Origin of the sequence: Pseudomonas parafulva NBRC 16636 = DSM 17004 (assembly GCF_000730645.1) — a bacterium.
Taxonomy (GTDB): Bacteria; Pseudomonadota; Gammaproteobacteria; order Pseudomonadales; family Pseudomonadaceae; genus Aquipseudomonas; species Aquipseudomonas parafulva.
On record NZ_BBIU01000001.1, the window covers coordinates 1 to 52274 of the forward strand.

The following is a 52274-nucleotide window of genomic DNA, read 5'->3' on the forward strand; positions in this document are numbered from 1 at the left end:
GCCACTTGCGCGAATGAATATTTGCGCGGTGTCCGCGCCTACACTGAATAAGTTCACAACTCAGCGTTCAAGACGGAAAACTTTTTGTCGTGGCTATACGGACCGGACACAGGGGGACACGTCTACGGGCACATGGTTGACACTGTCAGGCCCCCACCGCCACTCAACGCAACCCGCCGCTGGGCAGGCCAAATGGCCACCACCCTTCACAAAACCTTCATTAACGGCATAATGCCATCATTGATCAAAGGCCGGCCCCAGCCGCCAGTCAACGCTCGCCCTCCCCAGGCCCAGGTAAAAACCCATGCCGCTAGCCGCAAGCCCCGACGCCATGTACCGGCTGCTGATCCAGAGCGTGGTCGACTACGCCATCTACATGCTCACACCCGAGGGCCTGGTCGCCAATTGGAACCCCGGCGCGCAGCGCGCCAAAGGGTATAGCGCCGATGAGATCGTCGGCCAGCATTACTCAGTGTTCTACACCGAAGCCGAACGCCGTGCCGGCGCACCCGCGCATAACCTGGCCCAGGCCCGCAGCACCGGGCGTTTTGAAGAAACCGGGCTGCGCCTGCGCAAGGACGGCAGCGCCTTCCGGGCGCATGTGGTCATCGACGCGGTGTACGACGATGAAGGCAACCTCGTCGGGTTTGCCAAGGTCACCCGCGACATTACCGAGCGCTACCAGCAAGAGCAGGCGTTGCTGCAGGCCAAGGAGCTGGCCGAGCAATACAGCCAGGAGATGGCCAGGCTCTCGCAGTTTCTTGACTCGGTCATCGCCAATATCCCCGCCAGTGTCATGGTGCTGGGGCTGGAGAGCCAGCGTATTCTGCTGGCCAACCAGCAGGCCCGGCGCCTATTCGCCGTGCCGCAACAGCCCATGGTCGGGCAGTTGCCAGCAGACTGCCTGGCACCTGGCGCTGGGGCCTACGTGCAGCAACAGCTGGCGCGTGGTGCCCGCAGCACCAAAGGGCATTCGGCTGAAACCCGGGTTGATACCGCCTGTGGCCCACGCATGTTGCGCAGCCGTACGCTGCTTAGCCAGAACCGGGAAGGGCAGGCCGACTACGTGCTGTTCGTGGCCGAAGACGCCACCGAGCAGTTGGCAGCCCATGCCCAGATTCACCACATGGCTCATCATGATGCGCTGACCGGGCTGCCCAACCGCACCCTGTTCAGCCAACGGCTGGGCCAGGCACTGCTGCGCGGTGGCGAGGCAGGTAAGCTGACGGCTGCCCTGTGCCTGGATCTGGACCACTTCAAGAACATCAACGACTCGCTGGGCCATGCCTTTGGCGACAAACTGCTGCGGGTCTTGAGCAAGCGCCTGCGCCGAGAGTTGCGCGAGCGCGACACCCTCGCGCGCCTGGGGGGTGATGAGTTTGCCATCGTGCTCACCGGCCTGGATAGCCGTGAGGCGGCTCACAATACTGCCCAGCGACTGATCAATGCGATCACGCCGCCGTTTCAGATCGAAGGGCACCAGTTCAGCGTGGGGGTGAGCATCGGCGTTGCCATCGCGCCGGATGATCACCAGCACGCTGACCAGTTGCTCGGCTACGCCGACATGGCGCTGTACGAGGCCAAGCGCAACGGGCGTAACCGCTATGAGTGTTTCGCCGTGCAGTTGGATGTTGCGGCGCGCCAGCGCCGCCTGGTGGAAACCGACCTGCGCACGGCCTTGCACCTGGGCCAGTTGCAGCTGCACTACCAACCCGTGGTGGATCAGCTGACCAGCAGCGTGACAGGCTACGAGGCATTGCTGCGCTGGCTGCACCCAACGCGCGGTATGGTGATGCCAATGGACTTCATACCCATTGCCGAAGAAACCGGGCTGATCCATGAGCTGGGCACACGGGCGCTGAACCTGGCCTGCCAGGAGGCAGTGCGCTGGGACAGCGAGCAGACGGTATCGGTGAACCTGTCGCCCGTGCAGTTCAAGAACGCCAACCTGGTGAACACTGTGGCACTGGCGCTGGCGGACTCAGGCCTGCCCGCGCAGCGCCTGGAGCTGGAGATCACCGAGTCGGTGCTGCTGGGCAACAGCGACGAGAACGTGCGTGTGCTGCGGGCGCTGAAAGACCTGGGCGTGTCCATTTCGCTAGACGACTTCGGCACGGGGTACTCGTCGCTGGGTTACCTGCGATCGTTCCCGTTTGATCGGATCAAGATCGACAAGTCGTTCGTGCATGACATGTGCGACAGCCCCGAGGCCATGTCGATCATCCGCGCCATCACTGGCCTGTCCAACAGCCTGATGATCAAGACCACAGCCGAAGGCGTCGAGTCGGAAGAGCAGCGCAAGCGGCTGGCGGCCGAGGGCTGTTCGCACTTGCAGGGCTACCTGTATGGCCGGCCCGTGCCTGCCAGCGAGCGTTTGAAGCACATTGACGTGGCGGGCTCGCCACAACCCGCCTGAGCGCCAGTGTGTGGTTAGCTGTTCCAGTCCGGCGCGAACGCTGGGCTGACCACGCGCTGGTCCTCGGGCAGTGCGGCGATTGCCGCCCGGTCTTCGTCATCGAGCTGCACCTGCAGTGAGCCCAGGTTGGCCAGCTGGTTTTCGCGGCTGCTGGCCTTGGGAATCACCGCCACCCCGTCCTGGTCCAGCAGCCACTTCAGCGCCACTTGGCTGGGCAGCACCCCGTGCTTGCGGGCGATAGCCTGGATGGCCGGTTGTGCTGCCGCCTGGCCGCGGGCCAGCGGGGTGTAGGCGGTGAGCAGCAAATCGTTGCTGCGGGCGTAGTCCAGCAGCGCCTGCTGGCCGAGCAAAACGTGGTATTCCACCTGGATGGCCGACAGCGGCGCACCCAACGTCTCGATCACCTGGCGTAGCAGGCCCAGAGGGAAATTGGCCACCCCGATGTGGCGCGCCTTGCCCTCTTCGCGCAGCGCCACCAGGGTTTCGATGCTGCGCGCCAGGTCCCAGTCCTTGCCGGGCCAGTGGATGTGGAACAGGTCCACGTGCTCGGTGCCCAGCGCCCGCAAGCTGGCTTCGAGCGACTGGCGCATCGCCTTGGGCGACAGGCTGTCCCACCACACCTTGGTGGTCAGGTGGATCTGCTCGCGCGGCACGTGGCTGGCGCGCAGTGCCGCACCCACATCTGCCTCGTTTTCGTAGGCGGTCGCGGTATCGATGTGCCGGTAGCCCAACTCCAGCGCTTGAACAACCGCCTGGGTGCAGGCGGTGCCTGTCATCGGCCAGGTTCCCAGGCCGACTGCCGGCAGGGCCAGCCCGTTGTGGGTGGTGAGCGTGTGCATTGAAGAATCCTTGTATGAACACTGGGTGCCTGCCCGATGGTGAGTGATAGGCAGGCCACGGGCCACGCCGGCAGGCGGCAAAGTGGTCGATTAACGCACACAAATTGACCTGAGCCGGCCCAGGCGGCGATTGAACTTCCTTCTCGTCGCGCATCTCTTCTAGAATCCCAGTGCTGCCCCCGCACGGCATTGCCCGCGCGGTATTCAAACGGCGCCGCCTGGTCTGGCGCCCCCATCGAGAGAGCCATGAGTTCCAGCACCCCGCTGTCCGGCGTCAACCAACCCCTGCGCGGCATCGCGCTGGTGGTCGGGGCCACGTTCCTGTTTGCCAGTCACGACGCACTGTCCAAGTTTCTCGGCGGCCTTTATCCGATCGTCATGGTGGTGTGGGCGCGCTATGTGGTGCACACCCTGTTGATGGCCGGCATCTTCCTGCCCAAGTCGGGCCTCAATGTGCTGCGTACGCGCCGCCCGGTGCTGCAGACCCTGCGCGCCCTCAGCCTGCTCAGTACCAGCCTGCTGTTCACCACTGGCTTGCAGTACCTGCCATTGGCTGAGGCCACGGCGGTCAACTTCCTCGCCCCGGTGCTGGTCACCGCATTGTCGGCACCCCTGCTCAAGGAGCGGGTAACGGTAGGGCAGTGGGTGGCCGTGGTGTTGGGCTTCATCGGCGTACTGGTGGTGGTGCATCCGGGCGGGGCCATGTTTACCCCGGCCATCTTGTTCCCGTTCGGTTCAGCGTTGGGCTTTTGCTTCTACCAGTTGCTCACGCGCATTCTGGCGGCGCACGACAGCCCCACCACCAGCAACTTCTACGCGGGGCTGTGCAATACACTGGCAATGAGTGCCCTGGTGCCGTTCTTCTGGGAAACACCGCGTTGGGACCATGCGCTGCTGATGCTGGCCCTGGGCGGTTTCGGGATGACCGCCCACTTGCTGCTGACCCAGGCGTTCCGGTTCGCAGCGCCGGCGCTGCTGGCGCCCTTCAGCTACTGCCAGATCGTGTTCGCCGGCCTGCTTGGGGTGCTGTTCTACAGCCAGGTACCCGACACCCTTAGCCTGGTGGGCATCCTGGTCATCTGTATCAGCGGCCTGGGGGCGGCCTGGATGCAGCGGGGCAAGTAGTCGAGAGCGTCAGGCTATCGCCCCGCAATAGCCATTCTATTAGACCTCTGCACGGCCTCGGCTAGGCTTTCGGGTGGGAATCTGGACAACCGACCTGAAGGTATCCGCAGATGTCGAACGAACCGAAATGCCCGTTCCATCAAACCGCCGGTGGCGGCACCACCAACCGTGATTGGTGGCCGGACCAGCTGAACCTGAGAATACTTCACCAACACGCGTCCCTGTCTGACCCCATGGGCGCTGATTTCGATTATGCCAAGGCATTCAAGAGCCTGGATTTCCAGGCGCTGAAGGCCGACCTGACAGCGCTGATGACCGACTCGCAGGACTGGTGGCCGGCCGACTTCGGCCACTACGGGCCGCTGTTCATCCGCATGGCCTGGCACAGCGCCGGGACCTACCGCACCGGCGATGGCCGCGGGGGGGCGGGCTCTGGCCAGCAGCGCTTTGCGCCGCTCAACAGCTGGCCCGACAACGTCAGCCTGGACAAGGCCCGGCGCCTGCTGTGGCCAATCAAGCAAAAATACGGCAGCAAGATCTCCTGGGCCGACCTGATCGTACTCACCGGCAACGTCGCCCTCGAATCGATGGGCTTCAAGACCTTCGGGTTTTCCGGCGGCCGTGTGGACGTGTGGGAGCCAGACGAGGATGTGTACTGGGGCTCGGAAAAGGTCTGGCTGGGCGGCGACACCCGCTACGGCAAGGAGCAGGCCAAGGCCCAACCCCCCGGGGAGGGCGACCTGGTGGCCGAACCGGCCAAGCACGGCGAAGAACAGAGCCGCAACCTGGGGGGTGAGCGAAACCTTGAGAACCCCCTGGCCGCCGTCCAGATGGGGCTCATCTATGTCAACCCGGAAGGCCCCGAGGGTAACCCCGACCCGGTCGCCTCAGGCCGTGATATCCGTGAAACGTTTGGCCGCATGGCCATGAACGATGAAGAAACCGTGGCACTGATCGCAGGCGGCCATGCTTTCGGCAAGACCCATGGCGCCGGCCCAGCCGACAACGTCGGGGCCGAGCCCGAAGCTGCGGGCCTGGAGCAGCAAGGCTTCGGTTGGGCCAGTACGTTCGGCACCGGCAAGGGCGGCGATACCATTACCAGCGGCCTGGAGGTGACGTGGACGTCTACCCCGACCAAGTGGAGCAACGAGTACCTCACCAACCTGTTCGCCTTCGACTGGGAACTGACCAAGAGCCCGGCAGGCGCGCACCAGTGGCGGCCGAAAGATGGCAAGGGCGCCGGCACTGTGCCCGACGCCCACGACCCGGCGAAGCGCCACGCGCCGATGATGCTCACCTCGGACCTGGCCCTGCGCTTCGACCCCGTGTACGAGCCTATTGCCCGGCGCTTCAACGACAACCCTGACCAGCTGGCGGACGCTTTCGCCCGCGCCTGGTACAAGCTGATCCACCGGGACATGGGGCCGCTGGCGCGTTACCTGGGCCCGGAAATGCCTGCCGAAGAATTGCTCTGGCAAGACCCCATCCCCAAGGTCGACTACCCGCTGATCGATGCGCAGGACATCGCTGCGTTGAAAACCCGAATACTGGCCAGCGGCCTGGCGGTCGGGGACCTGGTGGCCACTGCCTGGGCGGCGGCCTCCACGTTCCGCGGTTCGGACAAGCGTGGTGGCGCCAACGGCGGGCGCTTGCGCCTGGCTCCACAGAAAGACTGGCCAGTGAACCAGGGCTCCGACAAGGTGCTGGCAGCGCTGGAAACGGTGCGGGCTGAATTCAATGCCGGCGCCAAGCAGGTGTCGATGGCAGATCTGATCGTGCTCGCGGGCGTAGCAGCGGTGGAGAAGGCGGCGGCTGACGCTGGCCACAGTGTGACCGTGGCCTTCCGGCCCGGGCGCGCTGATGCTTCGCAGGCGCAGACCGATGTGGAATCGTTCGCCGTGCTGGAGCCGGTGGCTGATGGCCTGCGCAACTTCCTCAAGGCCCGCTACAGCATCAAGGCCGAGAAGCTGCTGCTGGACAGGGCACAACTGCTGACGCTTACAGCGCCGGAACTGACGGTGCTGGTGGGCGGTTTGCGGGTGCTAGGTGCCAACCACGCTGGGAGTACTCAAGGGGTGTTCACCGACAAGGTCGGCGTGCTGAGCAATGATTTCTTCCGCAACCTGCTGGACATGGGGGTGGAGTGGAAACCAACCTCGGCGGAAAACGAAGCCTTCGAGGGCCGCGATCGCAACACCGGGCAGGTGAAGTGGACGGCCAGCCGGGTCGATCTGGTGTTTGGCTCCCATGCTCAACTGCGGGCGTTGAGCGAGGTGTATGGCAGTAGCGACGCGCAGGGCAAATTCGTCAGGGACTTCGTCGCGGCTTGGGAGAAGGTGATGGAGCTGGACCGCTTTGACCTGCGGTAGCTGAGATGTTGGGGCCGCAAAGCGGCCCCAACAGCATCAGAAGCTGTATTTCCCCGTCAGCATCAGGTTGCGTGGTGCGCCGTACACATCCCCGCCGTAATACACCGAACTGGAAATCGCCGAGTAATACGTGCGGTCGAAAATATTGTTGGCATTGAGCTGCAGGTCCAGGTGCTCGTTGACCTGATACCCCGCCATCAGGTCGGTGGTGGCATAACTGCCTTGTTGAAGGCGATAGTTGGTGCCGCTCGCAGTCGGGATATCGTTGTACATGCGGCTCTGCCAATACACGTTGCCACCTACCCGCAGTTTCTCCAACGGCCCCTGGAACCTGTAGGTGGTCGAGACCTTGAACAGGTGTTCGGGCATGTCGGTGTCAAAGCGCTGGTTTTCGTTCTGCGGGTTGAGTTTGTCCTTCAGGTAATGCGTGCGGGCATAGGTATAACCGGCTCCCACCTGCCAGTTGGGTAGCAGTGCGCCCTGCAGTTCGAAGTCGATACCCTGGCTGCGGATTTCACCGGATGCCACATAGCAGTTGTTCGGGTCCGCGCAGGCTGCCAGGCCCGCCCCTGTAACCTGAACGCCGCGGTTCTCCTGGTCTACCTGGAACACTGCCACGCTGGCGTTCAAGGCGCCATCGAAGTACTCGCCCTTTAGCCCGATTTCATAGTTCTTGCCCACTACCGGCTTGACGATGCTGCCAGCGGAGTCTTTGTAGCTTTGCGGGTTGAAGATATCGCTGTAGCTGACGTAGACCGAATGGTGGTCGTCCAGTTCGTAGATCAGGCCGCCGTAGCGAGTCACGTTACGGGTGACCTTGTAGTCAGCTGCCGAACCGTCCTTGCTGTCGTAGTCGTACCAGTCCAGCCGGCCGCCCAGGATCAGTTTCAGCGGGTCGGCAAGGCTCAGGCGAGTGGTCAGGTAGACGCCATCCTGGGTAGTCACAGCACGGCTCTTACCCGAACGCACGAAGTTGGGCTTGCCTGCGTCCAGCGGCCAGTTTGTGTCATAAGGGGTGTAGTTGGTTTGTCTGAAGTCGGCGACCCGCCTGCTGGCGCCCACCACCAGTTCGTGACTGCGGCCGAACGCCTCGAACGGGCCGCTGACGAATGCGTCCACACCGGCTTGCTTCTGGTCATGCCTGGACTGATAGACCGTTCGCGCCAGGCTCAGGTCCTCAGCCCAGCGCGACAGGTATGACCCGGAAAAGGTGGCCTGCTGGTCGCTGTAGTTGGCGTTGACCTGCAACTGCCAGTCATTGGCCAGGCGCTGGCGCAATTCGGCAAACACGGTGTCGATGTTCTGGTCCTTGTTTTCCCAGGACGTGCCAGGGTTGAAGGAGCGTGGCAGGTTCAGGTGATGGCCATCCAGGCCAACCATGGAGGAACCCCAGAAATAGTTGGTCTTGTCCTTCTGGTGCGAGAAGCCGAGGGTAAGGGTGGTGTCGTCGCTCAGGTCGGCCTCGGTCACGGCATAGAACAGGCCGTGGTCCTCGTCGACATCGTCCACGAAGCTGCCATTGCCACGGTACGAGGCCACCACCCTGCCACGCAGCGTGCCACTGTCGTTCAGCGGGCTGGAGGCATCCAGTTCGCCGCGATAGTCGTCCCAGCTGCCGGCGGCGCCGGTGAGGGTGAGTTTCTGTTCTGCCAGGGGGCGTTTGCGCACCAGGTTGATGGCCGCAGAGGGGTTGCCGGCCCCGGTCACCAGGCCGGTGGCGCCGCGCACGATCTCCACGCGGTCGAACATCGCCAGGTTGGGCTGCGAACCGACGACCCAGCCGCTGTAACCGCTGGGGATGCCGTCATACATCAGGTTGTCGATGTCGAAGCCGCGGGCCGAGTAGGTCTGCCTACCGGGGCCGCTGGAGGAGTCGAGGAACAGGCCCGGCGTGTTTTTCACCACATCGTTGATGCTGGTCATGCCCTGGTCATCCATGCGCTGACGGGTGATGACGGTGGTGGCCTGCGGTGTTTCACGCAGGGTCATTGGCAGCTTGGTCGCAGTGGCCATGGCGCCAGTGGTGTAAGACTCCGAGCCTTCTGTAACGCTGCCCAACTGGGTGTTCACGATCTCGGTCGCGCCAAGTTCCAGGGTACCGGGGGTATTGGTTGGCGCTGTCTTGCCGCCGTCGGCAGCCTGCGCAGGTGCCAGGGTAGCCAGGCAGATGGCTGCGGCCAGCAGACTGCGGGCGTGGCCAAAACTACGTGATGAGGCCGGGTGCGTCATGGAGGTTGTTCCAAATGAAAAATAAGGGGCGAATGAGAATGTTTACCACTTGATATGTCAAGTGCCTTGTATCGAAACGGCCTGTCTTTTTCGCAAAGCTGTGCTGACACGTCGGGGGAGGGGGGTACTGCCAACTTCGGGTCGGGTGAATACAAGCGTGCACCACACCTTTTTGCTGCAATGGCTTACAGGGCGGCCGGCCTGAACAGCGTGCTCACCATTACAAGGAAGCCAGAACATGCAACTGCCCAGCACCCTTCGAATCCGCAATGGCAGCAAAACCGAACCCACGTTCAGTGCGCAGGAATATGCGCGCCGGCACGCCAGCCTGCGGGCGCTGATGGCCGCGCAGCACATCGACGCCGCGGTATTCACCTCGTATCACAACGTCAATTACTACAGCGATTTTCTGTACTGCTCGTTCGGTCGGCCCTATGCGCTGGTGGTGACCCATGATCAGGTGATCAGCATCAGTGCCAACATCGACGGTGGGCAACCCTGGCGCCGCACCGTGGGCACCGACAACATCGTGTACACCGACTGGCAGCGGGACAACTTTTTCGTTGCCGTGCGCCAGGCGCTACCACGTGCCAGCCGCATAGGCGTTGAGGACGACCACCTCAACCGGGTCAATCACGCCAAGCTGGCCGCGTGCTACCCCGATGCCGAGTTGCTGGATATCAGCGCAGGCTGCATGCGCCTGCGGCTGGTCAAGTCAGCCGAAGAGCAGGCGCTGATCCGCCAGGGCGCGCAGGTGGCCAACGTCGGCGCGGCCGCTGCGCTGGAGGCGTTGGCCGAGCAGGTGCCGGAATACGGGGTGGCGCAGCATGCCACCCAGGCCATGGTGCGGGAGATTGCCCGGCGTTTTCCGCACGCCGAACTGATGGACACCTGGACGCTGTTCCAGTCCGGGCCCAACACCGATGGGGCGCACAACCCGGTGACCAGCCGCCGGGTCGGCAAAGGCGAGATCCTCAGCCTGAACTGCTTCCCGATGATCAGCGGCTACTACACAGCGCTTGAGCGTACGGTGTTTCTCGACCACTGCCCGGATGAATACCTGCGGCTCTGGCAAGCGAACGTGGAGGTGCACGAAGCGGGGCAGCGGCTGGTTCGCCCGGGTGTGCGCTGCTGCGATATTGCCCACGAGCTGAACGAGATTTTCTTGCGTCACGGCCTGCTGCAGTACCGCACGTTCGGCTATGGCCACTCCTTTGGCGTGCTGTGCCATTACTACGGGCGCGAGGCCGGGCTTGAGTTTCGAGAAGACATCGAAACAGTACTGGAGCCGGGCATGGTGGTGTCGATCGAACCGATGATCATGCTGCCCCAGGGCCAGCCGGGGGCCGGTGGCTACCGCGAACATGACATCCTCATCGTCACCGAGGACGGGGCGCAGAACATTACCGGCTTCCCCTATGGCCCCGAGCACAACATCATTCGCACGCGGGGGTGAGGCGGGCCCGGCGGCGTTGCGCGGAGGGTGATTCGCCGAACAGGCGGCTGAAGCTCTTGGAAAAGTGCGCCGGCGAGCTGAACCCGCAAGCCAGCGCCACCTCGCCCACCGGGGCATCGCCGTTCAGCAGCAGGTGACGCCCCCGGGCCAGGCGCAGTTGCAGGTAATACTGGCTGGGCGTGCGTTGCAGGTGCTTGTTGAACAGGCGCTCCAGCTGGCGCACGGTTACCTGGCTGAGGCTGGCCAGTTCTTCCACTGCCAGGGGCTCCTCAAGGTTGGCTTCCATGAGCGCCACCACCTGGCTGAGCCTGGGTTGTGCGCTACCCAGCAGGGTGCGCAGGGACACCCGCTGGGGCTCGCGCTCGCCGCGTACCCGGTCGCACAGCATCAGCTCGGCGGCTTTGGCCGCCATGTCGACGCCCTGGGGTTCGCGGGCCAGCAGTTGCAACATCATGTCGATCGCCGCCACCCCGCCAGAGCAGGTGTAGCGGTCGCGGTCCAGTTCGAACAACTGCTGGGAGATGATGATGGCGGGGAAGTGCGCTTGCAGCGTCGGCAGGTCTTCCCAGTGGATGGTGCAACGGTAGCCATCCAGCAACCCTGCCTTGGCCAGCAGGTAGCTGCCGGTGCAGATGCCGCCCAATGGCACACGCTGCCGGGCCAGTTGCTGCAGCCAGCGTACCAGTGGCCGGGTAGCACGGCCGCGTTCGATGGGGTTGGGGCCAACCACCAGTACGGCATCGAGTGCGGGTGCACGGGCAATGCTGCAGTCCGGGAGCACGCGCATGCCGTTGCTGGCAACCACCGGGGCGTCGTCTGCCGCAAGCAGTACGCTGCGGAACACCGGCTGGTGGGCCGCCAGGTTGGCCATGCGCAAGGTTTCCACCGCCGACGCCAGGCCGATCGTGGTGAAGTTGGGTACGATCAGAAAACCAAATGTCTTCAACGTGCCGGGCTGCGGTTTTTCCGACGCGGGGTGGACCATTGCGCGATTCCTGTGCAAGCTGGGGCACAGTTTGCCGCGAAGGTGACCACAAGTGAATCCTGAAACCCTGCTGGCTGGCCTGCCAGGCATCGAGCTGACCCCCGACGCGATACAGGTGCTGCCCGATGCAAGGGCCTACCGTGACTGCCTGCTGGCGCGGATCGCCGCCGCTGAGCGGCGCATTGTCATCGTGGCGCTGTACCTGCAGCAGGACGAGGCGGGGCAGGCAGTACTCGATGCGCTGTACCGGGCCAAGGCCGCCAGGCCAGCGCTGGACATCACCGTGGTGGTCGACTGGTTCCGCGCCCGGCGCGGCCTGCTGGGTGCTGGGCGGCAACCCGGCAATGCCGCCTGGTATCAGGCCCAGCGCCAGTTGCAGGGCCTGGACGTACCGATTTACGGCGTGCCGGTGCAAACCCGTGAGCTGTTCGGGGTGTTGCACCTCAAGGGCAGCATTATCGACGACTGTGTGCTGTATACCGGCGCCAGCCTGAATAACGTCTACCTGCACCGCTTTGACCGCTATCGCCTGGACCGTTATCACGTTTTCCAGTCGCCGGCCCTTGCCGATGCCATGGCCGGCCTGGTGCAGCGCCTGCTGCACCCTGTGGCCACACCGCGTCTGGACCTGCCCGAGCCGCCCGCCACAGGCAGCCTGCGCAGCGACATCCGCCGCCTGCGGGCGCGGCTTCGGCGGCTGGTGTATGAGGCTGTACCCAGTCGCCCAGGGCAGGGCATGCGGGTTGTGCCGCTGCTTGGCGTGGGCCGGGGCAATACCTTGAACCGTACGGTGTGTGCGTTGCTGGCCGTGGCGCAGCAGCGCATCGTCATCTGCACCCCGTATTTCAACCCGCCCAGGGCGGTGATGCGGGAAATCGACCAGGCCCTGGCGCGGGGCGTCGAGGTGGAGCTGATCGTGGGCGATCGCACGGCCAACGATTTCTACATCGCCCCGGGGGAGCCGTTCAGCGCCAGCGGTGCGTTGCCTTACCTGTATGAAGACAACCTGCGGGCCTTCGCCCGCCGCCGGCACGTGTGCCTGGCCAGTGGGCAGTTGCAGATCCGCATCTGGAACGACCCCGGCCATACCTTCCATGCCAAGGGCATGTGGGTAGACCAACGCTACTCATTGCTGACCGGCAACAACCTGAACCCGCGTGGCTTCAACCTGGACCTGGAAAACGGCTTGCTGATCGACGACCCGCAGCAGCAATGGCTGGCGCCACGGGAGGCGGAACTGGCCGCACTGCGCCGGTTCGCCCCCGCTATCGGGTCGGCAGATGAACTGGGTATCAAGGCCGATCACCCCAAGCCCGTGCGCAAATTGCTGCGCAGGCTACGCTATAGCCGGTTGGAACCGTTGATCAAGCGGGTGCTTTAGCGGCCAGCCAGGGTGCTAGTGCGAAGGCCGGTGGTCAGTTGTTGCGATCAACGTGATGGGCTGTGAGTCAACCCTGTGGACCTCGGCTAAAGGCGCTCACGGAATGGAAGCAACGTTTGGCAATGATTCGCCGCGCAGTCACGTGGTTCGCCAGCTGATCCTGGCGTTTTCCGGCCTGCTGTTGCTGGCCCTGGTGCTGGGCATGGTGTCGCTGTACCGCATCGCACAGGGGCTGGACGAGCGGGAGCTGGTGCAAAGCCGCTTCCACGCCGAATCTGCGCTGGTGCAGTTGCAGAAAAGCGAGCGCAGCTACCTGTGGACCCACGCGGCCTGGCAAGCGGCCTACGACCACCTTGTGGTGGCGGTAGACCCCCATTGGGCGTTCGAGGAAGACAATGTCGGCGCAACGCTGTTTACCGAGGACGGCTACGAGGGCGTATTCGTTCTCGATGACGACGGTACACATTACGCCGTCGTTCGCGGGCGCCTCAGCGATCAGGGCCTGGAGCAGTACAGCGCCAGCAGTGGCCGTATCCTGCAGCAGGCCCGGGAGGCCGTGCAGCGCCAGCAACCGGCGTCCGGTTACCTGGTATTCGCCGGTCAGCCAGCGCTGTTCACGGCCGCAGTCATTCGCCCACCAACACTCCCTCACCACCTGCCGGCGCCTAAAACCGTGCTGGTGTTCATTCGAGTGCTGGCGCCGGCGGTTCTGGGCCAGCTCGGGCAATCTGTCGGGCTGGCAGAGTTTGCGGTCACTGCCGGTGCCCAGCTACCAAAAGGCAAAGGGCACCTGCCGCTGGAGGCGAGCGGCCACAGCCTGACCTGGCACATCGAACAGCCTGGCAGCGCGTTGATCCGCGCGGTGTTTGGCCCCTTGATCGTGGCGGTGCTGATCATCGTCTTGATCATGGCGCTGTTTGCCCGCTATGCCATGCGCACCAGCGCTGGCATCGACCGCAGCCACCGGCAGCTGGCGGCGTCCAAACAGGCGCTCGAGGCCAGTGAGGCGCGCTTCAAGGCTGTGGCCGAGGCGGCCTCCGACTGGATATGGGAAACCGATGCCCAGCAGCACCTGACCTACTTGTCCCCACGGTTTGCCGAGTTGACCGGGCACCCTGCAGAACACTGGTTGCAAAAGCCCGTCAGCGAGCTGTTCGATTGCGAAACCGGGCATGTCGAAACCTGGCTGCATGGCCTGGGCGCCAGCGAAGCCACGGGCAGCTTGCGTTGCCAGTACCACGACCAGGCCGGGCAGCGGCGCGAGTGCCGGGTAGCCGCCAAGGCCATCATCGAACACACGATCTGCAAGGGCTTTCGTGGCACCTGCACCGACATCACCGACGAGGTCACGGCCCACGCCCGTATCCAGCATCTGTCCCAGCACGACCCCCTGACCGGGCTGCCCAACCGCAACAAGTTGTTCCGTTTTCTGGAAGACGCCGGCAAGGCTTCACAGGCGGTGTTGATGCTGGACCTGGACAATTTCAAACCCATCAACGACAGCCTGGGCCACCCGACAGGGGATGCGGTGCTGATCGAAGTCGCCGCCCGGCTCGGCCAGGTAACCCGGGGCACCGACCTGGTGGCACGCCTGGGGGGCGACAAATTCGTCCTGGTGTTGGCAGGGCCCGGCACACGCGAGGAGGTCGACCGCTTCTGCGCCCGCGTCATCGAGGCGCTAAGGCGGCCGATGGCGATCGACCAGCACCGGGTGCAGGTCGGGGGTAGCCTGGGGGTCGTGCTGTCTGCCGATTACCCTGGCACCCCCAGCGACCTGATTCGCTTCGCCGACGTGGCGCTGTACGGTGCCAAGCAGGCGGGCAAGAACACCTGGCGCTATTTTTCGCCGCAGATGAACACCGCGCTGCTGGACAAACGCGTGCTGGAACAGGAACTGCGCGAGGGCATCCCGCGCGGCGAATTGAGGTTGCATTTTCAGCCACGCTTCAAGGTCGATGGGGTAACCATCGCCTCCGCCGAAGCGCTGGTGCGCTGGCACCACCCGCGCCTTGGCTTGCTGGCGCCGGACCGCTTCATCCCGTTGGCCGAGGAGTCGGACCTGATCGTGCTGCTGGGCAACTGGGTACTGCATCAGGCCTGCGGTCTGGCCCGAGCCTGGCCGCTGGACATACTGGTTTCGGTCAACATGTCGCCCGCCCAGTTCAGCCGCAGCGATGGGGTAAGGGACGTTGCCGAAGCGCTGCGCAGCACAGGGCTGCCGGCGCACCGCCTGGAGCTGGAAATCACCGAGAACGTGATGCTCAACGACGTGGAAGGCGCCCTGCACACCATGAATGCGCTGAAGGAGCTGGGCGTACGCCTGAACATGGATGACTTTGGTACGGGTTATTCATCCTTGGGCTACTTGCGTACTTACCCGTTCGACAGCATCAAGATCGACAAGCGCTTCATACAGGCGCTGGGCAAACGCAGCAGCGATCGCAGTGTGGTGCAGGCAATCATCAACCTGGGCAACGCCATGGGCATGACGGTCACGGCCGAAGGGGTGGAAACGCCGGAGCAGTTGGCCATGCTGCGGGAGGATCAGTGCCACGAAGTGCAGGGTTTTCTGTTGAGCCGCCCGATCGAGAACGAGGCGTTCGTCCGGTTGATGGCAAATAGCCATGCCAATGCCCCGAAAGGTGCCTAGAATGGCGAAAAACCTTGGCGTGCAACCCGGTGGCCCCCTCTGAAAAGCCATCCAGAGCGCATACAATCGCCGCTTTCATGACCATTCACACGGGCTACACCTTTCATGGCGCTTGATCCACCGACCATGCTCACGATTTCCATCGCCCTGGCTGCGGCGGCGGCGCTTTACCTGGCCATCGAGTGGCGCAGCGTTCGCGAGCAATCATTGCTGTACTGGAGCGCGGGCTTCGCCACCATCACGGTTGGCTGCACCCTCGCCTTGATGCGTGGCATCGGCCTGTTGTTCATTGGTATCTGGTTCGCCAACGGCTTGCTGGTGGTGGCCCACGGGTTGTTTTTGCTAGGGGTGCTGCGCTTTACCCAGGACCGCGTGTCACGGGCATGGCTGGTGATCGTGTTGATCTGGTTCGCGTTGCTGATGCTGCCGGCCGGGCCGGAGTGGTCGAAGGTGATGCTGATGGCCAACTCGTTGCTGGTGGCGTCGCTCACCCTCAAGGCCAGTTCACTGTTGCAGCCCCATGGCCAGTCGCTGAGTGTAGGGGCTGTGCAGTTGCGCTATGTGCTGCTGATTCATGGTTTGTTCTACGTGATCAAGGCCATCATCGCCATTGCGCCAGGAACGTTGATAGACCTGGCCACCTTTGGTGGGCTGATCATCCAGGTCTCGCTGGTGGAGGGGGCCATGGCGATCATGCTGATTGCCTTGTCCATGACCGGTACGGTGCGCTACCGCCGTGAAGAGCGGATTGCCCGGCTGGCGGCGCGGGATCCGCTCACTGCGCTCTACAACCGGCGTGCGCTGGAGGTGAGGGCAGGGCCATTTTTCAAGGATGTAAGCGCCGTGAGGCCTGGGGCTTTGCTGTTGATCGATATCGACAACTTCAAGTTGGTCAATGACCTGCATGGGCACATCGCGGGGGACCGGTTACTGGTGGCCCTGAGCGAGATGATCCGTGCGGTGCTCCCGGAGCGCTCGCTGGCGGCGCGGCTTGGGGGGGATGAGTTCGTCATTTTGCTGAGTGGCGCGAGTAATGAGCAGGTGCTGGAGCTGGGGGGGATGCTGCGCGAGCGGTTCCAGCAATATGCGAGCGTGACCGTCCCTACAACTGAGGCGGTGACGTTGAGTATCGGGGCCAGTGTGTTCGACCAAGCGCCGGTGAGCCTGGCGGCGCTGATCGAGCAGGGTGATGTGGCGCTGTATCAGTCCAAGCGTGGTGGGCGGGACAGCATTCGGTTCGCCGAGCGCCAGGTCCAGGCCTGAGCCAGGGTCCCTCTTGCGCTCACAGCGATTGGAGCGTGGATTAACGGGGGCCTTGTAGCCAGCGCAACGGGCGCTGGTGCATAGGCATATCGCGTGCGAGTGCTTCATGCGTTTGGTCTGGATTGCATGAAAAAAGCCGGCTGAATGCAACGTTGCTCAGTCCTACGTGTACACAGGCTTATCTGTGTAGCAGATATGAGGTGTATCACCATGGCTAACAATCAAGACATGCCAGGCAATCAGGGCGGCAAGGCAGACACACATGGCACCGACCAAGACCGTGATCGTAGCCCCGACACTGGCCATCAAGGCGGGCAGATGCCCGGCCCGGACATCACGAAGAACCCCAGACCCGATTCTGACCAAGGTCGTCAGGGTGGGATGGGGACTGGCGCAGGGAATGCCGCAGGCACCGCAGAGATGGATGACGAGGAAACCGGCCGCCAAGGTGGGCACGCCGGGCAGCAAGGTGGCCAGATGAAGGATGATCAGCGCTGAAACTCAGGTGCGCGGCCGAGGCGGCCAGTGCCGCCCCGGCATTCCTGTCACCTGGCGGTGAATGAAGCCGCGCGCTCCCTGTTCCCTGTGTGCGTCTGTTCCCTGTCCCGCACGTTGCCGGATCCTGTCGCCTCCTGCGGCAGCGCAGTCACCTTGATGGCCCGCACAGGTACGGCAAATGCGGCGCCGATGCTGGAGAACTTTTCCAGCAGTTGAAAGTTGATGGCCTGCTGGATGTCCATGTACAGGTTGTAGCCTGGGTCCTTGACGATATACACACACTCGAATTCCAACGCTTCCTTGCCAAACCCGCGCAAGTGAGCACGGTCGAAGCGCACCTGTTGCTGAGCCTTGATCGCCTCTTCGACAATGGCGGGCGCCTGTTTGACCGCCTCGGTCGGGGTGTCGTACGACAGGCCAAATTCGAACACGATGCGTCGCTCCTGCAAGCGCTTGTAGTTCTGGATGGTGCTGCCAATCATGTTGGCATTGGCCATGACGATCTGTTCACCGCCCAGGCTGCGGATGCGGGTGGTTTTCAGCCCAACGTGCTCCACTGTGCCCGCCAACGGGCCTATGACGATGAAATCCCCCACTTCGAAGGGCTTGTCCACGGCAATCGACAGTGAGGCGAACAGGTCGCCCAGAATGTTCTGCACGGCCAGCGCGACCGCAATACCGCCCACCCCCAGGCTGGCAACGAACGCGGTAATGTTCACCCCCAGGTTGGACAGCATGGCCAGCAGCACCACCGACCACAGCAACACGCGCGCGCCCCAGGCCGACAGTGTCGCCAGTGCACTGCCCTGGCTGGTGCCGTCGGTGCCGTTGTGCAGGAAGTAGCGGTCCAGGCCCAGGCTGATGGCGCGGTTCACCCACAAGCCGATCTGCAGGGCCGCTACCACGAACCACAGGCTGCCCACCCGGCTAAGCCACCGTTCGGGCAGGTCCAGCATGCTCAGGCCTACCAGCAGTGAAGCGAGGAACAGCAAGGAATTGCTGGTGCCCGACAGCACCCTGGCCACAACGTGACTCAGCGCCCCGGAGTGCTCCGACCAGCGCTGGACCCGGCGCAGTAGAAAACTGATTGCCGCCCTCGATACCAGGAAGGTGAGTACGGCGACCGTGATCGCCAGCAGCAAATTGAGTATGGAGATACCGAACAGCGTGGTGTCGGTGAACAGTGTGATGATGCGATCGCTCATGAAAGGCTTGCCTCCTCCTACTGTGGTTTCGACGGCTTCGCGTGCAGCGCGAAATACAGGCCTCGCAGTGCTTGGTCAGAATTCGGTGCGATGGGTTCGATCGAATTGTCGAAAACCGAGGGGCGGGGCTAGAGCTTGAAGCGCACCCGTATCGTGCTGAGCGGGGCTGAAGCATCAATGCGGATGGCTTGCGCGCCATAGCCCGAATAGCTCTTCACCAGCCGCATGCCCAACCCCGTTCCACTGGGTTTCGGGTAGGAATCGGGAAAACCGCCACCTTCATCGGTGACCACGATTGCAGCATCCTTGCCATCGCGGGTGACGTTGACGGTAATGAGACCTCGGCCATACTTCAGCGCGTTGGTAACCAGTTCCGAAACTACCAGCCCCAACGGCGCCATCCGTTCTGACGACAGTTGGAATGCCTCGATCTCCAACTCGATCTTGCGCTCTGCAAAGGCCTTGCCGATATCCCCAACCAGCCCGCTCAAGTACTCCGACGCGCTGACGCCCTCGCAATAGGCATTCTGATAGAGGCGTTCGTGGACGGTTGCGATGGTGAGTACACGGTTGGCTGCGATTTGCAGCTGGGACTGGACGGCTTCTTCGTTCGAGAGGTTGGCCTGCAAAATCAACAGGGTGTTAACCAGGTGCAGGCTGTTTTTAACCCGATGGTGGATTTCCTCCAGGTGTAAACCCTTTTCAGTCAGCTTTACGTTTTGCGCGTCGATCAAGGCCTCTAGCTGGGCTTCCTGCTCGTGGCGTTCCGTGATGTCCCTGGAAACGGCAATGATCTTGTCGATGTGGCCCTGTGGGTCGAGAATGGGGGCCGCTGTCACGTCCCACCACCTCGGTTCGCCCTTGGCGGTTGGGCAGAAGGACTCGAACCGCACAGACTCACCGGCGACAACCCGTGCGAGTGCATTATCCACCACAGGCCTGGAGCCTTCCGGCCACAGGTTTACCCAAGGCTGGCCTGACACGGTGTCCAGGCTGTCAATTTGCATGCGGCACAAGCCTGCTGCGTTGAAAAACTCCACCCTGCCGTCCCTCGAGAGGATCTTGACGCAGTCCGGGCTGGCATTGAGGACGCTCTCTGAGTAGGCCGGGGAGGTTTTTGATTCGAACTGAACAGCAAGGCGCTCGATGGCCATGGAAATGATATTGGCCAGCCCTTCCAGGAAAACGACGTCACTTTCGATGAAATCGTCGCCATCGCGGCTGTCAGCCTCCAAAATGCCGAACGTGCCCGTCACCCCTCGGACGGGAACGTTGATGGCACGTTCAATGCCATAGGCCCTGAGCAATGAGGGGGTTCTGAACCGCAGCTCCTCGCCCAGGTGATTCGAGATGACGGGGCGGTTGGTGGCGAACGCATAACCTGCCGGGCTGGCTTCGTCGGCCCCTACCGTTGCAGTACCAATGTCTGCGGCCTTCCAGCCTACACCATGGGCCAGCACCAACAGCGGTTCGCCAGGCACCGGCCGCAATACCTTTGCGAACGGCGTCTCCATGCCTTTCGCGGCTATTTCACAGGCCTGGTCCAGAAGCTCATCGAGGTCTGTCAGCTTCAGCGACTGCACACCAAAACCGACCACCAGTTCATGCTGTTTGCGTAAGCGTGTGTGGGAGATCTCCAAGGCGGCACGAATGATTTCGTCAGTCGACAATTCGGGCATGGGGTGCATCCGGCATGAGGCAGGTGGGGGAGATAGGCAACAGTTCTTGGCATGGAGGGGTAGGGCACAGCCACATTGCCTGGGCCAGCGCACAACGCAGTGTCCAAATCATGCGGGAATTTACACGCATGACGGCAAAAGTAACAGCACTGCCTGGGGCAAGGCAGACCGAATGCACCGGGTTTCCGCCCAGCGTTGTGCCTGTTCGACAAAGCCAACTGTTCAGAAAGATAAAACTATCGCGGTTCTCTGCGCTCTTCTGAAGACACCGCTCATTCTGGAGATTCCCGATGAAAGACAACCACCCCCATGCTGGCGACAAGGTACCGCGTCCACTTTCGTCTGAAGAGGCGCAACAAGGTGAACAGGTGCCAGACCCGATACTCCAGCGCCCCGACCCCGATACCGAGGTGGTCGACAAAGTGATTACCCCAACCTCGATCAAGGAACAGGAAGCGCAAACCGAGGCCATCGAGCGCCGGTTGCAGGATGTGGAAAAAAAGGTGGGCCGGTAGGCGGGCGCTCGGTCCGCAGTACGCCACCCACCTGATCGCGACAACGAGGAGGACTGTCATGCCTGATACACCCAAAAAGATTCGCTACGGCGTGGTTGCCGGCGGCTCTATTTCCCAGGGTGCATTCATGCCGGGTGTCGGCCAGACCGATAACTCGGTGATCACCGCGCTGGTGACGGGTGACCCCGAAAAAGCCCGGCAACTCGGCGAACGGTATGGGCTCCGTACCTATGCCTACGAGGAGTATCCGGCACTGCTGGCGGCCGGCGAAGTCGACGCCCTCTATATTGCAACGCCGAACTTCCGCCACCGCGAGTTCGTGATCCCGGCCCTTGAAGCGGGCATTCACGTACTGCTGGAGAAACCCATGGGTACCAGCGAGGCCGACTGCCAGGCGATGATAGATGCCTCAGCGCGCACAGGCGCCAAGCTGATGGTCGCTTACCGGCTGCACTGTGAACCCGGCACCTTGGACATGATCGAGCGTGTGCACAAAGGCGATTTCGGCGACCCCCGGCTGTTTACCTCGATCTTCACGCAGCGGGTCAGACCCAGTAACCACCGTGCCCAGAATGGCTTTGCCGCAGGGCCAGTGCCAGACATGGGCCCTTACCCGCTGAACATGGTGCGCCAGCTGTTCAACGCCGAGCCCATCGAGGTCGCGGCAATCGGTGTGCAGTCACCGGGCAGCGCTGTGAACACCTGGGACACCGTCACCGTTAGCCTGCGCTTTCCGGACGAACGCCTGGCACAGTTCACGGTGAGCTACACGCTGCCAGACACCGAGCGTTTCCAGTTGCTGGGCAGCAAAGGGGAAATCGAGGCCTCACCGTGCTTCGGCTACGGCGAGGGGGTGGCGATCAGCTACCGAGCGACGATCGACGGCGAAACCCGCGTGCATGTGAACCCGGTCGTGGACCAGTTTGCAGGTGAAACCGCCTACTTCTCCGACTGTATACTGCGCGACCAGGCGCCGGAGCCGGACGGGGTAGAGGGGCTGCGCGACGTGCGCGTGATCGCGGCCATCGAACGGGCATTGCAGACGGGGCAGCCGCAGCAGCTCGAACCTCTGCCGGCTCGCCAGCACGCTCGCCGCCGCGAGCAGCACAGGGCTTTCCCGCTCGCCGAAGTGCCGCCGATGGTGGCTACCGAATCACCCACCGAGTAACCAACGGCCTGCGCGCCAAGCCTGGCGCGCAGGCCGGGCTTTCAACACGGCGGGCGTCGACCGCTTAGCGCCAGAGCTGCGCGCAGTGCCGCCAGATGTGTCAGCCCTTGTGGCAGGTTGCCCAGGTAGTTGCCCGAGTCGGGGTCTACCATTTCCGAGTAGATGCCTGCGCCATGGCCAAGGCCTTCCAGCGCCGCGTGAAAAGCCTTTTGCGCTTCAGCCTCATGCCCAAGCAGCACCCAGGCTTCCACCAACCAGAACGAGCAGGCGAGGAAGCAGCCTTCCTCTTCACTGGCCCCGCTGTAGCGATAGTGGAAGGGGCCACTGCCCAGCGATTGCTGTACTGCATGCAGGGTGCTGCGCAGGCGCTCTCGCTGCGGGTAGCCGAAACGCACGGCTAGCGCAATGCCTGCGTCAAGGCGTTCACTGCCGGGGTAAAACACATAAGCCTGTAGCCGCTCGCTCCAGCAATGGCTTTCTACCCACTCCTGGATGCGGCCCCGTTCGCGTACCCAGCGTTCCCGGCAGGTGGTGGGCAGGTGCCCGCCGTCGGCCAGCTCGATGGCGCGGCTTAAGGCCTGCCAGCAACTGATCTTGGACAAGGTGTAGTGCCGTACCTCGTGCAGCTCCCAGATACCGGAATCGGGCTGGCGCCAACAGTCTGCACAGTCGTCGGCCAGGCGCGCCAGCAGCGCTGCGCTGACGTTGTCGAGGATATTGCCGCATTGAATAAAGCAGCTGGTGGTCTCGAAAATGTCGCCAAACACGCCGTGTTGCAGTTGATTGTGTGCGTCATTGCCCACTACAGGCGGCGATTGCTTGTAACCGGGTAGGTCTATGGGGTGGATGCCGTCACCGACGTGCCCGTCGAGAGTGTAAAAGACACGTGCGCCATGCTCGTCCAGCCGACGCAGCAACCAGGTATAGGCAGCCTTGGCTTCGGGCTGGGCACCAATGCCCAGAAACGCCTCGATGGTGTAACCGGCGTCCCGTATCCAGGCGAAGCGATAATCGTAGTTCTTGAAGCCGCCGATACGCTCTGGCAGCGATGTGGTCGCCGCCGCCATGATCGACCCGCTGGGCGATGACAGCAGCAGTTTCAGCGCCAGCGCATTGCGTACCACTACCGCTTCGTAGGGGCCCTCGTAATCCAGGCCCTGGGACCATTGCCGCCACTCCCTGTCAGAGCCATCTATGCGGGCATCGACCAAGCTCAGCGCAGGCACCACCAGCGGTTCGTCGTAACCGGCGATAAGGCCGAGCACCGTCCGCTGGCCGGCCGTGATCTCCACGGTGCCTCGCACGCCCAGGTCATCCTTGCGCTGTACATCCACCCGGTCATCGTGCAGGAACATGCCCAGAATGTGCCCGGCATGGAATACGCAGCCATTATCGTTGGGCGAAAGATAAGGGCTGACAGTATCGGCCTGGGTGCCGAAATCGATGGACACGTGGAATGCCACCGAGCCTTCGATGCCTTCGATTCGCCTGGCCAGTTCCGCCCAGGGCAGCCGCCCGGCCGGGCCGCTGTTGAGCGACTCAGTCAGCCTGGCCCTGCCGCTGCTGGTGATGTAGTCGGTTTCCAGCACATTACTGCCCGGCCGGTAGCGCCGCTCAGCCACATAGGGCTGGCTTGGGGTAATGGCAAAGTGGCCCCCGGTGGTCGGCGCCAGCAACCTGTCGAACAAGGGCGGCGAGTCCATGTGCGGCACGCACCACCAATCGATGGAGCCGTCCAGGCCGACCAGGGCCACTGAGCGCCCGTCGCCAAGTGCTGCGTAATGTTCCAGCAAAAGCCAACCCCCGGCATCGCGCTGGGGTTCCCCTTGTTGCGTCAGGCTTTTCGTATCGTCGTCCACAGGCAAGCTCCAACGTCAGTCGTAGTGCTGGGACTAGAGGGTTGCGCGAAGAGTTCTAGGCTTCAGACGCAAAGCTACCGGCATGACCAGTGAGTCAAAATAAATGGAATCTTTTGCTCGGCTGTTCGCTCCATTAGGCTGGGTTTGATGGAGAAGAGTCCAATGGCAGGGCAGCAACTGTATGTGATCGAGTATGAGCTTCACGGGGACTACCGCACGTTCATCATTCGCCTTGAGCGCATGGACAATAGCGAAGCTTGGCATTGGGCCAGTTGCGATGCCGGAGTCGGGATCATTCCCCGGTTTGGGCAGCACACCATCAAGAAAGTCAGCCGCCCGATGGCTGAGCGGTATGGCTTGGCCAATGTGAAATGGCGGTTGTCTGGCACAGGCCCTGAATTTGTGGCGCCTGCGGTGGATATGAAAAAGTTTGCTGTTAGCAAATGAGGGTTGTCGGTGCGGGTTACGCGCGTTCGCCGCGTAACCAGCGCTGATGATAGTGGGCAAGGTGTGAAAGGCCATAGACGGCCCCCTGTTGCATCACGTCGCCCCGTTGGCCAAAAAAGCGTTGCGTGCGGGTGAACACTGCTGTGGGGTGGCCTGCGAATGCCCAGGCGAAGCAGAGGGTACCGGGCGCTATGCTGCCTTGGGCGTCGGGCCCTGCAACCCCGGTAGTGGCAATGGCCACCGAGGCCTGGCTGTCTTTGAGTGCACCCAACGCCATTTCCCAGGCGACCGCTTCACTGGTCAGGCCGTAGCGCTCGATGGTGACGGGGCTTACACCGAGCAGCCGTTGCTTGGCGGCTGGCGAGTACACCACATACCCGCTTTCCAGCACAGCGCCGGTGCCTGGAATGCTGGCTAACGCAGCGATCATGGCGCCGGCTGTGCAGGATTCGGCTGTGGTCAGCACAAGGTCATGGGCTTCGAGGTAATCGAACGCTTGCGCGATGACGTTGTTTGGCATGAACGCATACTCGTTGTGCTCTTCAGGGGTGGACGTTTTGCAAGCGGGTTTGGTTCAGCGCATCCACGCCCACCCGTCCACCTTCGAGAAGCCGGGCTGAACTTCGTGGTAGGCATGGGCTTCCTCTGCATAGGAGGTCGGGATCGCTGGCCGCCAACTGAGGGCGTGATCATGATAGAGCCTGTGACGTACTTCTGGATTGCCGTGGCGGTGATCATTCTTCTGGTGGACCTGTGGGCCATCGTCAGCGTGTTTCGCAGTGACAAGGCAGACACCACCAAGGCGCTGTGGGCACTCGTGCTGCTGGCGCTCCCGGTTATCGGCCTGGGGATATGGGGTGTGTGGGGGCCGCGTGGCATCAAGCGCGGCACCGGGCCCTCTTCGCCGGAACACAGCAAAGGTTGAGGTGGCAGTATGAGCAAGCTACGTGACGAACAACGCAAGGGCGCGGATCTGGCCAAAACCAACGGTGAGCAGGAGCGCGACAACGATGCTCACCGCCCTGAGGGTTCAACCGGTACCTCGCAGGATTCAACAGCGCAGAAAGCCGCCCGGGAAGCACCCCGGAAAGGACGTGAACAGTAATGAGTCGCCAGCACACCAAGGAGCTGTAACGTGCCACGTATTATCACCCCGGCTACGCCTGAGACAGATCTGGAGGAGCAAAGCGCACGCATGTTCGGCTCCCCCAAGGAGCGGCTGGATTTTTACCGGCAGGAAATCCAGTACGAAACCAGTATCCTGGCCAACCGCACGGATGCGTACCTGGCGGCTCAGTCATTTCTGGTCATCGCGTTCGTCTCGGCCATGGGCAACCTGAATGAAAGCTGGGGTGAGATGTTTACCCTGGTCGTTCCTCCGTTTCTGGCACTGCTCGGTGTGCTCAGCTCACTTAATGCGTGGCCGGGTATTCGCGCAGCGTTCAAGATCATCGAACACTGGCAGCTCAAGCAAAGCCATTTACTGCGCAGCGAGCCCATGATGGGCCTGGCCTACGATGAGTCTCCACTGTTCAGTGAGGCGGAAACTTCCCGAGCCGGGCATCGTAAATCGCTGTTGTTCTCACTGCGTACACCGTGGATTTTCCTCGCCTGCTGGGTACTGCTGGGCGCATACGCCCTGTTTATTCAGCTGGCGTAGTGCCAAACCCTTTTCAAGCCCCGTGTGTCGTGCCCATCATGTGCACCTGCAGCACGCGGGCCCTGGCGCCCTGGCTGTGCTGACCCATCACGATGTTCGAGGTCGACTCATGGAACAACAACCCGCTGGCAGCGCTGCCAGTGGCCAGGATGACGCTGCTCAGACGGCCGAGCGGCTGCAGCTTGCGCTTAGCGCGGGCGCGATCATCGGCACCTGGGTGTGGGACATCCCCAACGACCGGGTAACCGCTGACGAGCGCTTTTCCCATTCGTTCGGCTTGCCACTGGCCAAATGCCTGGCGGGTATGCCGTTGGTCGAGGCATTCGACTCCATCTACCCCGAAGACCGTGAGCATGTGGCCGATGCCATTCAGGCCGCCATGGCCTGTGGCGGTGCGTTTCGCTGCGAGTACCGCGTTCGTCATGACGATGGTTGCTACCGCTGGGTAGAGGCCAGCGGGCGGGTTGAGTTGAACGGGGAGGGGGCGCCGGTGCGCTTCCCGGGTGTGCTGATGAACATCGAGTCACGCCGCGCCGCCCAGGCAGAGCGCGACCGGGTCATGGCCATGTTGCGCACCTTCACGGCTGCGGTGCCGGGTGTGGTCTATGCCAAGGACCGCCAGGGGCGGATGCTGGTAGCCAACCACGGCACCACGGTGCTGATCGGCAAGCCACCTGAGTACTACATCGGCAAGACCGACCTGGAGTTCCTCGAAGACAAGCAGCAGGCGCAGCAGGTGATGGAAACCGATCAGCGCGTCATGGCAGCCGGCAAGGCCGTGGAGGTCGAGGAGCGCGTGGATATGCCAGACGGCTCTGCCACCTACTGGCTGTCGTTGAAAGCGCCCTTGCTCGGCGACGATGGCGAAGTGATCGGGCTGATTGGTTCGTCCATTGATGTCACGGCCCGCAAGCAGGCCGAGGCCCAGTTGCTGGAACTCAACCGCACGCTCGAAGCACGCATCAGCCAGGCGGTGGCCGAGCGTGAGGAAGCTGAAGCAGCCCTGCGCCAGGCGCAGAAGATGGAGGCGGTGGGGCAGTTGACGGGCGGGATCGCCCATGACTTCAACAACCTGCTGGCAGGTATTTCGGGAAGCCTCGACCTGATCCGCGCGCGGTTGGGGCAAGGGCGTATGGACGATGTCGAGCGTTACCTGACCGTGGCCCATGGTGCTACCCGCAAGGCGGCGGCACTGACTCACCGGCTGCTGGCATTCGCCCGCAGGCAAACGTTGCTGCCGGTAGAAACCGATGTACATGCATTGATTGGTGGTATGGAGGAGTTGATCCGCCGTACCGTGGGGCCTTCGATCACGCTTGAGGTGCGCCTTGAGGCCTTGGCCAGCACTTGCCTGGTGGACCCGGCCCAGCTTGAGAACGTACTGGTCAACTTGTGTATCAATGCCCGTGACGCACTCGCTGGCGCGGGTTGTATCAGTATTCACACTGAAGACCAGCATCTAGATGACGGTGCCGACCCTGAGTTGCAGGCTGGCGACTACCTGTGCATCTGCGTGGCCGATGGGGGTACGGGCATGGCCCCGGACACCCTGGCCAAGGCCTTCGAACCGTTCTTCACCACCAAGCCCGTAGGGGCGGGTACGGGCTTGGGCCTGTCGATGGTGTATGGCTTTGCCAAACAGAGTGGCGGGCAGGTGCGCATCGAGTCCACCGAGGGGGTGGGTACCCGGGTTTACCTGCAGTTGCCCAGCCATGGGGAGCCGCGCCATGTGGCTACAGCACCGCCGCCCAGCGCCACCAGCCACCGCGCAGTGCCCGGGCACACGGCGCTGGTGGTGGATGATGAAGCTTCGGTGCGCATGTATGTGAGCGAGATCCTCAATGGGCTGGGGTATGTGGTCATCGAAGCAGCCGACAGCCTGGCAGGTTTGCAGTTGCTGCGCTCTGACACGCGCATCGATGTGCTGATCACGGACGTGGGCCTGCCGGGTGGGCTGGATGGCAGAAAAATGGTCGAAGCAGCCCGGGCTGCCCGGCCAGGGTTGCCGGTGTTGTTCATGACTGGCTATGCGCCGACCGAGCCTTCAACTGTCGGCTGGCCGGGGGAGGCGGGGGCGGTGTTGAGCAAGCCGTTCACGCTTGATGCGCTGATCAAGGCGCTCAACACCCTCAGCCTGTAGTTTCTGGTGATGGTTGGGGCCGATAGGCGGCCCCGGTCAGTCAACCCTGCGATCAAGCCGACATGCCGCTCACCGATGCGCTCGCCGCCGCACCAGGTACCAGAATCACCTTGCGGCAATCGTCTTTTTTCTGGTCGAACAGTTTGTACGCCAGGGTGGCTTCTTCGAGCGCCATGCGGTGGGTAACGATCTGTTCGGGCTGCAACCGGCCCGCCTCGATGTACTCGAGCAACTGCGGCAGGTATTTGTGCACGTGGGTCTGGCCCATCTTGAAGGTAAGGCCTTTTTCGAATGCGTCGCCGAACATGAAGCCGTGGATGAACCCCGCATACACGCCTGGCACGCTCACCACCCCACCTCGGCGCACGGCAGCAATGCACTGGCGCAAGGCCTTGCCGTTGCTGCCCTCGATCTTGAGGGTGGTCAGTACCGCCTCGGCAGTGCTGCCTTTGGCTTCGAAGCCCACCGCATCAATGGCCGCGTCGACGCCGCGCTTGCCTGGGGTAAGGCGGATGATGCTGTCTGCCGGGTCATCATCCTGTTCGTAGTTGATCGGCACCACACCGTAGGCATCGCGGGCGAACGCCAGGCGGTAGTCGTTGTGATCCACCATGAAGATGGTCTGGGCGCCCAGCATGCGGGCACAGGCCGCGCTCAGCAGCCCCACAGGCCCGGCCCCGTAGATGGCCACTGTCGAGCCCTGGCTTACCTCGGCATTGGTCACAGCCTGCCAGGCCGTCGGCAGGATGTCGGAGAGGAACAGCACCTTGTCGTCCGGCAACGCCGTGGGCACCTTGAACGGCCCCACATTGGCCTTGGGTACCCGCACGTAATCCGCCTGGCCGCCCGGTATGCCGCCATACAGGTGGCTGTAGCCAAACAGGGCTGCCCCTGGCGGGATCACTTTTTTATTGATGATGGCGCCGCGCCCGGTATTGGTGGTTTCGCAGGCGGCAAACAGGTCGTGCTGGCAGAAGAAGCAGTTGCCACAGGCAATCACGAAGGGGATGACTACCCGATCCCCGACCTTCAGGTCTGTAACGCCGGGGCCTGCCTCTTCGACGATACCCATGAATTCATGGCCGAAGATATCGCCCGGTTCGGTCTGCGGAATCCTGCCGTGGTAAAGGTGCAGGTCCGACCCGCAGATGGCCGTGGCAGTCACGCGCAAGATGACGTCGTCATCGGCCTGGAGCGTTGGGTCTGGAACCGTATCGACCCGGACATCCTGCGCGCCGTGGAAGGTCAGTGCTCTCATGGTTCAGCTCCTGCAAGGTCGGTTGTGCAGTTCAGGGTTAACCACGGCGTGAGTATAGTTCAGCTCCCGGCGCGCACCGGCCTCAGCAGGCACCTGCCCCGACTGGCAGGCGGATGGTGAAGGTGGTGCCGTACACCGCGTCGGAACTGACGGTGACAGCGCCCCCATGCGCCTGGGTGATCTCGCTGACGATGAACAGGCCCAGGCCGATGGAGCGCACCGGGTCGCGGTGGCTGCTGGCGCGCGTCATCGGGGCGAACAGCGTTGGCAGCGAACGCTCGGGGATGCAGGGGCCATGGTTGTGCACGGCGATCACGGCGGCGTGGGGCTGCAGGTCGGTGGTCAGGGTGATGGGGTGGGCGAGGTCCCCGTACGCCACGCTGTTGGCAACCAGGTTGCCAATCATCTGCTGCAGCCGATCACCGTCGATGTCCAGCTCGCCATGGCCGCGGGACAGGTGGCGGATGTGGGCGTGGATAAAGGCCACGCGCAACTCGTTGACGCTTTGATCCACGGTTCTTGGCAGGTCCGTAGGGCTGCGCCGGATGGTGATGCCTTCGCCGATCCGCACCGAGGCGAAGTCGAGCAGGTCGGCAATCATGCGCCGCGCCCGTTCCGAAGAATGGCTGATGCTGCTCAGCAGGCGCCGCTCCTTTTCCCGGTGCTCGCCGCGCTCCAGCAACTGGGTGGCCATCTTGATCGCCGTCAGCGGGTTTTTCAGGTCGTGGCTGGCGATCGCCACCATCTGTTCGGCAAAGGCCGCGCGCCGCTGGGCATCATGGTAGGCGTCGGCAAGCTCCTGTTTGGCGTGTTGCAGCGCCGCTTCCGCTTCAGTGGTCTGGGCCAGCAACTGTTCGGCCCGGCGCCGCGCAGCCAGCAGTTCACGTTCATAGCGGTCACGCTCGATGGTGCCGAACAGGGCCATTTCGTGGAATACGCCATGGGCGTGCTCGCGCCGTACCCCATTGAGCAACATGGTGATGACATGGCCGTCGCGGTGCAGCACTTCAAGTTTCACCTCCGCCACGGAGCCCTGCATTTTCATCAACGGTGCCCAGTGGGTCTGGTGAAAAATGCGCCCGCCCATGGTCAACAGCTCTTGAAACCTGCGCTGCAACAAGGTTTCCAGCGAGTGCCCCAGCCAGTTGCAGAAGGTCTGGTTGGCCCGCACGATAATACCGGCTTCGGTAGTGACGACCAGGCCGCAGGGGGCGCCTTCGTACAGCTGCTCTACCAGCGGCAGGGCGTCTTCGGGGGTCATTGGCCGAGCGCCCAGGGCTGCAAGAACGCGTCCATGGCCTCGGAGCAGGCAGTGGGTGCGCTCATGTGCGGGCAGTGGCCGATGTTCTCGATCAGGCACAGCGTACTGTTGGGCATGACCGCATGCAGATACTCACCCACCGAAACGGGGGCGATCAGGTCATCGTGGGACTGCAGGATCAGTACCGGTGTGGCCAGGCCGGCAATGTCCTGGCGGTTGTCCGACAGGAACGTGACGCGGGCGAAGTGCCCGGCAATTTCAGGGTCGGTACGGCAGAAGCTGTTGGTGAGCTCAACGCCCAGCGCCGGCTGCCCGGGTGCCCCCATGATCACGGGCGCCATGGTGCTGGACCAACCCAGGTAATTGCTGTCGAGGGTGTCGAGCAGGCTCTGGATATCGGCCTGCTTGAAGCCCCCTATGTAGTCGCCGTCATCGATGTAGCAAGGGGACGGCCCGACCATAACATGGGCAGCGATGCGCCCTGGCTGCTTGCGGTCGGCCAGGGCGCCGATCATTGCGCTGACCGAATGGCCGACCACGATCACCGGGCCTTCGGCGAAGGCATCGATTATCTCGTTGAGGTCCTGGGCGTAGCCCAGCAGCGAGTCGTATTTGCGGCGGTCGTAGGCGGTGAGGTCCGATTGCCCGGCGCCTACCAAGTCGTAGGTCACCAGCCTGAAGCGCCCGTGAAAGTGGGGCAGCAGGTACTTCCACATGGACTGGTCGCAGCCGAAACCGTGGGAAAACACCAGGGTGGCTGGGCCGCTACCGGTGACCTGTACGTTGTTACGCAGCGATAGATTCATGAGATTCCACGGGCAGCAGCATCCTGCTTGTTAGGTGCGGGGCCTGGCAGTTCATTGTGCAGGATAGGCCAGGCGTGAACGAGTCGACAGTGGGTGTTCGGCATAAGTTTCGTAAACGCTGAGCGCCGAATGAGCAACTTGGGCTGCGCCGTTGTCAAGAGTTGACGATTTGCACCACTGCTCATTCAGGAGAGTCCCGTGACGGACAAGAAGGCACGCGTCAGCAATCAGGCTTCCGGGGATATCTCCAAGCTGCCGCACGACATGTTTTTCGCGGCGGTGCAAACCACGCGCATGCCGATGATCGTGACTGACCCCAACCGCGAGGACAACCCGATCATCTTTGCCAACCGCGCCTTTATGGAGATGACCGGCTATGCCAGCAGCGAGATCCTGGGGCGCAATTGCCGTTTTCTGCAGGGCGCCGAAACCGAAGTGGCAGTGGTGGATGCCATCCGCGACGCCATCGCCCGCCGGGTCGATATCGCCACGGAAGTGCTCAACTACCGCAAGGATGGCTCAAGCTTCTGGAATGCCTTGTTCATTTCGCCCATTTTCAACGAACGGGGTGACCTGATTTATTTCTTCGCCTCGCAGCTGGATGTGAGCCGTCGGCGCGATGCCGAGGACGCCCTGCGCCAAGCGCAGAAGATGGAAGCCCTCGGCCAGCTCACTGGCGGTATCGCCCATGACTTCAACAACCTGCTGCAGGTGATGGGCGGCTACATGGGCCTGGTTGCCAACGAGACCGACAAGGCCCAGCCCGACCTGAGCCGCATTCGTCGCAGTGTCGGCCACGCGCAAACCGCCGTGGACCGGGCCAGCACGCTGACCAAACAATTGCTGGCATTCGCCCGCAAACAGAAGTTGCACGGCAGGGTGCTTAACCTCAACCACCTCATTGATGACGTGCGCCCCATCATCGAGCGCACCTTCGGCGGCGAGGTGACGGTGGATTACGACCTGGATCCGCAACTGCGCAATTGCCGTATCGATGGCACCCAGGCCGAGGTCGCGCTGCTGAATATCTTCATGAATGCGCGGGACGCCCTCATCGGCCGCAAACGGCCCCACCTGTTCATCGAAACCCGCAATATCCAGGTGAGCGATATCAACCAGTCCTTTGATGGGCTGTTGCCCGGCAGCTATGTCAGCATCTCGATTACCGACAATGGTATCGGGATGCCAGCCAGCATCCGCGACCGGGTGATGGACCCGTTCTTCACCACCAAGGAGGAGGGCAAAGGCTCCGGGCTGGGGCTGTCGATGGTGTATGGGTTTGCCAGGCAGTCCGGGGGCGCTGCGCGTATCTATACCGAAGAAGGCGAAGGCACCACGTTGCGCTTGTATTTTCCGGTGGATGAAGCAAGCCCGGTGCAGGAAAAACCCGTAAAGCTTGCGGAGCGCAGCTCGGGCACAGAGCGCATTCTGATTGTCGAGGACCGCCCGGACGTCGCCGAATTGGCCAAGATGGTGCTGGAAAACTATGGCTATGACGCAGACATGGTGCTTAACGCGCGCGAGGCGCTGAAGCTGATCCAGGCGGGTGAACGCTACGACCTGCTGTTCACCGACCTCATCATGCCGGGTGGCATGAACGGCGTGATGCTGGCGCGGGAAGTGCGCCGCCTGCAGCCGCAGATAAAGGTGCTGCTGACTACGGGTTACGCAGAGAACTCGATCGAACGCACGGATATCGGCGGGTCGGAATTTGATGTGATTTCCAAACCCTGCCAACCACATGATTTGGCAAGGCGGGTCAGGCAGGTGCTGGACGGGCCAACGGGGATCGCCTGAGAACCCCATCAGCGCCCTGAATATCAGGGCGCTGATACGGCATCACCTCAGTGGCTGTGCCAGCGGTTTTGCGGAGCGCGATAACTGATCGCTGACCACGCCAATGAAATGGTCAAGCGTCCACGGCTTGGGCAGGAACACGGCACCCAATGGCAGCGCTTGGCTGGAGGGGTCGTGATAGCCACTCATGACCACGATACGCGTGTCCGGCTGTTGCTTGCCGACCTGGCGCGCCAGCTCCAGCCCGTCGACGGTCCCGGGGGTACGTACGTCGGTCAGCAGCATCGAGAAGGAGGAATGCGAGGTCATTTCCAGGCCCTCCTGCGCGGTTTCAACGCTGGTGACCGTGGCGCCCAGGTCTTCAAGTGCGATGGCAATCAGTTCGCGAATGATGGGTTCGTCCTCGACCAGCAGGACAGTCGGACATCTTGGAAGTTCGCACACTTTCATGGCAATACTCAGGCTAGGCGCACTCAGGTTTTAGAGGGGACATCCGTGTAGGCTCGCAAGGTAACGCGCGAGCGATAACTGTGCGCTACCCGTCTGACCACCGCCCCTGAGCAATAATTCCGTAAACGTTTGCTCAAAGGGCGGAAGTGGCAGGGCTGGGCGGTCAGGCGCCAGGTTCCTGTGCCAGCCGGGCAAGCAGCGCCTCGGCTGCGGCTTCGGAGGAAGCGGGGTTTTGGCCCGTGATCAGATGCCCATCCTCGACCACATGGCTGGACCAGTCAGCCCCTTTGGAGTAGGCACCGCCTTTGGCCTTGAGCATGTCTTCGACCAGGAACGGCACCACATCGGTAAGCCCTACAGCCGCTTCTTCGCTGTTGGTGAAGCCCGTAACCTGCTTGCCTTTCACAGCAGGGTGCCCGTCAGGCGCCTTGACGTTCTTCAGCACCCCGGGTGCGTGGCACACGGCGGCAATCGGCTTGTTGGCTGCATAGAATGCCTGCAGCAGGGTGATCGAATGTTTGTCTTCGGCCAGGTCCCACAATGGCCCATGGCCGCCTGGGTAGAACACGGCATCGAAGTGGTAGGGGTCCACCTGGTTCAGGGGCACGGTATCAGCCAGGGCCGCCTGCCCCTCGGCATCGCTGGCAAAGCGCCGGGTGGCGTCGGTCTGGGCATCGGCCTCGTCGCTTTTAGGGTCCAGGGGTGGCTGGCCGCCTTTGGGCGAGGCGAGGGTCACATCGGCGCCATTGTCGATGAAGACATAATAAGGAGCGGCGAACTCCTCCAGCCAGAAGCCGGTTTTCTTGCCGGTGTTACCCAGTTGATCATGGGATGTCAGCACCATCAGGATTTTCTTCATGCAGGGCTTCCTCCAGGTAAGGGCGCGCAGCGCCAAACGCGCTGCCTGAAGAGTGGGAGTTCGGTGCGCCGGCAGCGTTCCATCGGTGTGCCCAGGCCCTCGCCGGTGCCTTGGCTAGTGGGGTGCCACCGGATGGTCACAAAGCTGTAACACAGCTGATGCAAAGTGTGCCGGCCATCACACGGAGCGCTTTTCCATGATACGCCTGATGAAGTCTGCTGCACTCGCCGTTGCGGTCTCCCTTTGCGCCACCTCGGCATCCATCGCCGCAGAAAACGTCCGCCTGACCGGTTCCGGCGCCAGTTTCCCTGCACCGATCTACCTGACCTGGTTCAAGGACTTCAGCAAGAAGACCGCGGGTGTCACCGTTGATTACCAATCCAAGGGTAGCGGCGCAGGCGTTCAGGACTTCCTGAACAAGACCGTCGATTTCGCTGCCAGCGACTCGGCCATGAGCGAAGCGGACATCGCCAAAGTAGGCGAGGGCGTGCAACTGCTGCCCATGACTGCCGGCGAAATCGTTCTGGCCTACAACCTGCCAGGCAACCCCAAGGGCCTGAAATTGCCACGTGATGTGTATTCGAACATCTTCCTGGGCAAGATCACCCAGTGGAACGACCCACAGATCGCTGCGGCCAACCCTGACCTGAAGCTGCCAGCCACGCCGATCACCGTGGTGGTACGTGCCGACTCCAGCGGCACCACCGCCGTTTTCACCAAGCACCTGTCGGCCATCAACCCAGACTTCAAGCAGGGGTTGGGTGAGGGCAACACCGTCAACTGGCCCGCCACCGACAAGTTCATCAAATCGCCTAAAAACGATGGTGTAACCGCCACCGTTCGCCAGACCCCAGGCGCCATCGGCTACATCGAGTACGGCTTCGCCAAGCTGGCCAAGGTGGACTTCGCCCAGCTGCAGAACAAGGCCGGCCAGTATGTGGTACCGACCGCCGAGAGCGGTGCAGAAGCCCTGGCTGCCGTGAACATGCCGGAAAACCTCGTGGCCTGGCTGCCCGACCCGGATGGCGCCAAGTCCTACCCGATCACCTCGTACACCTGGATGATCTTCCGCAAGGACAACGGCAACCCGGCCAAGGCCAAGGCCATGCGTGAAATGGTTGAGTACAGCCTGACCGAAGGGCAGAAGATCGCCGACTCCATGGGCTACATCCCGTTGCCACCGTCGGTTGTCGAGCAAGTGCGTAAAGCGTCCGCCAACATCCAGTAACACCCAGGCGCTCCCGGCGTGCGTGTACCGCGCCGGGGGTGTTGCACCCTGTCCCGGAACCTGCCAATGAACACACCCTTTGCCATACCGGATAACCCAGACTCCGCGTGCCAGCCACCGTCGACAAAAGACTTTCTGGTGGACCGCACCTTCCGTGCGCTCGCCCGTATTGGCGTGGTGCTGGTGCTGGCGCTGGTCTTCGCGCTGGTTTATGAAGTGGGCCGCAAGGCATTGCCCGGCATCGAAAAGCACGGTTTCGACGTGCTGTTCGGCAGCGTCTGGGATGTCAACCAAGGCAAGTACGGCATTCTTCCTGCCATTTGGGGCACGCTCTACAGCGCCCTGATTGCGTTGCTGATCGCAGGCTTCTTCGGCGTCAGCATGGCTATTTTCCTGACCCAGGACTTTCTCCCTGCCAGGCTGGCGGCGGTGTTTCGCACCATCGTCGAGCTGCTGGCTGCCATCCCCAGCGTTGTCTATGGCCTGTGGGGCATCTATGTGGTCATCCCGGCCATCCGCCCGCTCACGGCGTGGCTGAACAGCGAGCTGGGCTGGATCCCCTTCTTCGGTACTTCACTGAGCGGCCCTGGCCTGCTGCCAGCGGCGCTGGTACTGGCAATCATGATTCTGCCGACCATCGCGGCGGTGTCCCAGGACGCGCTGACCAGCGTACCGATGAAGACCAAGCAGGCCGCCTACGGCATGGGTACCACCCATTGGGAAGCGATCCTCAAGGTGATGGTGCCCTCCGCTGCAACCGGCATCTTCGGCTCCCTGGTACTCGGCCTGGGCCGCGCCCTGGGGGAAACCATGGCACTGGCCATGCTGGTGGGCAACGCCAACACCATTTCCCTGTCGCTGTTCGCCCCGGCCAATACCCTGGCTGCACTGTTGGCGCTGAACTTCCCGGAGGCTGGCCCCAACGAGGTGGAAGTGCTGATGTACGCCGCCCTGGTGCTGATGTTCATCACCCTGCTGGTGAACGTGCTCGGCTCGATGATCATGCTCTACGCCCAGCGGGGTAATAAATGATGACTGACCTCTCGACCCCTGTTGCCGCGCTGCCCAGCCTGCAGCGCAAGCTCGAAGGCCGCGCCCTGCGCAGCGTGCTGCTGACCAGCCTGGCATGGTTTGCCGCCCTGGTGGCCAGCGTGCCGCTGATTTCGGTGCTGTACATGCTGATCACCCGCGGCGGTGCGCGGCTCAACCTCGAAGTGTTCACCGAGTTGCCGCCCACCGGCTTCGAAATGGGCGGCGGTTTCGGCAACGCCATGGCCGGTACCTTTGTCATGGTCGGCATTGCGGCCGCCATCGCAGTACCGGTGGGTATCCTGGCTGCGGTGTTCCTCGCCGAACTGGGCCCTGACAGCAAGCTGGCCAACGCGGCACGCTTCGCGGCCAAGATGCTTACCGGCCTGCCGTCGATCTTGGCGGGTGTGTTCGCCTACGCCCTGGTGGTGATGACCACGGGCACCTACTCGGCCCCGGCCGGTGGTGTGGCGCTGGCGGTACTGATGCTGCCCATCGTGGTGCTCACCGCCGAAGAAGCCATGAAGATGGTACCCAAGATCATGAAAGACGCTGCCTACGGCATGGGCTGCACCCGTGCCCAGGTCATCTGGAAAATCGTGCTGCCCACCGGGCTGCCGGCCATCCTGACCGGCGTCATGCTGGCCGTGGCACGGGCCGCAGGCGAAACCGCACCGCTGCTGTTCACCGCGCTGTTCAGCAACTACTGGATCTACCACGACGGCAGCCTGGCGGTGATGAACCCGACTGCGTCGTTGGCCGTGCTCATTTACAACTTCTCCGGCATGCCGTTCGACAACCAGCTCGAGCTCGCCTGGGCGGCCTCGCTGGTACTGGTGATGATCGTGCTGGTAATCAACATTCTTAGCCGAGTTTTCGGCAAGCCCAAGTATTGAGAAAGGGAGCATTCGACCGTGAACGTATCCACCGCCCAAAGAGCCGCTCCCTTGGCCAGCGAAGCCCCTATCGTAATGGACTGCAAGCTGGACAAGATTTTCTACGGCAATTTCATGGCCGTGCGCGACAGCCACGTGCCTATCCGTAAAAACGAGATCACCGGTTTCATTGGCCCGTCCGGCTGCGGCAAAAGTACCGTACTGCGCAGCCTCAACCGCATGAATGACCTGGTGAAGGGTTTCCGCTTCGAAGGCCACGTACACTTCCTGGGCCAGGATGTGTACGGCAAGGGTGTTGACCCGGTCGTGGTGCGCCGCTACATCGGCATGGTGTTCCAGCAGCCCAACCCGTTTTCCATGAGCATTTTCGACAACGTTGCCTTCGGCCTGCGCCTGAACCGCTACAAGGGTGATATCGGCGACCGCGTGAAACACGCCTTGCAAGGGGCCGCGCTGTGGGACGAGGTGAAAGACAAGCTCAAGGTCAGCGGCCTGTCGTTGTCCGGCGGCCAGCAGCAACGCCTGTGCATCGCCCGCGCCATTGCCACCGAGCCTGAAGTGCTGTTGCTCGACGAGCCTTGCTCGGCCCTGGACCCGATCGCCACGCGCCGGGTAGAAGAACTGATGGTGGAATTGAAGAAGGACTACACCATCGCTCTGGTCACCCACAACATGCAGCAGGCGATCCGCGTGGCGGATACCACCGCGTTCTTCTCGGTGGACATCACCCAGGGTACCCGCACCGGTTACCTGGTCGAGATGGGCCCGACAACCCAGATTTTCCAGAACCCGCGTGAGCAGCTCACTTCCGACTACATCAGCGGCAAGTTCAGCTGACGCTGATGAGCTTCAGGCAGCCGGGTGCAGGGGCCAGGAAGGCGCCTGCACCCGGCTGCATGTGTGTCACTAAAATGTAACCAGGGATAACCGATGGCAGCCATACCCCGACTTGATCTTTCAGCGATAGAGCGCGCACTGCGCGAGGTGCAGGGGCACTTTGCCGAACTCAGCCGGCACTTTACCGAACCCCGCGACCCGTTCACCGACGAGGTGCTGCTGAATGTGCTTGAAGGCTATGCGCTGATTGACGACTATGTCGCTCGCGGTATCGACCTGTTCGACCTGCAGCAGTTGAACCTGATGCTCGAAATCAATGCCACCGTGCTATGCGGCAGCGACCCTGAGCGGCGCAAGGAATTCGCGCCGCACCTGGCCGCCACCGAGGCGCACTTTTTCAACAACGTCGAAGGCGGCATCAAGGACCTGTACAACTGGTACTGCTCCTACGGCAGCGACTCGATCTGGAAACGTGCAGCGGGCGTTTATGTGCGCATCCTCAGCAAGCCGCAGCTGTTCATCGAAGGTAACAACCGCACCGGTTCGCTGATCGTCAGTTACCTGCTGATGCGCGCAGGGTTACCACCGTTCGTGCTGTCGCTGGACAACGCCGAGGGCTACTTCAACCCGTCCTCGGTCATTCGCAACTCCGCCAAGCATGGTGTGAAAGCTTTGTACGAATTGCCCAAGATCAAGAAAAAATACGCTGCCTTCCTTGAAGCTAAGGCACCTGCCCCTGGCAAGTTCTTCCTGCGTGGGGCGCATGCTCATGGGGGCAGCCGCTGATGGAGCGTATTTCAATGCTGCAGCGAGGCCAACGGGCCCTGGCGCGTACACTGCGCCGCCCACAGGTGCGTATTTCGTTCGACATCGACGACACGCTGGCCTGCCAGCCGGACCATGCCGCGGCAGAGGGCAGCCGCTTGCCCGCGTTTGTCCACCGCTGGTGGGGCGAGCCGCTGCGCCAGGGCACCCGCGCGCTCATCCGTGACTTGCGTCGGCAGGGCTGCAGCATCTGGATCTACACCTCGTCCGGCCGCACGCCGGCCTATATCCGCCGCTGGCTGATGCTGTATGGCATCCGCGTCGATGGCGTGGTCAACAGCAACCGACACCAGCAGGTGCTGGCTGACAAGGGCCTGACCCTGGCGCCGTCGAAGTTGCCGTCGGCGTTCGACATCGACCTGCATGTCGACGATTCCGAAGGCGTGCGCCTCGAAGGCGTAGACCACGGTTTCCGCGTGGTGGTGGTGTGCCCCAAGGACCGGCACTGGGCACAGAAGGTGCTCCACGCAGCCGGCGAGGTGCAGGCGCAATTGGCCTGGCAGCAACCGCACAGGTTTCCAAGGCCGGTATCCCAGCGCCCCTCGGCCCTGGTCTCCTGACGCCAACGCTTGCCAGGCGGTGCTTGCCTGGTACTCCTCATGTATGTCCTTCCCGCGGCCTGCGCAAGTGCCAGGCCCTGCCTGCTACCCAGGCGTAGGCCTGAAGTGCCGAGACCTGGCTTAGCCCGGTCCCGGCACTGAATCATTGCGCCCGGCCAGGCTGCCCAAAGCCCAGGCCAATGCCCCCCAAAGCAGCGTACCGTGCGCCCATGCGGCTTCTGATAATCGCCTCCGACAACCCGTCCCCGTTCCGGAGCGCGCCATGTACAACAATAAGAACCCGCACCCCCGTCTGCTCGCAGCTGCCACGTTGAGCGTTGCAACGCTGTGCCTGAGCGAGGCCGCCAGTGCCGAAATAATGCTGTATGACAAGGACCAGACCACGTTCTCGACCGATGGCTACATCAATGCCTTTTACGTCAACAGCAAGGTCGACCGTGAAGGCGAGCAGTTCGACCGCCGCCAGTCGCGGGTAAAGATGGGGTTTCTGCCCAACTACCTGGGCTTCAACATGGGCAAACAGGTGGATGACCTGAAGCTCGGTGCACGCGCGTCGTTCTGGGTCAGCATCAATGACAGCGAAAGCAACGGCACCGATACCGCCATCGATGTCAGGCAGTTCTACGGCACCGTGGCCAACCCGGCGTGGGGTGAAGTGCTGATCGGCAAGGACTTCGGGCTTTTCGCTCGCTCCAACATTCTGCTGGACGAACTGCTTGCCGGCTACGGCCAGGTCAGCGACACGCTCGGCCTGGTGGACGGCGGCGGTGTCTCGTTCGGCAATATCGGCAGCGGCTACCCGTACCCGTTCCCAACCTCGCAGATCACCTACCGTACGCCGGTCATGCAGGGGCTTCGGGTAGCGGTGGGCATCATGGACCCGGTGGACACCAACGACAGCAGCCCAACCGGCAAGGCCTATCAGAAAAACCCGCGTACCGAGGCTGAAATCACTTACCAGTTCGACCTGGGCGGTGCGCAGGTCTACAGCTGGCTCAACGGCAGCTACCAGACCTCCGACAACACCGATGCCGACGTGAATGCCGTGACCTCCAAGGGGCTTGGCTATGGCGTACAGGCCAAGATGGGTGGCTTCTCTGTGACCGGTTCAGGGTTCCAGGCCAAAGGCATCAACCCGTTCTTCACCAACAACGCGGGGGAGCCGGTGCTGCGCAACGTCGACAGCGATGGCTACTTGTTGCAGGCGTCGTACAAGCTGGGCAAGAACCGCCTGGCGTTGTCCTACGGCAAGACCAAGGACGACGGAAATGGCGCGGTGGGCAGCGGCGCAGATTACCAAACCCGCGGCATTGCGCTGTTCCATGACATCAACGACAACCTCAAGCTGGTGGCCGAGTACAACCAGTTCTCTATCGATGGGCATGGCACCAGCGCCAAGAACGAAGACACCGACACCTTTGCCGTAGGTGCGGTACTCACCTGGTAAGCAGCCGGCCAAGCGCGGCAGCCGCAACTACAACCATCGAAGCCCCCACCCGCTACCCAAGTAGCATTCGTGCCCCGGCGCGGGCTTCGTACACTGACCGTTCAGCCAGCCCATGCCGGAGACCACGATGCAGCAGGCGCACAACGAGGGCGTGGTCAGCGCCATGTCCCAGGCCAGCGATGCCCGCCTGGCCGCCCAGGAACTGGCGCGTCAACTGCTGCATCCGCACCTGGGGTTCGTGCTGTTTTTCTGCACGGCCGAGTACGACCTGCCGACGCTGGCCGAAGCCCTGGAGCAGGGCTTCGGCGGCATTCACCTGGTGGGCTGCACCAGCGCCGGTGAAATCACCCCGCAAGGCTATGGGCGCAATTGCGTCACGGCGGTCGGTTTTGACCACCGCCACTTCTCGATCGCCGCAGAGTTGATCGACGAAATGGAGCGCTTCAGCCTGATCGACGCCCAGCAGACGGTCGAGCGGCTGGTGAATTGCTGTCGCAGCAACACCCTGGCGCCTATCAAAGGCCACAGTTTTGCACTGACCTTGCTCGATGGGCTGTCCAGCCGTGAAGAGACGGTGCTGGCAGCCTTCAGCGCAGCCTTGGGTGACATCCCGCATTTTGGCGGGTCGGCCGGGGACGACAACTACCTGACCCGTACCCACGTGTACTACGCCGGGGCATTTCACACGGGGGCAGCCGTAGTGGTGCTGGTCAACACCTGGCTAGATTTCGAGGTGTTCACCACCCACCACATCCTGCCCCGTCAGGACAAACTGGTGGTTACCGGCGCTGACAGCACCCAGCGCAGGGTCTACGAGCTGAACGCCGAGCCTGCCGCCGAGGAATATGCCCGGCTGATCGGTGTGCCGGTGGCGGCGCTGGACCACCGTGTATTCGCCGCCCACCCCTTGGCCGTGCGCATGCACGACCAGCATTACGTACGGGCCATCCAGCAGGTGCACGCCGACCTGAGCCTGAGCTTCTACTGCGCTGTGGAAACCGGCATCGTGCTGACCGCCATGACCCCAGGCCCGCTGTTGCCGAACCTGCATCAGCTGTTCGAAGGCTTGCAGCAGCGCCTGGGCCCGCTGTTGCTGACCATTGGTTGCGACTGTTTTCTGCGCCGCCTGGAGCTCGAGGGCCAGCGCGGCCTGGAGCCGGTCGGGGCGTTTCTGCGCGAGCAACGGGTGATCGGCTTCAACACCTACGGAGAACAGTTCAATGGCATGCACATCAACCAGACCTTCACCGGCGTTGCCATTGCCCGCAATCACCCCCCCATCGGTCGATGAGCTGCACGCCGAAATCGCTCGGCTGCAGCACGAAAACCACAAGCTGCAACGCATCAATGGTGCGCTGATCGAGCGCATCGAAACCGGCGCCACGCGGGGCAACGGCCCGTATGCGGCGTTCCAGCATTCGGTGGTGCTGGCCGAACAGGTGCGCGAGCGTACCGACGCCCTCAACCAGGCCATGGCGGAGCTCAAGGCGGGCAACCAGTTGCTCAGCGAGGCCCGTTTGCGCGCCGAAACGGCTCATCAGCACCTGGTCGATGCCATCGAAAGTATTTCGGACGCCTTCGTGCTGTTCGACCACAACCTGCGCATGGTGCTGTGCAACAGCCGCTTCAAGGCATTCTGGGCCAACCGACGGGTGCGCATCATGGCCGGCATGCGCCTGGCCGAAGTCAGGCGGTTGATGGCCGGCAGCGGGCTGTTCAGTGAAGAGCCGCGCGGCCACGCGGAAGAAAACGTGCTGTACCGGCAACACAACGGGCGCTGGTTGCAGGTGAGCGAGCGGCCTACCTGCGACGGTGGACGGGTGATCCTGTTCACCGATATCACCGAGGTCAAGCAGAGCGAGACCCTGCGCCGCGAGCAGGCGCTGGCGCAGAAGTCGCACCTGTTGCAACGGGCGGTGGACAACCTGTCCCAGGGCGTAGCCATGGTCAATGCCGAGGGCGTACTGGAGCTGTGGAACCGGCGTTTTCTGGAGCTTAGCGGCCTGGCACCGGTGGCTGCACACCGCCCCTTCGCCGACGTGATCGCCGACAGCGAGCTGCGGCTGCTTACCCCCGACAGCCGTGATGCGCACGGGCGCGTGCTGCACGAGTGCGAACAACGCCTGTTCGGCGGTCGCATGCTGGAGATCCGTACCCACCCGTTACCCACCGGCGGGTTCTTCAATACCTTCACCGACATCACCGAGCGTTACCAGCATGCTGAAGCGTTGAGTGAAAGCGCCCGCTGGATCCGGCTGATTACCGATCATGTGCCGGCCCTAATCGCTTACCTCAACGCTGACCTGGTCTACGAGTTCACCAACAAGGTGTACGAGCAATGGTACTGCTGGCCCAGTGGCCTGATGTTGGGCCAGAGCCTGCGCGAAGCCCACAGCGAGCAACACTGTCAGCGCCTGGAGGCCTATGTGGCACGTGCCCTGGCCGGGGAGAGCGTCACGTTCGAGTTCGCCGAAACCAACACCAGCGGCCAGGAGCGCTACATGTTGCGCTCCTATGTGCCCAACCGCCTGGCGGGGGGGGAGGTGGTGGGTATTTTTGTGCTGATCCGCGACATCACCGAGCGGCGCAACACCTCGCAGGCATTGCACCAGGCCTACCAGCACCTGGAGCTGCGCGTGCGCGAGCGCACCGCCGAACTGACCTCGCTCAACGGCCAGCTGCTGCGCGAAATCGACGAACGCCGCCGCGCGGAGGCGCGGCTGCAAGAAGCCAAGCGCGAGGCCGAGCAGGCCAACCTGTCGAAAACCAAGTTTCTGGCGGCTGTCAGCCACGACCTGCTGCAACCGCTCAATGCCGCACGGCTGTTCACCGCGGCCTTGCTCGAACGCCGCGACCCACAGGCCAGCGCGCACTTGGTGCGCAACGTCAGCAACTCGCTGGAGGATGTGGAGAACCTGCTGGGTACCCTGGTAGACATTTCCAAGCTCGACGCCGGGGTGATCAAGGCCGATATCGCGCCCTTCGCCCTGGCCGAACTGATGGACAACCTGGCCGCCGAATACGCCCAGGTGGCGCGCAGTGTAGGCCTGGCGCTGCACTTTGTGGGCTGCTCGGCGGTGGTGCGCAGCGATATCCTGCTACTGGCGCGGGTGCTGCGCAACCTGCTCAGCAATGCCATCCGCTACACCCCGTCGGGCCGGGTGGTGCTGGGTTGCCGTCGCTTGCGCGACCGGGTGCGCATCGAGGTTTGGGACAGCGGTATCGGGATCCCCGAAGAGCACCTGGAGGAGATGTTTCAGGAGTTCAAGCGCGGGGCCGTGCAGCGGCCCGACCAGGACCGTGGCCTGGGGCTGGGGCTGGCGATCGTGGAAAAGATCGCGGGCATTCTGGGCCACCGCATCGCGGTACGGTCATGGCCTGGCAAAGGGTCGGTGTTCGCCGTGGAGGTGCCGTTGAGCGCTGCTGCACCCAAAGCTCCGCTGGCCCAGGCCGTGTGCGAGCCGATGCTTGAATGCCTGCGTGGTGCCCAGGTCTGGGTGCTGGACAACGACGCCGCCATCTGTGCCGGCATGCGTACGTTACTGGAGGGCTGGGGGTGCCGGGTGGTTACCGCGCTCTCGGAGCAGGACCTGGCCCGCCAGGTGGACAACTTCCACGCCCATGCCGACTTGCTGATTGTCGATTACCATCTGGACAACGACTGCAACGGTGTGGATGCAGTGGCGCGCATCAATGGGCGCCGGGCACGGCCACTCCCAGCGTTGATGATCACGGCCAACTACAGCAATGAGCTCAAGCAGCAGGTACGCGAGCTGGGCCACACGCTGATGCACAAGCCGGTGCGGCCCATGAAGCTGAAAACTGCCATGACTCATTTACTGGCCATGCATCAGCCCCCGCGTGCCTAGCGGCGCAGGTAGTCGGTAAAGTCGATGTCCCCGGCACTGAGAATGGCCTGTACCCGGTTGTGCACGTTGAGCTTGCGCAAGATGGCCGAGACGTGGGCCTTTACAGTGGTCTCGGCAATATCCAGGGTGTAGGCGATCTGCTTGTTCGACTCGCCCTTGGTCATGCGTTCGAGCACCAGCAACTGCTTGCGAGTCAAGGCTTGCAGCATTTCCGGCGGGAAACTGGGGGCATCGCTCAGGCGCCGGCTGGTTGTGCTTTTTTGCGCACGAATGATGTCGGGGGGCAGGTACACGTTGCCGTTGAGGATCTGCTCGATGGCCTCGATCATCTGCCCGCGCGGGGAGGACTTGGTGATGAACCCTACCGCACCGTAGGTAATGGCCTGCAGCACGATCTGCTTGTCCTGCTCGGCGGATACGATCACCACCGGCGTGGTGGGCGCCTCGTTGCGCAAGGTGATCAGGCCGTTCAGGCCGTGCATGCCCGGCATGTTCAGGTCCAGCAGGATCAGGTCGAGGTCGTCATGCGCCTGGGTCAACGCCAGGGCGCTGTCCAGGTCGGCGGTTTCCATCACCTCGGTGCCCTGGAAACCGTCGCTGATGACGTTGTGGATGGCTTCTCTGAACAGCGGGTGATCGTCGGCGATCAAGATTTTGTACATGGCCTTTTCACCTTTTTGTTATTGGATGGCCCGGGCACGCTCTGGCATGGCGGCAGTTTCAAGGGAACGGCACAGGTTGCGCGGGTTGCACGGGCAAATTGGCCTGCTGCCACGCATCCAGGCCGTCGCGGTACCAATAGAGCGTGCGGTACCCCAGCCCTGCAGCGCGTTTTACCGCGTTCCAGCTCAGCCAGCAATCGGACCGGCAATAGAACACCAGCGGTTGCTCAGCCTGGCCGGCGGTGGCCCGTTGCAGGTTGTGAGCGAAATAGGCCTGCCAGGCCGGCGTCAGCTGCCCATCACCCGTGTTGGCCAGCCACAGGCTGCCCGGCAGGTTGGCGTGGGGCTCGTCCTCGATGAAGCGGCCCTGGAGCCACTGGCGGCGGTAGACGTCGATCAGCACAGGGCTTGGCTCTTGGTTCAGCAAGTGCTGCAAGGTGGCGGTGTCGATGACTGTGCCGCCTGCAACTTCCTGGGGCGTAGGGCTGCGGTACAAGGTGGCGCGGTAGCCATCGGGCGTGAACAGCGCGGGCGTTTCGGCGTGGGCGCCACCCGGCGGGAGGCATGACGCGGCGGCGGCCAGCAGGAGGCATGGCAGCCGGGGCAGGGCACGTGGCATGGTCAGATCCTTCTTGTTATAGCGCCATTACATGCCAGGGCTGCGCAATTGTGAATGCGACGATCAGACGGCCCGGGCAGTACCAAAGTAGTAGCCAACACCCGGCCGGGCGGCCCTACGATGGCCAAAAAGCCGCGCAGGAGTGTCGCCATGAATATCGTGCTGGTAGATGACCACGCTGTGGTCCGCCGTGGCTATGCCAGCCTGCTGCTCGCAGCGTTCCCCGCGCTGCAGGTGCGCGAAGCGGCCAATGGTGAAGAGGCGCTGGCCCGGGTGCATGAGCAGGTGCCCAACCTGGTCATCATGGACTTTGGCCTGCCGGGCATCAGCGGCCTGGAAACCCTGCGCCGCCTGCGCCAACGCCTGCCTCAGTTGCGGGTGCTGTTTTTCAGCCTGCACGACGAACCCCTGATCGTGCGGCAAGTGCTGGATGCGGGCGCAATGGGTTATGTGACCAAGCAGGCCGACCCGCACGTACTGGTCGAGGCCGTGCAGCGGGTCATGGCCGGGCACGCCTACATCGAGCAGCCGCTGGCCACGCAACTGGCCTGCGCCTCCCAGCCAAGCGCCCAGGACCCACGGTTGCAGCGCATGACCCAACGGGAACTGGAGATCTTCATGATGCTGGCCAACGGCACGCCGACGCGGTCCATCGCAGGGCAGCTGTGCATCAGCACCAAGACCGTTTCCAACCACCTCACATTGCTCAAGAGCAAACTGCAGGTCAGCTCCCATGCAGAACTGGTGCACCTGGGGATCCAGCTGGGCGTGGTAAGGCTTGCCGGTTGACGGGGTTCAATGGTCCCAACTGTCGGGGCAGCCGCTGCAGCCTTCCATGTCGGCATCCTGGAAGTTGCCATAGTGCTGGCGGGCACCGGTGAGGTCGGCGCGGGCGAGGTTGCTTTGGCCGAGCTTGGCCTCCTGCAGGTTGGCATCGTTGAGGTGGGCACCCTGTAGGTCGGTTTTGCTCAACCAGGCCATTTCCAGGTCGGCGGCCTGCAGGTTGGCTTGCTGCATCTTGGCGCCGGTCAACCGCGCGAACTGCAGGTAGGCCGCGCTGAGGTCGGCTTTCTCGAACTGCGCGCCCTGGGCGAACAGGCCCCAGCCCTGCACGGCCATCAAGCGTGCGCCGCTGAGGTCGGCCAGGCGCAGGTTGCTCTGCTGCAGGCTGGCGCGGGTCAGGTTGGCGCCTTGCAGGCGGGCTTTTTCCAGGTTGGCGAGGTCCAGCCGGGTATGGCGCAGGTCGGCATCACGCAGGTCTGCACCGGCCAGGTTCATCTTGCGCATATCCTGGTTGGCCAGTTTGGCGCCGCGCAGGTTTGTACCGGGGCACTGGCTGGCTTCGGCGATCACGCAGCCGTTGATCACCAACGGTTCATCGCCACCGTCGTCGTCCGCCTGGGTGGCGAAAGCGGGGCTCAGGGCCAGCAGCAGGGCGAGTGGCAGGTAGTTCATGGTCGAGGTCTCCTGGCTTGTAGAGGCATGACGGGGGCAGGCAAGCCCGCCCCCGGCAGGGTCAACGCTGCGCGGTCTTGTTATCCCAACTCGGGATCTTGAACACCCAGAACGACCCACCTTGTGCCACGGGCTTGGTCAGCTCGGCCATGTCGCCACCCCACAGTGGCACCGCGCCGCCGTAGCCCACGGTAACGCCGATGTACTGCTCGCCATCCTGTTCCCAGGTGATGGGCGGCGAGACGATGCCGCTGCCGGTCTGGAATTTCCACAGCTCCTTGCCGGTCTTGGCGTCGAAGGCTTTGAAGAAGCCGTCGCCGGTGCCGGTGAACACCAAGTTGCCCTTGGTCGCCAGCACCCCAGCCCACAGCGGCAGGTGCTCCTTGTGTTCCCACACCAGCTTGCCAGTGGTGGGGTCCATGGCGCGCAGCGTGCCGACGTGGTCCTCATACATGCGCTTGATGCGGAAGCCCATGCCCAGGTAGGCCGAGCCCTTCTTGTAGTTCACTTCCTCGGTCCAGTATTCCTCTTTCCACTGGTTGCCGGGGATGTAGAACAGGCCGGTGTCCTGGCTGTAGGCCATGGGGTTCCAGTTCTTGCCACCCAGGAACGGTGGCGAAACCTCGACCGGCTTGCCTTTGGTTTCACCCGGCAGTGGTTTGGCAGGGCGCTGGCCGGGGTTTTCCACCGGGCGGCCGGTCTTCAGGTCGATGTGGCTGGCCCAGGTGATGTTGTCGACGAAGGGGAAGGCGTTCTGCAGCTTGCCGTTGTTGCGGTCCACCACGTAGAAGAAACCGTTGCGGTCGGCGTGGCCGGTGGCCTTGACCACCTTGCCGTCCTTGTCCTTGTAGTCGAACAGCACCAGCTCGTTGTTGCCAGAGAAATCCCAGGCATCGTTAGGGGTGTGCTGGTAGAACCATTTCACCTCGCCGGTGCTGGGGTCCACGCCCACCTGGCCAGAGGTGTAGAGGCTGTCGAAGTCGTGCGGGTTGCCGTCCTTGGAGGTTCGCGCCCAGGTATTCCAGGGGCCGGGGTTGCCAGCGCCGACGATGATGGTATTGGTCTCGGCATCGAAGCTCGCGCTTTGCCACGGTGCGCCGCCGCCATGGCTCCAGGCTTCAACCTTGCCGGTCTCGGTGGTGGGGTCGTCGGGCCAGGAGGGCGCCTTGACGTCACCGGTCGGGGTGCTGTCCTTGCCGTTCAGGCGGCCCATGTGGCCTTCGACGAAGGGCCGCATCCACACTTCTTCGCCGGTTTCCGGGTCGCGGGCGAACAGCTGGCCCACCACGCCGAACTCATCCCCGGAACTGCCGTGGATCAGCAGCACCTTGCCGCTGGTCTTGTCCTTGATGAGCACCGGTGCGCCGGTCATGGTGTAGCCAGCGCTGTGGTCGCCGAACTTCTTGTTCCAGACCACCTTGCCGGTGTTCTTGTTCAGGGCGATGACGCGGGCATCCAGCGTGCCGAAGTAGATCTTGTCGCCGTAGATGGCGGCGCCGCGGTTGACCACGTCACAGCACGGGCGGATGTTGTCTGGCAGGCGATGGTTGTAGGTCCACAGGCGCTTGCCGGTCTTGGCGTCGAGGGCGAACACCCGCGAATACGAACCGGTGACGTACACCACGCCGTCGCTGACGATGGCCTGGGACTCCTGGCCGCGCTGCTTTTCGTCGCCGAACGAGTACGACCAGGCCGGCGTCAGCTTGAACACGTTCTTGTCGTTCACCTGGGCCAAGGGGCTCCAGCGCTGGGCATTGGTGCCCATGCCGTACTGCAGCACATCGGTGGTGGTGAGGTGGTCGTTGGCGATGTCTTCCCAGGTCACGTTCTTGGTGGCAGGTGCCGCGGGTGGGGTGGCCGCCGTGGCCGCTGTCCCCATGGCCAGGCTCCCGGCCAGCAACAGGGCCCGCACGCTCAGGGCCAGGGGGGAAGGGGCGGGTAGCGATCTTGTTGTCATGGTTGCAATTCCCTGTGGAGTTTTGGCCAGCACAGGGTGGTCCGGCGTGAGGCCTGGGCATAGGGAGAAAGTCCCGGTGAACACGGGAAAACTTCCCATTGCCCACCTCTTTTGGCCCTTCGCCACAAGCCCTACTACCAACGGACGAGGCCGCGGCCACCAAAGCAGCATTCGGGCCTTGCAGGGCGGTTTCTAGTATGGCGGCACGGCCTCTGTGGTTGAGGCTTTGCGTGCAACCGTGAGGGCATAACAATGAAAACCAAACGCAACGTCGTGCTTGCTTCAGGCCTGTTGGTCGGCGCGCTGGTGGCCGGAACGGCCTGGGCCCATGGTAATGTGGTGCCCGAGGCCGTGGAAACCAAGGGCCTGACCCCGGTGAAGGATACCGGCGCCGCCCTCGACGATAACGGCTGGGCCATGGCCAACCCGTACCGCACCTCCCCCGAGCACGACAGGGCGGTGGAGATCGGCGCTTCTGCCTACAACCAGAATTGCGCGGCCTGCCATGGCCTGGAGGCGAAATCCGGTGGCATCGCCCCGGACCTGCGCATGCTCGACGCCGGTGATGCCGGGGACGAATGGTTTGTGGAGCGCGTGCGCAACGGCGCCGTGCGCGATGGCCGGGTGTACATGCCAAAAATGGCTGACTACCTGAGCCAGGAAGCCCTGTGGGCCGTGCGTACCTACCTCGACAGCGTTCACGTCGAGGAGTGACGGCCGTGCGCCTGGTCGGGCTGCTGCCCACACTGCTGCTGTGCTGGCTGGCGAGCCCCGCCATGGCGGGCGACAGCCGCGGCAACGCCGACCCGGTGCCTTCGGTGATGTGGGCCTTTTATCACAAGCAACTGCTGGGGCAGGGCGCGTTTGTCTTCGATGAGCGGGTCAAGCTGCTGGCGCCGCCGTTTGCCGAAGATGCCCGCCAGGTGCCGCTGGAAATCGACGCCCGGGCGCTGGGTGCGGAGGTGGTGCGGATCATCGCCTGGGCCGAGCTCAACCCCTTGCCCCGCATCGTCGACTTCGAACCCGGCCCGGGCGTGCTGCCGTGGCTGTCCATCCGTATCCGCATCGAGCAGGCAACGCCGTTACGCGCGGCGGTACTCACCCGCGACGGTACCTGGCATGTGGGCTCGACCCTGATCGACGCCGCCGGCGGCGGCTGTACAGCGCCCAGCGTGGTGCGCACGCAACCCGGCTGGGAGGAGCACCTGGGTGAAGTGCTGGGCGGGCGTTACCCGCGTGGGGCCGGCGACCGTCTGCGGGTGCAGGTGGCGCACCCGATGGACAACGGGCTGGTCAGTGGCATCCCTGAATTCTTCATCGACCATGCCGAGTTGCAGGGCGCCGAGGGCCAGGTTCTTGCCACGCTGGCGCTGTACCCGGCGGTGAGCGAGAACCCCAACCTGGGCTTTGATCTGCAGGGTCACGGGCTGACCCGATTGGTATTGCAGGACAACAGCGGCAACCGCTTCGAGGCCGCCGTGCCGTGATGCCGTGCCTGGCTTGTGACTAACGGGGGAAGCCGTCATGCGTTGGATGCTGTTGCTGCTGGTGGGCCTGGGCTTGCCCGCCCTGGCCGATTTGCAATACCGGCTGGCACCCCGGCAAATCGCCCAGGGCACCTGGTTGCTGGAGGGCAGTACCGACAATTTTGCCAAGGACAATGGCGGCAACGTGGTGAACACGGCCTTCATCGTCACTGACAACGGCGTTGTGGTCATCGACACCGGGCCCTCGAAGCGTTATGGCGAGGCGCTGCGCCAGGCCATTGCCAGCATTACCGACAAACCTGTGGTCGAGGTGTTGCTGACCCATCATCACCCCGACCATGTGCTGGGCAATCAGGCCTTTGCCGACGTGCCCATCAGGGCCTTGGCGGGCACCACTGAACTGCTGCGCCAGCAGGGCGATGCCATGGCCGAGAACATGTATCGGCTGGTCGGGGACTGGATGCGCGGCACCGAAGTGGTGCTGCCGACACACGTGCTGGAACCAGGGCTGCACACTGTGGGTGGGCACCGCTTGCGCCTGCTGGGGCTGGCAGGCCACACCGGTGCCGACCTGGCGATTTTCGATGAAACCACCGGTGTGTTGTTTGCGGGTGACCTGGTGTTTGATCAACGCGCCTTGACCACACCCAACAGCCCAGGGCTTGGCACCTGGCTGCAAGACCTGGACACCTTGCAGGCGCTGCCCTGGAAGCAGTTGGTGCCGGGCCATGGTCCGCTGGCCAGCGATCCGCAGCCCTTGGAGCAGATGCGTGATTACCTGGGCTGGCTTGATGGGCTGATGCGCGAGGGTGCTGCGCGTGGGGATGACATGACCGAGGTGATCCGCACACCAATCCCTGAACGGTTCGCCAGCATCCGCCTGGCCCGGTACGAGCTGATCCGCAGTGTCAGCCACCTGTACCCCCTGTATGAACGGCGGGCACTGAAGCGTGTGGATATCAAACCCCATTAAGCGGGTTGATCGATGCCTCTTTGAGGGCAGCTGTTTTGCATAAAGTCTGGAAGTTGGCGCAACCCACACTGAGGGAGCAACTGTCTTCTATAAGATTTCAAAACTGGCGCAATCA

Annotated in this window: 45 protein-coding genes; 29 read left to right on the forward strand and 16 right to left on the reverse strand. The window is 63.0% G+C overall.

Annotated features, from left to right (window positions below; genetic code table 11):
- Window positions 1–304 precede the first annotated feature (304 nt).
- Entirely contained in the window at window positions 305–2416 is a 2112-nt protein-coding gene (locus PPA02S_RS00005; RefSeq protein ID WP_028634327.1) for a putative bifunctional diguanylate cyclase/phosphodiesterase, read from the forward strand.
- A 14-nt stretch (window positions 2417–2430) separates the two neighbouring features.
- Here PPA02S_RS00005 and PPA02S_RS00010 read toward each other — a convergent pair whose 3' ends face one another.
- Complete coding sequence (locus tag PPA02S_RS00010; protein WP_028634326.1) at window positions 2431–3255, reverse strand: aldo/keto reductase; 825 nt, start codon at window positions 3253–3255, stop codon at window positions 2431–2433.
- 246 nt (window positions 3256–3501) lie between these two features.
- Between PPA02S_RS00010 and PPA02S_RS00015 the strand changes: the two genes are divergently transcribed.
- Together PPA02S_RS00015 and katG are read left to right on the forward strand one after the other, a co-directional pair.
- On the forward strand, window positions 3502–4380 hold the full coding sequence (locus PPA02S_RS00015) for a DMT family transporter (RefSeq protein ID WP_028634325.1): 879 nt from the start codon (window positions 3502–3504) through the stop codon (window positions 4378–4380).
- Window positions 4381–4490: 110 nt separating this feature from the next.
- Window positions 4491–6749, forward strand: coding sequence for a catalase/peroxidase HPI (gene katG, locus PPA02S_RS00020; protein WP_028634324.1), 2259 nt, complete (start codon window positions 4491–4493; stop codon window positions 6747–6749).
- Between the two features lie 36 nt (window positions 6750–6785).
- On the opposite strand, the gene PPA02S_RS00025 is transcribed toward katG, so the two are convergent.
- Window positions 6786–8978: a TonB-dependent siderophore receptor gene (locus PPA02S_RS00025; RefSeq protein ID WP_028634323.1), complete on the reverse strand. Its 2193-nt coding sequence runs from the start codon at window positions 8976–8978 to the stop codon at window positions 6786–6788.
- Window positions 8979–9216: 238 nt separating this feature from the next.
- Between PPA02S_RS00025 and creA the strand changes: the two genes are divergently transcribed.
- A complete protein-coding gene (gene creA / locus PPA02S_RS00030) occupies window positions 9217–10434 on the forward strand; it encodes a creatinase (protein ID WP_028634322.1) in 1218 nt (405 codons plus the stop codon).
- Here creA and cahR read toward each other — a convergent pair.
- Window positions 10415–11419 (reverse strand): transcriptional regulator CahA, encoded by a 1005-nt coding sequence (gene cahR, locus PPA02S_RS00035; protein ID WP_028634321.1) that lies wholly within the window; start codon window positions 11417–11419, stop codon window positions 10415–10417. The genes creA and cahR overlap by 20 nt on opposite strands.
- A 52-nt stretch (window positions 11420–11471) precedes the next feature.
- Here cahR and pssA point away from each other — a divergent pair, with 52 nt between their 5' ends.
- The 4 genes from pssA to PPA02S_RS00055 all read left to right on the forward strand — a co-directional run bounded on the left by pssA (window position 11472) and on the right by PPA02S_RS00055 (window position 17211).
- Entirely contained in the window at window positions 11472–12800 is a 1329-nt protein-coding gene (gene pssA / locus PPA02S_RS00040) for a CDP-diacylglycerol--serine O-phosphatidyltransferase (protein WP_028634320.1), read from the forward strand.
- 103 nt (window positions 12801–12903) lie between these two features.
- Window positions 12904–15450 carry a bifunctional diguanylate cyclase/phosphodiesterase gene (locus tag PPA02S_RS00045; RefSeq protein ID WP_028634319.1) on the forward strand — a complete coding sequence of 849 codons (2547 nt, stop codon included), beginning with the start codon at window positions 12904–12906 and terminating at the stop codon, window positions 15448–15450.
- A gap of 126 nt (window positions 15451–15576) precedes the next feature.
- Window positions 15577–16713, forward strand: coding sequence for a GGDEF domain-containing protein (locus PPA02S_RS00050; RefSeq protein WP_028634318.1), 1137 nt, complete (start codon window positions 15577–15579; stop codon window positions 16711–16713).
- A 210-nt stretch (window positions 16714–16923) separates the two neighbouring features.
- Window positions 16924–17211 (forward strand): hypothetical protein, encoded by a 288-nt coding sequence (locus PPA02S_RS00055; protein WP_033728071.1) that lies wholly within the window; start codon window positions 16924–16926, stop codon window positions 17209–17211.
- A gap of 47 nt (window positions 17212–17258) precedes the next feature.
- Here PPA02S_RS00055 and PPA02S_RS00060 read toward each other — a convergent pair whose 3' ends face one another.
- The gene (locus PPA02S_RS00060) at window positions 17259–18416 is read right to left on the reverse strand and encodes a mechanosensitive ion channel family protein (RefSeq protein ID WP_028634317.1); all 1158 of its coding nucleotides are present in this window, start codon (window positions 18414–18416) and stop codon (window positions 17259–17261) included.
- Window positions 18417–18544: 128 nt separating this feature from the next.
- Window positions 18545–20095, reverse strand: a complete 1551-nt coding sequence (locus PPA02S_RS00065; RefSeq protein ID WP_028634316.1) for a sensor histidine kinase — start codon at window positions 20093–20095, stop codon at window positions 18545–18547.
- 290 nt (window positions 20096–20385) lie between these two features.
- Here PPA02S_RS00065 and PPA02S_RS00070 point away from each other — a divergent pair, with 290 nt between their 5' ends.
- Window positions 20386–20610: a hypothetical protein gene (locus PPA02S_RS00070; protein WP_028634315.1), complete on the forward strand. Its 225-nt coding sequence runs from the start codon at window positions 20386–20388 to the stop codon at window positions 20608–20610.
- Between the two features lie 58 nt (window positions 20611–20668).
- Entirely contained in the window at window positions 20669–21778 is a 1110-nt protein-coding gene (locus tag PPA02S_RS00075) for a Gfo/Idh/MocA family protein (protein ID WP_028634314.1), read from the forward strand.
- A gap of 41 nt (window positions 21779–21819) precedes the next feature.
- On the opposite strand, the gene PPA02S_RS00080 is transcribed toward PPA02S_RS00075, so the two are convergent.
- The gene (locus tag PPA02S_RS00080; protein ID WP_028634313.1) at window positions 21820–23571 is read right to left on the reverse strand and encodes a glycoside hydrolase family 15 protein; all 1752 of its coding nucleotides are present in this window, start codon (window positions 23569–23571) and stop codon (window positions 21820–21822) included.
- A gap of 228 nt (window positions 23572–23799) precedes the next feature.
- Here PPA02S_RS00080 and PPA02S_RS00085 point away from each other — a divergent pair, with 228 nt between their 5' ends.
- On the forward strand, window positions 23800–24084 hold the full coding sequence (locus PPA02S_RS00085; protein ID WP_028634312.1) for a DUF6555 family protein: 285 nt from the start codon (window positions 23800–23802) through the stop codon (window positions 24082–24084).
- Window positions 24085–24100: 16 nt separating this feature from the next.
- Here PPA02S_RS00085 and PPA02S_RS00090 read toward each other — a convergent pair whose 3' ends face one another.
- Complete coding sequence (locus tag PPA02S_RS00090) at window positions 24101–24604, reverse strand: CinA family protein (RefSeq protein WP_028634311.1); 504 nt, start codon at window positions 24602–24604, stop codon at window positions 24101–24103.
- Window positions 24605–24775: 171 nt separating this feature from the next.
- Here PPA02S_RS00090 and PPA02S_RS00095 point away from each other — a divergent pair, with 171 nt between their 5' ends.
- The 4 genes from PPA02S_RS00095 (at window position 24776) to PPA02S_RS00105 (ending at window position 27884) form a co-directional block, all read left to right on the forward strand.
- Window positions 24776–25009 (forward strand): PLDc N-terminal domain-containing protein, encoded by a 234-nt coding sequence (locus PPA02S_RS00095; RefSeq protein WP_028634310.1) that lies wholly within the window; start codon window positions 24776–24778, stop codon window positions 25007–25009.
- Window positions 25010–25018: 9 nt separating this feature from the next.
- Window positions 25019–25189 (forward strand): hypothetical protein, encoded by a 171-nt coding sequence (locus PPA02S_RS23140; protein WP_169338819.1) that lies wholly within the window; start codon window positions 25019–25021, stop codon window positions 25187–25189.
- 30 nt (window positions 25190–25219) lie between these two features.
- Window positions 25220–25744: a hypothetical protein gene (locus PPA02S_RS00100; RefSeq protein WP_028634309.1), complete on the forward strand. Its 525-nt coding sequence runs from the start codon at window positions 25220–25222 to the stop codon at window positions 25742–25744.
- A 109-nt stretch (window positions 25745–25853) separates the two neighbouring features.
- Window positions 25854–27884 carry a hybrid sensor histidine kinase/response regulator gene (locus PPA02S_RS00105; protein WP_028634308.1) on the forward strand — a complete coding sequence of 677 codons (2031 nt, stop codon included), beginning with the start codon at window positions 25854–25856 and terminating at the stop codon, window positions 27882–27884.
- 52 nt (window positions 27885–27936) lie between these two features.
- Here the strand turns inward: PPA02S_RS00105 and PPA02S_RS00110 are convergent, their stop codons facing one another.
- The 3 genes from PPA02S_RS00110 to PPA02S_RS00120 form a co-directional block, all read right to left on the reverse strand.
- Window positions 27937–29142 (reverse strand): zinc-dependent alcohol dehydrogenase, encoded by a 1206-nt coding sequence (locus tag PPA02S_RS00110; protein WP_028634307.1) that lies wholly within the window; start codon window positions 29140–29142, stop codon window positions 27937–27939.
- A gap of 82 nt (window positions 29143–29224) precedes the next feature.
- Window positions 29225–30403, reverse strand: coding sequence for a PAS domain-containing sensor histidine kinase (locus tag PPA02S_RS00115; RefSeq protein ID WP_033728070.1), 1179 nt, complete (start codon window positions 30401–30403; stop codon window positions 29225–29227).
- Window positions 30400–31209 (reverse strand): alpha/beta fold hydrolase, encoded by an 810-nt coding sequence (locus tag PPA02S_RS00120; protein ID WP_028634305.1) that lies wholly within the window; start codon window positions 31207–31209, stop codon window positions 30400–30402. Before PPA02S_RS00120 ends, PPA02S_RS00115 begins: the two co-directional genes overlap by 4 nt.
- A gap of 198 nt (window positions 31210–31407) precedes the next feature.
- Between PPA02S_RS00120 and PPA02S_RS00125 the strand changes: the two genes are divergently transcribed.
- The gene (locus PPA02S_RS00125; RefSeq protein ID WP_028634304.1) at window positions 31408–33006 is read left to right on the forward strand and encodes a histidine kinase famiy protein; all 1599 of its coding nucleotides are present in this window, start codon (window positions 31408–31410) and stop codon (window positions 33004–33006) included.
- 42 nt (window positions 33007–33048) lie between these two features.
- Here PPA02S_RS00125 and PPA02S_RS00130 read toward each other — a convergent pair whose 3' ends face one another.
- Both PPA02S_RS00130 and PPA02S_RS00135 read right to left on the reverse strand, forming a co-directional pair.
- A complete protein-coding gene (locus tag PPA02S_RS00130) occupies window positions 33049–33456 on the reverse strand; it encodes a response regulator (protein ID WP_033728069.1) in 408 nt (135 codons plus the stop codon).
- A gap of 163 nt (window positions 33457–33619) precedes the next feature.
- A complete protein-coding gene (locus PPA02S_RS00135) occupies window positions 33620–34315 on the reverse strand; it encodes a type 1 glutamine amidotransferase domain-containing protein (RefSeq protein ID WP_028634302.1) in 696 nt (231 codons plus the stop codon).
- Between the two features lie 196 nt (window positions 34316–34511).
- Between PPA02S_RS00135 and pstS the strand changes: the two genes are divergently transcribed.
- From pstS to nahK, 9 genes are all read left to right on the forward strand, one after another.
- A complete protein-coding gene (pstS, locus tag PPA02S_RS00140) occupies window positions 34512–35543 on the forward strand; it encodes a phosphate ABC transporter substrate-binding protein PstS (protein ID WP_028634301.1) in 1032 nt (343 codons plus the stop codon).
- 66 nt (window positions 35544–35609) lie between these two features.
- Window positions 35610–36575, forward strand: coding sequence for a phosphate ABC transporter permease subunit PstC (pstC, locus tag PPA02S_RS00145; RefSeq protein WP_028634300.1), 966 nt, complete (start codon window positions 35610–35612; stop codon window positions 36573–36575).
- Window positions 36575–37468 carry a phosphate ABC transporter permease PstA gene (gene pstA, locus PPA02S_RS00150; RefSeq protein WP_028634299.1) on the forward strand — a complete coding sequence of 298 codons (894 nt, stop codon included), beginning with the start codon at window positions 36575–36577 and terminating at the stop codon, window positions 37466–37468. Before pstC ends, pstA begins: the two co-directional genes overlap by 1 nt.
- Window positions 37469–37543: 75 nt before the next feature.
- Complete coding sequence (gene pstB / locus PPA02S_RS00155) at window positions 37544–38305, forward strand: phosphate ABC transporter ATP-binding protein PstB (protein WP_042141089.1); 762 nt, start codon at window positions 37544–37546, stop codon at window positions 38303–38305.
- A gap of 93 nt (window positions 38306–38398) precedes the next feature.
- A complete protein-coding gene (locus tag PPA02S_RS00160; protein WP_028634297.1) occupies window positions 38399–39091 on the forward strand; it encodes a hypothetical protein in 693 nt (230 codons plus the stop codon).
- Entirely contained in the window at window positions 39091–39690 is a 600-nt protein-coding gene (locus PPA02S_RS00165) for a trehalose-phosphatase (protein WP_028634296.1), read from the forward strand. Before PPA02S_RS00160 ends, PPA02S_RS00165 begins: the two co-directional genes overlap by 1 nt.
- A 262-nt stretch (window positions 39691–39952) precedes the next feature.
- On the forward strand, window positions 39953–41137 hold the full coding sequence (locus PPA02S_RS00170) for a porin (protein WP_028634295.1): 1185 nt from the start codon (window positions 39953–39955) through the stop codon (window positions 41135–41137).
- Between the two features lie 127 nt (window positions 41138–41264).
- Entirely contained in the window at window positions 41265–42428 is a 1164-nt protein-coding gene (gene nosP / locus PPA02S_RS00175) for a nitric oxide-sensing protein NosP (protein ID WP_028634294.1), read from the forward strand.
- A complete protein-coding gene (nahK, locus tag PPA02S_RS00180) occupies window positions 42358–45006 on the forward strand; it encodes a hybrid sensor histidine kinase/response regulator NahK/ErcS' (RefSeq protein ID WP_080667869.1) in 2649 nt (882 codons plus the stop codon). The genes nosP and nahK overlap by 71 nt, the downstream gene beginning before the upstream one ends.
- Here the strand turns inward: nahK and PPA02S_RS00185 are convergent.
- A complete protein-coding gene (locus PPA02S_RS00185) occupies window positions 45003–45668 on the reverse strand; it encodes a response regulator transcription factor (RefSeq protein ID WP_028634292.1) in 666 nt (221 codons plus the stop codon). The genes nahK and PPA02S_RS00185 overlap by 4 nt on opposite strands.
- Before the next feature lie 58 nt (window positions 45669–45726).
- Complete coding sequence (locus PPA02S_RS00190) at window positions 45727–46287, reverse strand: PQQ-dependent catabolism-associated CXXCW motif protein (protein ID WP_028634291.1); 561 nt, start codon at window positions 46285–46287, stop codon at window positions 45727–45729.
- 150 nt (window positions 46288–46437) lie between these two features.
- On the opposite strand from PPA02S_RS00190, the gene PPA02S_RS00195 reads away from it, so the two are divergent.
- The gene (locus tag PPA02S_RS00195) at window positions 46438–47076 is read left to right on the forward strand and encodes a response regulator (protein ID WP_028634290.1); all 639 of its coding nucleotides are present in this window, start codon (window positions 46438–46440) and stop codon (window positions 47074–47076) included.
- Window positions 47077–47082: 6 nt separating this feature from the next.
- On the opposite strand, the gene PPA02S_RS00200 is transcribed toward PPA02S_RS00195, so the two are convergent.
- Together PPA02S_RS00200 and exaA are read right to left on the reverse strand one after the other, a co-directional pair.
- Window positions 47083–47742, reverse strand: a complete 660-nt coding sequence (locus tag PPA02S_RS00200) for a pentapeptide repeat-containing protein (RefSeq protein WP_028634289.1) — start codon at window positions 47740–47742, stop codon at window positions 47083–47085.
- A 61-nt stretch (window positions 47743–47803) separates the two neighbouring features.
- A complete protein-coding gene (exaA, locus tag PPA02S_RS00205) occupies window positions 47804–49699 on the reverse strand; it encodes a quinoprotein ethanol dehydrogenase (RefSeq protein WP_033728068.1) in 1896 nt (631 codons plus the stop codon).
- Between the two features lie 252 nt (window positions 49700–49951).
- Here exaA and pedF point away from each other — a divergent pair, with 252 nt between their 5' ends.
- The 3 genes from pedF to PPA02S_RS00220 all read left to right on the forward strand — a co-directional run bounded on the left by pedF (window position 49952) and on the right by PPA02S_RS00220 (window position 52159).
- Window positions 49952–50413 carry a cytochrome c-550 PedF gene (gene pedF, locus PPA02S_RS00210; RefSeq protein ID WP_028634287.1) on the forward strand — a complete coding sequence of 154 codons (462 nt, stop codon included), beginning with the start codon at window positions 49952–49954 and terminating at the stop codon, window positions 50411–50413.
- Between the two features lie 62 nt (window positions 50414–50475).
- On the forward strand, window positions 50476–51186 hold the full coding sequence (locus PPA02S_RS00215; RefSeq protein ID WP_042141091.1) for a quinoprotein dehydrogenase-associated SoxYZ-like carrier: 711 nt from the start codon (window positions 50476–50478) through the stop codon (window positions 51184–51186).
- 37 nt (window positions 51187–51223) lie between these two features.
- The gene (locus PPA02S_RS00220) at window positions 51224–52159 is read left to right on the forward strand and encodes a quinoprotein relay system zinc metallohydrolase 1 (protein ID WP_028634285.1); all 936 of its coding nucleotides are present in this window, start codon (window positions 51224–51226) and stop codon (window positions 52157–52159) included.
- Window positions 52160–52274: the final 115 nt, after the last annotated feature.

Coding starts and splice junctions, on each gene's coding strand:
- PPA02S_RS00110 (WP_028634307.1), bottom strand. CDS start 29,142: ATGAGAGCACTGACCTTCCACGGCGCGCAGGATGTCCGGGTCGATACG.
- katG (WP_028634324.1), top strand. CDS start 4,491: ATGTCGAACGAACCGAAATGCCCGTTCCATCAAACCGCCGGTGGCGGC.
- PPA02S_RS00160 (WP_028634297.1), top strand. CDS start 38,399: ATGGCAGCCATACCCCGACTTGATCTTTCAGCGATAGAGCGCGCACTG.
- pstA (WP_028634299.1), top strand. CDS start 36,575: ATGACTGACCTCTCGACCCCTGTTGCCGCGCTGCCCAGCCTGCAGCGC.
- PPA02S_RS00025 (WP_028634323.1), bottom strand. CDS start 8,978: ATGACGCACCCGGCCTCATCACGTAGTTTTGGCCACGCCCGCAGTCTG.
- PPA02S_RS00215 (WP_042141091.1), top strand. CDS start 50,476: ATGGCGGGCGACAGCCGCGGCAACGCCGACCCGGTGCCTTCGGTGATG.
- PPA02S_RS00045 (WP_028634319.1), top strand. CDS start 12,904: ATGGAAGCAACGTTTGGCAATGATTCGCCGCGCAGTCACGTGGTTCGC.
- PPA02S_RS00130 (WP_033728069.1), bottom strand. CDS start 33,456: ATGAAAGTGTGCGAACTTCCAAGATGTCCGACTGTCCTGCTGGTCGAG.
- PPA02S_RS00195 (WP_028634290.1), top strand. CDS start 46,438: ATGAATATCGTGCTGGTAGATGACCACGCTGTGGTCCGCCGTGGCTAT.
- PPA02S_RS00090 (WP_028634311.1), bottom strand. CDS start 24,604: ATGCCAAACAACGTCATCGCGCAAGCGTTCGATTACCTCGAAGCCCAT.
- PPA02S_RS00120 (WP_028634305.1), bottom strand. CDS start 31,209: ATGAATCTATCGCTGCGTAACAACGTACAGGTCACCGGTAGCGGCCCA.
- PPA02S_RS00200 (WP_028634289.1), bottom strand. CDS start 47,742: ATGAACTACCTGCCACTCGCCCTGCTGCTGGCCCTGAGCCCCGCTTTC.
- nosP (WP_028634294.1), top strand. CDS start 41,265: ATGCAGCAGGCGCACAACGAGGGCGTGGTCAGCGCCATGTCCCAGGCC.
- PPA02S_RS00105 (WP_028634308.1), top strand. CDS start 25,854: ATGGAACAACAACCCGCTGGCAGCGCTGCCAGTGGCCAGGATGACGCT.
- PPA02S_RS00185 (WP_028634292.1), bottom strand. CDS start 45,668: ATGTACAAAATCTTGATCGCCGACGATCACCCGCTGTTCAGAGAAGCC.
- pedF (WP_028634287.1), top strand. CDS start 49,952: ATGAAAACCAAACGCAACGTCGTGCTTGCTTCAGGCCTGTTGGTCGGC.
- PPA02S_RS00135 (WP_028634302.1), bottom strand. CDS start 34,315: ATGAAGAAAATCCTGATGGTGCTGACATCCCATGATCAACTGGGTAAC.
- PPA02S_RS00095 (WP_028634310.1), top strand. CDS start 24,776: ATGATAGAGCCTGTGACGTACTTCTGGATTGCCGTGGCGGTGATCATT.
- pstC (WP_028634300.1), top strand. CDS start 35,610: ATGAACACACCCTTTGCCATACCGGATAACCCAGACTCCGCGTGCCAG.
- PPA02S_RS00055 (WP_033728071.1), top strand. CDS start 16,924: ATGGCTAACAATCAAGACATGCCAGGCAATCAGGGCGGCAAGGCAGAC.
- pstS (WP_028634301.1), top strand. CDS start 34,512: ATGATACGCCTGATGAAGTCTGCTGCACTCGCCGTTGCGGTCTCCCTT.
- PPA02S_RS00005 (WP_028634327.1), top strand. CDS start 305: ATGCCGCTAGCCGCAAGCCCCGACGCCATGTACCGGCTGCTGATCCAG.
- PPA02S_RS00220 (WP_028634285.1), top strand. CDS start 51,224: ATGCGTTGGATGCTGTTGCTGCTGGTGGGCCTGGGCTTGCCCGCCCTG.
- PPA02S_RS00165 (WP_028634296.1), top strand. CDS start 39,091: ATGGAGCGTATTTCAATGCTGCAGCGAGGCCAACGGGCCCTGGCGCGT.
- PPA02S_RS00050 (WP_028634318.1), top strand. CDS start 15,577: ATGCTCACGATTTCCATCGCCCTGGCTGCGGCGGCGGCGCTTTACCTG.
- PPA02S_RS00065 (WP_028634316.1), bottom strand. CDS start 20,095: ATGCCCGAATTGTCGACTGACGAAATCATTCGTGCCGCCTTGGAGATC.
- exaA (WP_033728068.1), bottom strand. CDS start 49,699: ATGACAACAAGATCGCTACCCGCCCCTTCCCCCCTGGCCCTGAGCGTG.
- PPA02S_RS00010 (WP_028634326.1), bottom strand. CDS start 3,255: ATGCACACGCTCACCACCCACAACGGGCTGGCCCTGCCGGCAGTCGGC.
- nahK (WP_080667869.1), top strand. CDS start 42,358: ATGGCATGCACATCAACCAGACCTTCACCGGCGTTGCCATTGCCCGCA.
- PPA02S_RS00075 (WP_028634314.1), top strand. CDS start 20,669: ATGCCTGATACACCCAAAAAGATTCGCTACGGCGTGGTTGCCGGCGGC.
- creA (WP_028634322.1), top strand. CDS start 9,217: ATGCAACTGCCCAGCACCCTTCGAATCCGCAATGGCAGCAAAACCGAA.
- pstB (WP_042141089.1), top strand. CDS start 37,544: ATGGACTGCAAGCTGGACAAGATTTTCTACGGCAATTTCATGGCCGTG.
- PPA02S_RS00115 (WP_033728070.1), bottom strand. CDS start 30,403: ATGACCCCCGAAGACGCCCTGCCGCTGGTAGAGCAGCTGTACGAAGGC.
- PPA02S_RS00085 (WP_028634312.1), top strand. CDS start 23,800: ATGGCAGGGCAGCAACTGTATGTGATCGAGTATGAGCTTCACGGGGAC.
- cahR (WP_028634321.1), bottom strand. CDS start 11,419: ATGGTCCACCCCGCGTCGGAAAAACCGCAGCCCGGCACGTTGAAGACA.
- PPA02S_RS00190 (WP_028634291.1), bottom strand. CDS start 46,287: ATGCCACGTGCCCTGCCCCGGCTGCCATGCCTCCTGCTGGCCGCCGCC.
- PPA02S_RS00070 (WP_028634315.1), top strand. CDS start 20,386: ATGAAAGACAACCACCCCCATGCTGGCGACAAGGTACCGCGTCCACTT.
- PPA02S_RS23140 (WP_169338819.1), top strand. CDS start 25,019: ATGAGCAAGCTACGTGACGAACAACGCAAGGGCGCGGATCTGGCCAAA.
- PPA02S_RS00015 (WP_028634325.1), top strand. CDS start 3,502: ATGAGTTCCAGCACCCCGCTGTCCGGCGTCAACCAACCCCTGCGCGGC.
- PPA02S_RS00170 (WP_028634295.1), top strand. CDS start 39,953: ATGTACAACAATAAGAACCCGCACCCCCGTCTGCTCGCAGCTGCCACG.
- PPA02S_RS00060 (WP_028634317.1), bottom strand. CDS start 18,416: ATGAGCGATCGCATCATCACACTGTTCACCGACACCACGCTGTTCGGT.